The sequence below is a fragment of the Neorhizobium petrolearium genome (assembly GCF_017873175.1).
Taxonomy (GTDB): Bacteria; Pseudomonadota; Alphaproteobacteria; order Rhizobiales; family Rhizobiaceae; genus Neorhizobium; species Neorhizobium petrolearium.
This window is the reverse complement of sequence record NZ_JAGGJW010000002.1, coordinates 344196-401300: the sequence shown is the minus strand read 5'-3', so window position 1 is coordinate 401300 and position 57105 is coordinate 344196. Positions and strand designations below refer to the sequence as shown.

Annotated in this window: 56 protein-coding genes (2 of these 56 running past the window's edge); 48 read left to right on the top strand and 8 right to left on the bottom strand. The window is 59.2% G+C overall.

What is annotated here, in order from left to right; translation table 11 throughout:
* Positions 1-826, top strand: the 3' portion of a protein-coding gene (gene cbbX / locus J2046_RS05765; RefSeq protein ID WP_233469555.1) for a CbbX protein. 113 nt of this gene lie to the left of the window's left edge; the window shows 826 of its 939 coding nt (coding positions 114-939); the start codon falls outside the window, past its left edge; the stop codon is at positions 824-826.
* Positions 823-1512: a ribulose-phosphate 3-epimerase gene (gene rpe / locus J2046_RS05760; protein ID WP_210050189.1), complete on the top strand. Its 690-nt coding sequence runs from the start codon at positions 823-825 to the stop codon at positions 1510-1512. The genes cbbX and rpe overlap by 4 nt, the downstream gene beginning before the upstream one ends.
* 63 nt (positions 1513-1575) lie before the next feature.
* Here the strand turns inward: rpe and J2046_RS05755 are convergent, their stop codons facing one another.
* Positions 1576-1968, bottom strand: a complete 393-nt coding sequence (locus J2046_RS05755; protein WP_210050187.1) for a c-type cytochrome — start codon at positions 1966-1968, stop codon at positions 1576-1578.
* 599 nt (positions 1969-2567) lie between these two features.
* Here J2046_RS05755 and J2046_RS05750 point away from each other — a divergent pair.
* From J2046_RS05750 to J2046_RS05740, 3 genes are all read left to right on the top strand, one after another.
* Positions 2568-3554: an ABC transporter substrate-binding protein gene (locus J2046_RS05750; RefSeq protein ID WP_210050186.1), complete on the top strand. Its 987-nt coding sequence runs from the start codon at positions 2568-2570 to the stop codon at positions 3552-3554.
* A 78-nt stretch (positions 3555-3632) separates the two neighbouring features.
* Positions 3633-4370, top strand: a complete 738-nt coding sequence (locus J2046_RS05745) for an ABC transporter permease (RefSeq protein WP_210050317.1) — start codon at positions 3633-3635, stop codon at positions 4368-4370.
* Positions 4330-5085 (top strand): ABC transporter ATP-binding protein, encoded by a 756-nt coding sequence (locus J2046_RS05740; protein ID WP_210050185.1) that lies wholly within the window; start codon positions 4330-4332, stop codon positions 5083-5085. Before J2046_RS05745 ends, J2046_RS05740 begins: the two co-directional genes overlap by 41 nt.
* A 1-nt stretch (position 5086) precedes the next feature.
* On the opposite strand, the gene J2046_RS05735 is transcribed toward J2046_RS05740, so the two are convergent.
* Positions 5087-5437, bottom strand: coding sequence for a hypothetical protein (locus J2046_RS05735; RefSeq protein ID WP_210050184.1), 351 nt, complete (start codon positions 5435-5437; stop codon positions 5087-5089).
* A 422-nt stretch (positions 5438-5859) separates the two neighbouring features.
* Here J2046_RS05735 and J2046_RS05730 point away from each other — a divergent pair, with 422 nt between their 5' ends.
* From J2046_RS05730 to pqqE, 7 genes are all read left to right on the top strand, one after another.
* Positions 5860-7761, top strand: coding sequence for a methanol/ethanol family PQQ-dependent dehydrogenase (locus tag J2046_RS05730; protein ID WP_210050183.1), 1902 nt, complete (start codon positions 5860-5862; stop codon positions 7759-7761).
* A 215-nt stretch (positions 7762-7976) separates the two neighbouring features.
* On the top strand, positions 7977-8465 hold the full coding sequence (locus tag J2046_RS05725) for a c-type cytochrome, methanol metabolism-related (RefSeq protein ID WP_233469553.1): 489 nt from the start codon (positions 7977-7979) through the stop codon (positions 8463-8465).
* Positions 8466-8469: 4 nt separating this feature from the next.
* Positions 8470-9327, top strand: coding sequence for a substrate-binding domain-containing protein (locus J2046_RS05720; protein WP_210050181.1), 858 nt, complete (start codon positions 8470-8472; stop codon positions 9325-9327).
* A gap of 299 nt (positions 9328-9626) precedes the next feature.
* A complete protein-coding gene (gene pqqB, locus J2046_RS05715) occupies positions 9627-10565 on the top strand; it encodes a pyrroloquinoline quinone biosynthesis protein PqqB (RefSeq protein ID WP_210050179.1) in 939 nt (312 codons plus the stop codon).
* On the top strand, positions 10562-11317 hold the full coding sequence (pqqC, locus tag J2046_RS05710; protein ID WP_210050177.1) for a pyrroloquinoline-quinone synthase PqqC: 756 nt from the start codon (positions 10562-10564) through the stop codon (positions 11315-11317). Before pqqB ends, pqqC begins: the two co-directional genes overlap by 4 nt.
* On the top strand, positions 11317-11613 hold the full coding sequence (gene pqqD / locus J2046_RS05705; RefSeq protein WP_210050176.1) for a pyrroloquinoline quinone biosynthesis peptide chaperone PqqD: 297 nt from the start codon (positions 11317-11319) through the stop codon (positions 11611-11613). The genes pqqC and pqqD overlap by 1 nt, the downstream gene beginning before the upstream one ends.
* Complete coding sequence (pqqE, locus tag J2046_RS05700) at positions 11610-12713, top strand: pyrroloquinoline quinone biosynthesis protein PqqE (RefSeq protein ID WP_210050174.1); 1104 nt, start codon at positions 11610-11612, stop codon at positions 12711-12713. The genes pqqD and pqqE overlap by 4 nt, the downstream gene beginning before the upstream one ends.
* An 85-nt stretch (positions 12714-12798) precedes the next feature.
* Here the strand turns inward: pqqE and J2046_RS05695 are convergent, their stop codons facing one another.
* Positions 12799-14028, bottom strand: a complete 1230-nt coding sequence (locus J2046_RS05695) for a CaiB/BaiF CoA transferase family protein (protein ID WP_210050172.1) — start codon at positions 14026-14028, stop codon at positions 12799-12801.
* 677 nt (positions 14029-14705) lie between these two features.
* On the opposite strand from J2046_RS05695, the gene yghU reads away from it, so the two are divergent.
* The 3 genes from yghU to J2046_RS05680 all read left to right on the top strand — a co-directional run bounded on the left by yghU (position 14706) and on the right by J2046_RS05680 (position 16954).
* A complete protein-coding gene (gene yghU / locus J2046_RS05690; protein ID WP_210050171.1) occupies positions 14706-15599 on the top strand; it encodes a glutathione-dependent disulfide-bond oxidoreductase in 894 nt (297 codons plus the stop codon).
* Between the two features lie 172 nt (positions 15600-15771).
* Positions 15772-16425: a TetR/AcrR family transcriptional regulator gene (locus J2046_RS05685; RefSeq protein WP_210050169.1), complete on the top strand. Its 654-nt coding sequence runs from the start codon at positions 15772-15774 to the stop codon at positions 16423-16425.
* Complete coding sequence (locus J2046_RS05680) at positions 16406-16954, top strand: sigma-70 family RNA polymerase sigma factor (RefSeq protein WP_210050168.1); 549 nt, start codon at positions 16406-16408, stop codon at positions 16952-16954. Before J2046_RS05685 ends, J2046_RS05680 begins: the two co-directional genes overlap by 20 nt.
* A gap of 69 nt (positions 16955-17023) precedes the next feature.
* Here the strand turns inward: J2046_RS05680 and J2046_RS05675 are convergent, their stop codons facing one another.
* Both J2046_RS05675 and J2046_RS05670 read right to left on the bottom strand, forming a co-directional pair.
* Positions 17024-18097 (bottom strand): ornithine cyclodeaminase, encoded by a 1074-nt coding sequence (locus tag J2046_RS05675; protein ID WP_210050166.1) that lies wholly within the window; start codon positions 18095-18097, stop codon positions 17024-17026.
* A gap of 154 nt (positions 18098-18251) precedes the next feature.
* Positions 18252-18902 (bottom strand): glutathione S-transferase family protein, encoded by a 651-nt coding sequence (locus tag J2046_RS05670; protein WP_210050165.1) that lies wholly within the window; start codon positions 18900-18902, stop codon positions 18252-18254.
* Positions 18903-19198: 296 nt separating this feature from the next.
* Between J2046_RS05670 and J2046_RS05665 the strand changes: the two genes are divergently transcribed.
* From J2046_RS05665 to J2046_RS05635, 7 genes are read left to right on the top strand one after another with little or no spacing between them, the layout of a single operon-like run.
* Entirely contained in the window at positions 19199-20233 is a 1035-nt protein-coding gene (locus tag J2046_RS05665) for an ABC transporter substrate-binding protein (RefSeq protein ID WP_210050163.1), read from the top strand.
* Between the two features lie 5 nt (positions 20234-20238).
* Positions 20239-21054, top strand: coding sequence for an ABC transporter ATP-binding protein (locus J2046_RS05660; RefSeq protein WP_037153111.1), 816 nt, complete (start codon positions 20239-20241; stop codon positions 21052-21054).
* Positions 21051-21872, top strand: coding sequence for an ABC transporter permease (locus J2046_RS05655; protein WP_210050162.1), 822 nt, complete (start codon positions 21051-21053; stop codon positions 21870-21872). Before J2046_RS05660 ends, J2046_RS05655 begins: the two co-directional genes overlap by 4 nt.
* Before the next feature lie 42 nt (positions 21873-21914).
* Positions 21915-23273, top strand: coding sequence for an FAD-dependent oxidoreductase (locus tag J2046_RS05650; protein ID WP_210050161.1), 1359 nt, complete (start codon positions 21915-21917; stop codon positions 23271-23273).
* Complete coding sequence (locus tag J2046_RS05645; protein WP_210050160.1) at positions 23270-24427, top strand: CaiB/BaiF CoA transferase family protein; 1158 nt, start codon at positions 23270-23272, stop codon at positions 24425-24427. Before J2046_RS05650 ends, J2046_RS05645 begins: the two co-directional genes overlap by 4 nt.
* Positions 24424-25200, top strand: coding sequence for an enoyl-CoA hydratase-related protein (locus J2046_RS05640; protein WP_210050159.1), 777 nt, complete (start codon positions 24424-24426; stop codon positions 25198-25200). The genes J2046_RS05645 and J2046_RS05640 overlap by 4 nt, the downstream gene beginning before the upstream one ends.
* A gap of 35 nt (positions 25201-25235) precedes the next feature.
* Complete coding sequence (locus J2046_RS05635; protein ID WP_210050158.1) at positions 25236-26159, top strand: LysR family transcriptional regulator; 924 nt, start codon at positions 25236-25238, stop codon at positions 26157-26159.
* 167 nt (positions 26160-26326) lie between these two features.
* Here J2046_RS05635 and fdxA read toward each other — a convergent pair whose 3' ends face one another.
* A complete protein-coding gene (fdxA, locus tag J2046_RS05630; RefSeq protein WP_210050157.1) occupies positions 26327-26662 on the bottom strand; it encodes a ferredoxin in 336 nt (111 codons plus the stop codon).
* A gap of 280 nt (positions 26663-26942) precedes the next feature.
* Between fdxA and J2046_RS05625 the strand changes: the two genes are divergently transcribed.
* The 9 genes from J2046_RS05625 to J2046_RS05585 all read left to right on the top strand — a co-directional run bounded on the left by J2046_RS05625 (position 26943) and on the right by J2046_RS05585 (position 37954).
* Positions 26943-27731: a GntR family transcriptional regulator gene (locus tag J2046_RS05625; RefSeq protein WP_210050156.1), complete on the top strand. Its 789-nt coding sequence runs from the start codon at positions 26943-26945 to the stop codon at positions 27729-27731.
* 30 nt (positions 27732-27761) lie between these two features.
* A complete protein-coding gene (locus J2046_RS05620) occupies positions 27762-28865 on the top strand; it encodes an ABC transporter ATP-binding protein (RefSeq protein WP_210050155.1) in 1104 nt (367 codons plus the stop codon).
* A 9-nt stretch (positions 28866-28874) separates the two neighbouring features.
* Positions 28875-29804 (top strand): ABC transporter permease, encoded by a 930-nt coding sequence (locus tag J2046_RS05615; RefSeq protein WP_210050154.1) that lies wholly within the window; start codon positions 28875-28877, stop codon positions 29802-29804.
* Between the two features lie 9 nt (positions 29805-29813).
* Positions 29814-30695 carry a carbohydrate ABC transporter permease gene (locus tag J2046_RS05610; RefSeq protein ID WP_210050153.1) on the top strand — a complete coding sequence of 294 codons (882 nt, stop codon included), beginning with the start codon at positions 29814-29816 and terminating at the stop codon, positions 30693-30695.
* A 69-nt stretch (positions 30696-30764) separates the two neighbouring features.
* On the top strand, positions 30765-32285 hold the full coding sequence (locus tag J2046_RS05605) for an extracellular solute-binding protein (protein WP_411828474.1): 1521 nt from the start codon (positions 30765-30767) through the stop codon (positions 32283-32285).
* Positions 32286-32361: 76 nt separating this feature from the next.
* Positions 32362-34692, top strand: coding sequence for an alginate lyase (locus J2046_RS05600; RefSeq protein WP_210050151.1), 2331 nt, complete (start codon positions 32362-32364; stop codon positions 34690-34692).
* A 30-nt stretch (positions 34693-34722) separates the two neighbouring features.
* Complete coding sequence (locus J2046_RS05595; RefSeq protein ID WP_210050150.1) at positions 34723-35472, top strand: SDR family NAD(P)-dependent oxidoreductase; 750 nt, start codon at positions 34723-34725, stop codon at positions 35470-35472.
* An 8-nt stretch (positions 35473-35480) separates the two neighbouring features.
* Positions 35481-36650: an SGNH/GDSL hydrolase family protein gene (locus J2046_RS05590; protein ID WP_210050148.1), complete on the top strand. Its 1170-nt coding sequence runs from the start codon at positions 35481-35483 to the stop codon at positions 36648-36650.
* Positions 36651-36706: 56 nt separating this feature from the next.
* Entirely contained in the window at positions 36707-37954 is a 1248-nt protein-coding gene (locus J2046_RS05585) for a glucarate dehydratase family protein (protein WP_210050147.1), read from the top strand.
* Between the two features lie 18 nt (positions 37955-37972).
* Here the strand turns inward: J2046_RS05585 and J2046_RS05580 are convergent, their stop codons facing one another.
* Positions 37973-38989 (bottom strand): LacI family DNA-binding transcriptional regulator, encoded by a 1017-nt coding sequence (locus J2046_RS05580; RefSeq protein WP_210050145.1) that lies wholly within the window; start codon positions 38987-38989, stop codon positions 37973-37975.
* 130 nt (positions 38990-39119) lie between these two features.
* Here J2046_RS05580 and J2046_RS05575 point away from each other — a divergent pair, with 130 nt between their 5' ends.
* From J2046_RS05575 to J2046_RS33735, 7 genes are all read left to right on the top strand, one after another.
* Positions 39120-40154: a Gfo/Idh/MocA family protein gene (locus J2046_RS05575; protein ID WP_210050143.1), complete on the top strand. Its 1035-nt coding sequence runs from the start codon at positions 39120-39122 to the stop codon at positions 40152-40154.
* 12 nt (positions 40155-40166) lie between these two features.
* Positions 40167-41069: a sugar phosphate isomerase/epimerase family protein gene (locus tag J2046_RS05570; protein WP_210050142.1), complete on the top strand. Its 903-nt coding sequence runs from the start codon at positions 40167-40169 to the stop codon at positions 41067-41069.
* 66 nt (positions 41070-41135) lie between these two features.
* Complete coding sequence (locus tag J2046_RS05565) at positions 41136-42368, top strand: ABC transporter substrate-binding protein (protein ID WP_210050140.1); 1233 nt, start codon at positions 41136-41138, stop codon at positions 42366-42368.
* Between the two features lie 113 nt (positions 42369-42481).
* Positions 42482-43384, top strand: coding sequence for a carbohydrate ABC transporter permease (locus tag J2046_RS05560; RefSeq protein WP_210050138.1), 903 nt, complete (start codon positions 42482-42484; stop codon positions 43382-43384).
* Complete coding sequence (locus tag J2046_RS05555; RefSeq protein ID WP_210050137.1) at positions 43381-44208, top strand: carbohydrate ABC transporter permease; 828 nt, start codon at positions 43381-43383, stop codon at positions 44206-44208. The genes J2046_RS05560 and J2046_RS05555 overlap by 4 nt, the downstream gene beginning before the upstream one ends.
* A complete protein-coding gene (locus tag J2046_RS05550; protein WP_210050135.1) occupies positions 44205-45278 on the top strand; it encodes an ABC transporter ATP-binding protein in 1074 nt (357 codons plus the stop codon). Before J2046_RS05555 ends, J2046_RS05550 begins: the two co-directional genes overlap by 4 nt.
* An 89-nt stretch (positions 45279-45367) precedes the next feature.
* Complete coding sequence (locus J2046_RS33735) at positions 45368-45511, top strand: hypothetical protein (protein ID WP_233469552.1); 144 nt, start codon at positions 45368-45370, stop codon at positions 45509-45511.
* A gap of 43 nt (positions 45512-45554) precedes the next feature.
* Here the strand turns inward: J2046_RS33735 and J2046_RS05540 are convergent, their stop codons facing one another.
* Positions 45555-46313, bottom strand: a complete 759-nt coding sequence (locus J2046_RS05540; protein ID WP_210050134.1) for an IclR family transcriptional regulator — start codon at positions 46311-46313, stop codon at positions 45555-45557.
* A gap of 110 nt (positions 46314-46423) precedes the next feature.
* Between J2046_RS05540 and J2046_RS05535 the strand changes: the two genes are divergently transcribed.
* The 10 genes from J2046_RS05535 to J2046_RS05490 all read left to right on the top strand — a co-directional run.
* The gene (locus J2046_RS05535) at positions 46424-47359 is read left to right on the top strand and encodes a polysaccharide deacetylase family protein (protein WP_210050132.1); all 936 of its coding nucleotides are present in this window, start codon (positions 46424-46426) and stop codon (positions 47357-47359) included.
* 43 nt (positions 47360-47402) lie between these two features.
* Positions 47403-48896 (top strand): ABC transporter substrate-binding protein, encoded by a 1494-nt coding sequence (locus J2046_RS05530; RefSeq protein WP_210050131.1) that lies wholly within the window; start codon positions 47403-47405, stop codon positions 48894-48896.
* 18 nt (positions 48897-48914) lie between these two features.
* Complete coding sequence (locus tag J2046_RS05525; RefSeq protein ID WP_210050129.1) at positions 48915-49835, top strand: ABC transporter permease; 921 nt, start codon at positions 48915-48917, stop codon at positions 49833-49835.
* A gap of 10 nt (positions 49836-49845) precedes the next feature.
* Positions 49846-50709, top strand: coding sequence for an ABC transporter permease (locus tag J2046_RS05520; protein ID WP_210050128.1), 864 nt, complete (start codon positions 49846-49848; stop codon positions 50707-50709).
* Between the two features lie 10 nt (positions 50710-50719).
* Positions 50720-51502 (top strand): SDR family NAD(P)-dependent oxidoreductase, encoded by a 783-nt coding sequence (locus tag J2046_RS05515; protein ID WP_210050126.1) that lies wholly within the window; start codon positions 50720-50722, stop codon positions 51500-51502.
* A 5-nt stretch (positions 51503-51507) separates the two neighbouring features.
* Positions 51508-52503, top strand: a complete 996-nt coding sequence (locus J2046_RS05510) for an ABC transporter ATP-binding protein (protein WP_210050125.1) — start codon at positions 51508-51510, stop codon at positions 52501-52503.
* Positions 52500-53477 (top strand): ABC transporter ATP-binding protein, encoded by a 978-nt coding sequence (locus tag J2046_RS05505; RefSeq protein ID WP_210050124.1) that lies wholly within the window; start codon positions 52500-52502, stop codon positions 53475-53477. The genes J2046_RS05510 and J2046_RS05505 overlap by 4 nt, the downstream gene beginning before the upstream one ends.
* Positions 53478-53501: 24 nt before the next feature.
* Positions 53502-55856, top strand: coding sequence for a penicillin acylase family protein (locus J2046_RS05500; protein WP_210050123.1), 2355 nt, complete (start codon positions 53502-53504; stop codon positions 55854-55856).
* A 124-nt stretch (positions 55857-55980) separates the two neighbouring features.
* Entirely contained in the window at positions 55981-56409 is a 429-nt protein-coding gene (locus J2046_RS05495; protein WP_210050122.1) for an Rrf2 family transcriptional regulator, read from the top strand.
* A 203-nt stretch (positions 56410-56612) separates the two neighbouring features.
* Positions 56613-57105, top strand: partial view of a NosR/NirI family protein gene (locus J2046_RS05490; RefSeq protein WP_233469594.1) — the beginning only. 1712 nt of this gene lie beyond the right edge of the window; 493 of the gene's 2205 nt are visible here — the first part of the coding sequence; it begins with the start codon at positions 56613-56615; its stop codon lies beyond the right edge, outside the window.

Here is a 57105-nt window from a genome sequence, read left to right as displayed (position 1 = left end):
CAACTCGCTCATCGGCCTTGCGCCGGTCAAGCAGCGGATCAGGGAGACCGCGGCCTTGCTCCTAGTCGAGCGTGCGCGAAAGCGTCTCGGTCTCGCCCATGAGACGCCGACCCTGCACATGAGCTTCAGCGGCAATCCGGGAACCGGCAAGACCACGGTCGCGCTGCGCATGGCCGATCTGCTCCATCGCCTCGGCTATATCCGCAAGGGGCATCTGGTTTCGGTAACCCGCGACGACCTGGTGGGGCAATATATTGGCCACACCGCGCCGAAAACGAAGGAAATCCTGAAAAAGGCGATGGGTGGCGTCCTCTTCATCGACGAGGCCTATTATCTCTATCGGCAGGAAAACGAGCGTGACTATGGTCAGGAGGCGATCGAAATTCTCCTGCAGGTCATGGAGCATCAGCGCGAGGATTTCGTCGTCATACTGGCGGGCTATGCCGACCGGATGGATCGCTTCTTCGAAAGCAATCCTGGCTTTCGTTCGCGCATCGCCCATCATATCGACTTTCCCGATTATACGGATAGCGAGCTGCTACGGATCGCAGAGGTAATGCTCGCTAAGCAGAATTACAGTCTTGACGTCGCGGGGCGGGCCGCCATGGAGCAATATATCGCGCTGCGCCGTCGCCAGCCGCATTTCGCCAATGCCCGCTCCATCCGCAACGCGCTCGACAGGGCGCGCCTGCGCCAGGCAAACCGGCTGTTCGAAACGTCCAACGGCTCGATCGGTGCCGATGCGCTGTCGACGATCGTTGCCGCCGACATCAGGGCAAGCCGCATTTTCAACAGCGGGACGATGCAAGAGGAGGCCGCATCATGAGCAGGAAAACCATCATCGCACCTTCCATCCTGTCTGCGGATTTTTCCCGGCTGGGCGAGGAAGTGGAAGACGTCGTCAAGGCGGGCGCCGACTGGATTCATCTCGATGTCATGGATGGCCATTTCGTGCCCAACATCACGTTCGGGCCGCAGGTCATCCGATCCATCCGCAAGCGCACGAACGCCGTCTTCGACTGCCATTTGATGATTGCGCCGGCGGACCCCTATATCGCCGCCTTCGCGGATGCAGGCTGCGATGTCATCACGGTTCACGCCGAAGCCGGTCCGCATCTCGACCGGACGCTTCAGGCGATCCGTGGCCTGGGAAAGAAGGCTGGTGTGTCGCTCAATCCGTCGACGCCCGAAAGCACCATCGAATATGTGCTCGACCGGCTGGATCTTATCCTGCTGATGACGGTCAATCCAGGCTTCGGTGGGCAGGCCTTCATTCCGGCCGTTGTGGAGAAAGTACGCCGCGTCGCGGCAATGATCGGCGATCGTCCGATCCATATCGAGGTGGACGGGGGAGTTACCCCTGAAACCGCGCCGCTGGTCTCGGCTGCCGGCGCGAATGTCCTCGTGGCCGGCTCCGCCGTGTTCGCGGGTAACGATAGAACCGCCTATGCAGGCAATATCGAGGCGATCCGCCGGCAAGCGGATAGGTCACTGGCGCGTCAGGCTGCCTGAGTTCAACTGCGGGTGATGCGAAATGCATGATGGAGCTACCGGGAAGACCGGCAGCCCCTTGCTTCATTGCTTTTTCGAGAATTGTTCGAGATAGGCGAGCAGATTGCTGATCTCGCCTTCGTCCTTCAGGCCGGCAAAAGCCATCTTGGTACCTTTCACCTTCGCCTTGGGATTGTGAAGGTAGTCGCGCAACGATGCCTCGTCCCATTGGAGGCCGGCTTTGCCTGCTTCGACCATCGCCTTGGAATAGGCAAACCCGGCATGGGTGCCGGCAACCCTGCCGATCACACCATTCAAGGACGGGCCTACCTTATTCTTATCCGTCTCGGCGTCATGACAGGCCTTGCACTTGTTGAACACCGTTGCTCCTGCGTTGGCATCGCCCTCCTGGGCATTGACCCCGCAGGCAGAAAAGATCGCAACTGACACGCCGATCAGAAGGATTTGATATTTCATGGTATCTCCTCATTCGCCAAGGGTGCCCTTTGACGAAGGCAGTGCCGCTATTCCTCCTGTGGCACCTGCCATTCGGATCGCTGGACCTCTCGCGCAATGGCGACAGGGACTTTTGATCCATTCAAAAAAGTTACCTGCCAGCGAATGTAAGTCAACCCTTGATACGCCAATCGGGCCGGCCGTGGATGGCACTGATCGGAAGTTGTGATTGACGGGCCGACGTGATGCTCCTAACTTCCCCATTATCTCTTCCCGGCACCGGAGGAGGCTGTGATTGGCTGGTGGCGGCGCATGCAGCCGCCTGAGCAGAAGGAACGGCTGCGGCAAGCCCGTGGGTCGAAAGGTGCAATATGCCTTTTATGGAACTCATCTTGACAATTTGTCTTGCGGACAAGCCTTTGAGCTGTCGGGAGGAACATCTCCATTTCGAGGATAGGGGAAGCCTGACAACCTGTATGCTCCAGGCACCCCCGCAGATTGCGAAGTGGTCTACGGAACATCCGCGTCTGCGTGTTGTCAGATGGCGGTGCGAATACCCGACCCAGAGCCGGGACATCTAGAAACGGAACGTCGGATGCGGCGCATGGGAGGACGGACTTATGGGAGGCGGGATCGGTCGATTATTTCAGATCGCATTATTGTTGCTGGCGACATTCTCTACCCAGGCGATAGGGCAGGCCGCGGCCGCGGAGGTCGTTCGCGTCGGCGTTCTCAAATTCGGTACGGTGAGTTGGGAACTCGATACGATCAAACGGCATAAGCTCGACGAGAAACACGGGATCACCGTGGATGTGCAGGAATTTGCCGGTGAAGACGCCACGAACGTCGCGTTGATGGCCGGAGCGGTCGATGTGATCGTTTCGGACTGGTTGTGGGTTTCGCGGCAGCGCGCCACAGGCATCGACCTGACCTTTGTTCCCTATTCCACGGCGGTCGGCGCTGTTATGGTCCCGCCAGACTCTCCGATCAAAAACCTCGGCGATCTCACCGATAAAAAGATAGGCGTTGCGGGCGGTCCTTTGGACAAGAACTGGCTTCTGATCCAGGCGATGGCGAAAAAGGATTATTCCAGGGACTTGGCCAAGACGAACACGATCGTCTACGGTGCTCCCCCACTGCTGACGGAGAAAGTGCAGCAGCGGGAGCTCGATGCGGTCCTCAATTTCTGGAATTATTGCGCACGATTGGAGGCGAAGGGATTTCGCAGACTGACTGGAGGACAGGAGGCCGCCGCCGCGCTTGGCGCCTCCGGACCGATCGTTGCTCTGGGATATATCTTTCACGAAGCCTGGGGCAAGGCTCATCCATCCGCGATCGACGGCTTCGTAGCGGCAAGTGCCGATGCAAAGGCGCTGCTCGAAAGCTCCGATGACGAGTGGAAAATGCTTGCCCAGATGCTTCGGGGTGACGAAAGCGAACAGAAGGTCATGCGCGATCGCTATCGCGAAGGCATTCCCAAACGCCCGCCCGCAGAAGCGGAAAAGGACGCGGAAACGCTTTATTCCGTACTGGCCACGATCGGTGGCGAAGAGCTCGTCGGACCGTCGAAAGAACTGATGCCGGGCACCTTCTGGGGGGCGGATTAGGTGGGTTCGGCCTCTCTTGTCTCATCGTCGCAAGGGCAAACGGAGAAGACTGCACGAAGACGCAGTTTCGGGCCTTTCCTGACGGTCGTGGCATCGGTCGTCGTTCTGGCCATAGTGTGGCATCTGTCAGCGACCCTGTGGCCGAGTCGTGCCTTTCCGCCACCGCTGGACGTCCTGCGCGCCATGGCCCGCGAGACGGCGAGGGGTGAGATCCCCTATCATCTGGCGATCACTCTTGGTCGCGTAGCGGTCTCATTCCTGCTCGCCATGGTCATTGGTTCGGCGATCGGCATCTTTCTCGGAAGCCATCCGCGCGCCGACAGGTTTCTCGATCCCTGGGTCATCCTTTCCCTGAACATCCCGGCACTGGTGATCATCGTTCTTGCCTATATCTGGTTCGGGCTGAATGAGGTGGCTGCTATCGGCGCCGTGGCCTTCAACAAGATCCCGAATGTGATCGTCACCATGAGGGAAGGGGCTCGTGCGCTCGATCTGAATTACACGGACATGGCAAAGGTCTACAAGTTCGGGCCTCTCGCGCGATTGCGCCATGTCCTGCTGCCGCAGCTGCAGCCTTATCTAGCTGCGGCCTCACGTTCCGGCATTTCGCTGATCTGGAAGATCGTCCTCGTCGTAGAGCTTCTGGGTCGGTCGAATGGTGTCGGTTTCCAGATCAATCTCTATTTTCAGCTTTTCGACGTCGCTTCCATCTTGGCCTATACGCTGGCCTTCGTCTGCGTAATGCTAGTCATCGAATTTCTCCTGGTACAGCCCCTTGAACACGCTTCAACCCGTTGGCGCAGACGCGCAGCTTGAAATCGAAGTCAGGCACAAATCGTTCGAGGCGTCCAGAGGCGGCAGCATCGAAGTCCTGCGTGATCTGAACTTTGCGGTGGAGCGGAACGAATTCGTCTGCCTGGTCGGTCCTTCCGGCTGTGGCAAGACCACGACGCTGCGATTGCTCCTCGGCTTGGACCATTCCTTTGAGGGTCGCATAAAGCTGCCGGGAGAAAGGGAGCCGCGCATAGGCATGGTTTTTCAGGAGCCCATACTCCTGCCCTGGCGTACGGTCGAGGAAAATGTGCGTCTGGGATTACCGAGAAGCCTGTCTGGCAAAAACCTCGATCATTTGTTCGACGCGCTTGGTCTGTCAGGAATGCGCGCGTTTTATCCCGGAGAACTTTCGCTCGGGCTCGCACGCCGCGCTGCTCTTGCCCGGGCGCTCGCAATTGAGCCCGATCTCCTGGTTCTCGACGAACCCTTCGTCTCCCTTGATGAAGCGACCGCACAGCAGCTCCGTTGTCTGCTGCTCGAAATTTGGTCGGAGCGTCCGACGACGGTCTTGATGGTGACGCATAACCTGCTCGAGGCTATCATGCTGGCCGACCGGATCATTGTACTGTCGCCACGCCCATCCCATGTCGTGGGCTCGTTTCTGGTGCGCATTCCCCGGCAATCCAGAAATGCTCAAGTTTGCAGCGACATCCTGCGCTCGTTCCACGAGAAATTTCCGGCACGGGCCGCTATCTGACTTAGAAGCAGCGTATATCCGCTTCGGCCTGTGCCCTTTTCAGTTCCGCTATTGCAGCTTTGGCAGGGGCGCTTTCGCGAAACAATGCGCCGTTTTCCCCAGCGACCAACCCCATTTGCCTGAATGTAGCGGCTGTCTCGTAGCGGTCGTAGGGAATGATGGATTCGATGACATCGATCGAACAGGAGCAGCGATCGAGAGTGGCCCGGTTCTCACCATTGGCCTTCATGCAGGCATAGACATACTCAGCGATGACATTGGTCGGATAGGTGGTCGCCGCTACCACTGGGACTGCGAAACCTATTGCTGCAGATGCGAACACCGCGACGGGAAACTTCGCAAGCGTAACCATGGGATGTCCTTTCCGTATAGCGCAGTTGTCGCCTCTGACAAGAGGGGCAAATACTTTCCTAAGTATAATGCCAAAATCGCGTCAACATCCAGTAACATAGGATAATTTTCCGAATATAAATTGCTGCATCGCAGAATAATATGTTGCGTCGCAGCGAATATTGCTGAGAAACACGCTTGCGGAAAGTAATTCTATCTCTTATGGTTAGGTTGTTTCCGGCTTCAAGGACGTTGCCGTCAAGGGAGTGGTGACAGTCTTCGTAGGCCAAGCGGGTGGGCGGTAACGGTGCCCTCCGCGCGCCTGGCTTAGGTCGTGACACGCTGCCGGAAATACTTCCCACATGCTGAACCGGTGACGCGGGCTTCTGTTATGAAACAGGCGCCGCCGCAATAAGTCACCTGTGCGAACTTCGGGAGGACTAAATGCGTGTACGTGCAAACTTCATAAAATCGGGATTAGTGGCGACTGCGGTGTCTTTGTCGTTGGCTGGAGGAGTGTTTGCCAATGACGAAGTCCAGAAGTTGATCTCCGATTCCAAGAACTGGGCGATTCCGACGGGTGATTATGCCAACACCCGCTATTCAAAATTGAACCAGATCAACAAGGACAATGTGAAGAACCTTCAGGTCAAGTGGACGTTTTCGACAGGCGTGCTGCGCGGTCATGAAGGTGGACCTCTGGTGATCGGCGACGTCATGTACGTTCATGCGCCGTTCCCCAATACAGTCTATGCGCTCGACCTCAACAATGACGGCAAGATCCTTTGGAAATACGAGCCCAAGCAGGATCCGAACGTCATTCCGATCATGTGTTGCGATACGGTCAACCGAGGCGTTGCTTATGGCGACGGCAAGATCATCCTCAACCAAGCGGATACGACCGTCACCGCTCTCGACGCCAAGACGGGCAAAGTCGCATGGCAGGCGAAGAACGGCGAGGATACCGCTGGCGGCAAGGGGGAGAGTGGAACATCCGCACCGATGATCTTCAAGGACAAGGTTCTGGTCGGCATATCGGGCGGCGAGTTCGGTGTTCGCGGCCATGTGACCGCGTATAACCTGAAGGATGGCTCCGTTGCCTGGAAGGCCTATTCGACCGGGCCCGACTCGGAAACCCTGATGGATGGTGAAAAGACCACCCAGCTCGGCAAACCGGTTGGCAAGGACTCCGGCGTCAGCAGCTGGGAAGGCGAGCAATGGAAGCAGGGCGGTGGAACGACCTGGGGCTGGTACGCCTTCGATCCGAAGCTGAACCTGGTCTACTACGGAACCGGCAATCCCTCGACATGGAACCCGGTACAGCGGCCCGGCGACAACAAATGGTCGATGACCATCTTCGCCCGTGACGCCGATACCGGCATGGCGAAGTGGGTCTATCAGATGACCCCGCATGACGAATGGGACTACGATGGCGTCAACGAGATGATCCTCGTCGACGGGATGCAGATCAACGGCGCAGCCCGGGATGTACTGGTTCATTTCGATCGTAATGGCTTTGCCTATACGCTGGATCGCGGAAACGGCGAGTTGCTGGTTGCCAAGAAATACGATCCGGTGGTCAACTGGGCGACGGAAGTCGTGATGGACCCGAAGAGTGATCAGTATGGGCGTCCGCAGGTCGTGGCTCAGTATTCGACCCAGCAGAACGGCGAGGATACCAACACGACGGGCGTATGCCCGGCAGCGCTTGGTACCAAGGACCAGCAGCCGGCTACCTACTCACCGAAAACCGGATTGTTCTACGTGCCGACCAACCATGTCTGCATGGATTACGAGCCATACAGGGTAAGCTATACGGCAGGTCAGCCCTATGTGGGTGCGACAGTGTCGATGTACCCGGCTCCCAAGAGCCATGGCGGCATGGGCAACTTCATAGCCTGGGACGCTGCCAAGGGTGAGATCGTCTGGTCCAAGCCCGAGCAGTTCTCGGTGTGGTCAGGCGCGCTGTCGACCGAAGGCGATGTCATCTTCTACGGCACGCTGGAAGGCTACATCAAGGCTGTCGATAAGGACGGCAACGAACTCTACAAGTTCAAGACGCCGTCCGGGATCATCGGCAACATCAACACCTTCGAGCACAACGGCAAACAGTATATCGCCGTGCTTTCGGGTGTTGGCGGCTGGGCTGGTATCGGCCTTGCAGGTGGTCTGCTCCAGGCCGAAGGCGCGGCTGCCTGGCAAACGGCTGTCGCCGGCCAGAAAGCGCCCACCGATGAACAGCAGTCGATTTCAACAGCAGGTCTCGGCGCGGTCGGCGGGTATGCCGCTCTCGCCGACTATACGACGCTGGGCGGTCAGCTCACCGTCTTCGGCCTCCCGGATTGATAAACGGGAACCATAGGCACGCCGACCTCGCTTAAAGAGGCGGCAGGCAGAGAAACGAGGGCCCGGATCACCGGGAATTCCCTGGCGGGCTCTCGATTTCGCCACGCAACCCACAACCCACCTGTCAACGCCGCATTGCGACAGCCAAGCTGTGTTCGTGGCGAAATGAGAAAGAGGTAGGAATGTCTGTCTGCAAAACAGTCTCGGTTATCGCTATGGCTATTGTCATCAGCTCCAGCATCACCTTTGCCGCTGACGACAAACAAAAGGCCGCAGCTGTTACCGATGAAGACGGTAAGTATTTTGACGCCGATGGAAACCCGACGTTCAAGCTTCAGGATGATGGGACGGTGGACTGGTACACGTTCAGTGGATATCGCCGTTATCATTCGGACTGTCACACCTGTCATGGACCAGACGGAATGGGTTCCAGCTATGCTCCGGCGCTGGTCAATTCGTTGAAGACGATGGATTACGCGACGTTTCTTTCGATCGTCGCCGAGGGGCGTAAGAATGTCGGCGGCGGCAAGGAAAACGTCATGCCCGCTTTCGGCAACAACAAGAACGTCTATTGCTATATGGACGATATCTACATTTATCTGCGAGCGCGTGCCGTCGATGGGATCCCGCGCGGCAGACCTCCCAAGAAAGCTGACAAGCCGCAGGCCGCCAAAGATCAAGAAGCATCGTGCATGGGGAGCTGAACATATGCCTGCACGCAAATCCTGCGGTCTTTATATACTCTGCGTGATCTCGGCGATTGCCGCTGTCCCGACAGCGGCGTTCACGCAGACAGCCGGGCTCGGCGCCGCGGGCGAATTGGTGGATCCGGACGTGCTGCGTGTCTGCGCCGACCCTTCTAACATGCCGTTCACGGATGAAAGCGGAGAAGGTTTCGAAAACAAGCTGGCGGAGCTTGTTGCGGCGAAGACTGGCCGCAAGTCGGTCAGCTACACATGGTATCCGATGGCAACCGGCTTCGTCCGGAACACGCTGCGGGCCAACCGCTGCGATATCATCATGGGTTACGCCCAAGGTGACGAACTCGTGCAGAACACCAATGCCTACTACCGCTCGACCTACGTCATGGTTTTCAAGAAGGGTAGCGGCCTGGATGGTGCAGAAGCCATAGAGGATCCCAGACTGGCCGGCAAACGGCTCGGCATTGTCGCCGGAACGCCGCCGAGCGCCAGCATGGCAAAGGCCAACCTGATGCGGAATGCCAAGGCATATCCTCTGATGGTGGATACGCGCTCGATGCCGTCCATGGCCGAGGTGATGTTGAAGGATCTTCAGAACGACGTCATCGATGTCGCCGTTCTCTGGGGGCCGATGGCCGGCTACTATGTCAAGGAAATAAATCCGGATCTTGTCGTGGTGCCGCTTCTCAAGGAGAAGGTCAGCCATATGTCCTATCGTATCACCATGGGAGTCCGTCCCTCCGATCAGGAGTGGAAACGCGCCTTGAATTCCGTGATCAGGGAGAACCAGTCGGAGATAAATCGGATTCTCCTGCAGTATCAGGTGCCGCTGATCGATGAAGCCGGCAACGAGATCAAGGGATAGGGTGTCGTCGAACAATGTGAGGTGCGATTGCGTTCGGATGTAACGCCGCAAATTTCAGAGCTTGCGCCCGAGGGCGCACGATGCCGGGAGGAGATCAAATTGTTGATCTCAGGCAAAGAGCGAAGAGGAGAAAGCTTATGAAGAAAAGCTGGAAAAAGCCGACAATGTGCACGGTAGCTGTCGGAATGGAAATGTCACGCTATTATTCCGCCGACCTCAAGGCCAAGAAGTAAGAGCATTTACCGCTCCATGTGGCGTTCACGCATGGAGCGGCTGCCGTCGGAAGGAAGCATTGTCACATGCGGCTGAAGATTCTCGGCTCCGCGGCAGGAGGGGGATTTCCCCAGTGGAACTGCAACTACCGGCTGAGCCGTTCTGTCCGCAATGGCGAAGACGGTTTTCGACCTCGGACGCAATCGAGTCTGGGTGTCTCCGCTGATGACAAGGACTGGGTTCTCTTCAATGCATCTCCGGATATTCGCGAGCAAATTGCGGCAACTCCCGAGCTGCAGCCGAGGGAAGATGGCCCCCTTCGTGCTTCGCCTATCCAAGCCGTTATCCTGACGAATGCGGACGTCGATCACATTGCCGGACTCTTGAGCCTGCGCGAGCGGCATCGCTTCGTCATTTATGCAACCGCGCGGGTTCTACGCGTACTCGCGGAAAACAGCATTTTTAATGTTCTCGACAGTGAACTGGTCGAGCGCCGCGAGCTTCTGCTGAATATCCCGACGCCGATTGCCGATTGGCAGGGCAAGCCGACATCCATTGTGGTCGAGGCGTTTCCGGTTCTCGGTAAGGTGGCTCTGTTTTTGGAGGATGCCAGCAAGGCGGAAGATGGTTTCGGCACGCAGGAGGGCGACACGGTGGGAGTTCGCATTTGGCAGGAGGGTCGTGAGTCCTCGGCGTTATATGTCCCTGGCTGTGCAGCTATCGACGCCGATCTGAAAGAGAGAATTGCCGCTGCGACATGCCTGCTCTTCGACGGCACGGTCTACGCGGATGACGAGATGTTGAGGGCCGGCGTCGGTGCCAAAACCGGCCGGCGCATGGGACATCTGCACATCGGCGGCCCTGATGGGTCCATGGCTCTGCTTGCCGATGTCGCACTGGAGCGCCGCATCTATGTTCACATCAACAATACCAATCCGATCCTCGGCGAAAATTCACCCGAAACGGCAGCCGTGAGGGCAGAGGGCTGGGAGATCGGCTATGACGGGATGGAGATCAGCCTATGAGCGATTTTGCAGACGCGGCGCGCAATGGATTGACGCCGGGCGCGCTCGAAGAGGTACTTCGTCAGATCGGGGCTGAGCGATACCACAACAGGCATCCCTACCATCACAGGATGACGGCGGGCGCCTTGACCAAGGCCGAGCTTCAGGCATGGGCGCTCAACCGGTACTGCTATCAGGCGATGATCCCGCGCAAGGATGCGACGATCATCGCCCGGGCGGAAGACCCGGAATTTCGCGTCGAATGGCGCCGCAGGATCGAAGATCACGACGGAACGACTGGCTGGGATGGCGGCATCGCCCGTTGGGTCAAGCTGGCGACCGGGCTAGGGCTCGACGAGGAGACGGTGAAGAGCGAGCGATTTGCCCTGCCCGCCACTCGCTTCGCTGTTGGAGCGTATCTGTCTTTCTGTACCAATCGCAGCCTGCTGGAAGCCGTCGCGTCCTCGTTGACGGAGTTGTTTTCTCCGGTGATCATCGGCGAGCGCGTTCCGGCCATGCTGGCGAAATACAGCTACGTAACCGAAGATACGCTCGCCTATTTCATGCCGAGGCTGACGCAGGCACCGCGGGATTCCGATTTCGCGCTCGCCTATGTTCTGAAGCATGCGACCGATCCGGAAAAGCAGCAGGACGTCGTCAACGCCCTCATTTTCAAATGCGATATCTTGTGGGCGATGCTGGATGCCCTGGACTACGCCTATGGAGGCGGAGGCAGTATTCCGCCGGGCGCCTTTGTGCCGGAGGCGATCTGATGGAGGCCCGCCGTCAGCGTGTCATTCTGTCCGGAGAAGCGCGACCTCGCCTGAGGCACTACGTAAGGCTGCAGTATGATCCGGTTCGCGGTGCCTGGGCGCTGCTTTCGCCAGAAAGGGTTTTCTGGCCGGATGAGGTCAGCCTTGATATACTCAGGCTGTGCGACGGCCAGCGCACGGTTTCGCAAATCGTCGACGAGCTCGCCGGCCAGTATGATGGAGCTCGCGAAGATATCGCACCCGATGTCGAACAGTTCCTGCAGGAATGGTCAGACAGATTTCTGGTGACCCTATGAGTGATGCACCTCTGCCTCCGATCGGCATTCTGGCTGAGCTGACGCATCGCTGTCCGTTGCAATGCGTCTACTGTTCCAACCCGCTCGAACTGTTGAAGGCTGACAAGGAGCTTTCGACAGACGCATGGCTTGCTCTCTTTGAAGAGGCGGCCGATCTCGGGGTTCTGCAGATCCATTTGTCCGGGGGAGAGCCGACGCTCAGGCCGGATCTCGAGCAGTTTATAAGCTGTCTGGCGCGGCGCGGGGTCTACACCAATCTCATCACTGCCGGTGTCGGCATCGCCGAGGGTCGAATGGAGAGGCTATGTGACGCCGGTCTCGATCACGTGCAGTTGAGTATTCAGGGTGCCCGCGCGCCGACGACGGAGAAAATCGGCAACAACCGTGGCGCACAGGAGAAAAAGCTCGAGACTGCAAGGCGGGTCGTGGAACTCGGCCTGCCGCTCACGATCAACGCGCCCATCCATCGGCACAACATCGAGGAAGTACCGGCTTTCATCGATCTCGCGCTTTCCCTCCGCGCGCAGCGGTTGGAGATCGCCAACGTGCAATACGCAGGCTGGGCTCTTCTGAACCGCAATACCCTCATGCCCGACCGCGAGGCGGTGGAACGTCAGGTCGAGATCGTCGAGGAGGCTCAGTCGCGGTTGCAGGGAATTCTGGCCATTGATTTCGTCGCGCCCGATTATTTTGCAATCTATCCGAAACCCTGCATGGGCGGCTGGGCACGCGATGCATTCATGATTGCGCCGGATGGCATGGTCCTTCCATGTCACGCGGCCGCGACCATCCCGACCTTGCATTTCGAGCGGTTCGGAGAACGAAGCCTGACGGATATCTGGCTCAATTCTCCGGCTTTTAATGCTTTCCGCGGCGACGACTGGATGCTGGAACCCTGCAGAAGCTGCGACCGGCGAGAGATCGACTGGGGCGGCTGCCGATGTCAGGCCATGGCGATTGCGGGCGATGCTGCCGCGACTGATCCTGCCTGTGTCAAATCTCCCCTCCATAACCGCATGGCGATGCTGATCGGGGAGGCCAACTCACTCCCTTCCTCCAACGCAGACGACTTTCGGTACCGCCGCATCGGAAGGGCGTAATCGCCGAGCTGGACTTTTGTCTTGGTAGCAGAGGCGAGTGCTGTGGTATTGCCAACTCTTCTACCTCAAGGGACGGCGGAGTGGATCATCTGGCGCCATCACTTCTTTGGGCGTCCTCGATAGCTACGATCTCGCGAAGAACGTCCTCGCGATGCTGATCCAAATGAGGCGGTGCACGGTGGAACCTGACGGGCGTAGCGGACATCTTCAATGGGTTGCCTAGAAGCCTTAGCAACTGGCCATCATCTGTGGGCATGCGTATTACCATGTCGCGTGCGATCGTGTGCGGATCAGAAAGAACCTGACTGATCGTTGCGACACGTCCGGCGGGAATCCCCGCTGCTATGAGACGCCGCTCCCAATTTTCCGCCGTGTCATTGCGCAGCGCCTCGGTCACCAGCGCATCAAGGGCATCGATGTTCATCACTCGATCGCGATTGCGGTGGAAACGTTCATCTTGGGCAAGCGCCGGCGAGCCAATGACTGCGGCAAATCTGGCGAATTGCTGATCGTTGCCGACAGCAATAGCGATCTCGCCCTTTGCTGTCGCAAAGGTTTGGTAGGGTGCGATGTTCGGATGCCGGTTACCGATCCGGCTCGGCACCTTGTCTGAAGCCAGGTAATTCGTCGCAGCGTTGATGAGCCAGGCGACCTGTGTGTCGTAAAGCGCGAGATCGATGTATTGACCTTCCCCGGTGTGGTCACGATGGCGAAGTGCAGCGAGGATGCCGACTGTTGCGTACATGCCGCACATGACATCGGCGATACCGAGACCAACCTTGACCGGCCTTCCGCCAGCAGCATCACTTTCGCCGGTTATGCTCATGATGCCGCCCATTGCCTGGATCAGGAAATCGTAGCCGGTTCGATCGGAGTAGGGGCCGCTCTGCCCGAACCCGGAAATTGCGCACCAGACGATATCCGGCTTGAACTTGCGGACATCGTCGTAACCAACACCGCGTCGCGCCAGGTCGCCCGGCTTGTAATTTTCGATAACGACATCGGAAATTGCGGCTAGTCGCTTGACCAAAGCGACGCCATCGTCCGTCGCAAGGTCGATCGCTATCGATCTCTTGTTGCGGTTAGCCGAGAGGAAATAGGCGCTCAGATCACTTTCGCTCCCATCGGCGTTCGCCACAAAGGGCGGCCCCCAACTGCGCGTATCATCACCGAGGCCGGGGCGCTCCACTTTGATCACATCCGCACCGAGGTCGGCCAGGAGTTGCGTTGCCGTCGGCCCTGCAAGAATACGCGACATGTCCAGGATGCGCAGGCCTTGAAGGCAGGCCGGCTTCTGATCGTTCGATGTCGTCATTTACGATTTCCACTGCAAGTTGCTGAACCAACGGACAGGCAGCGGCGGTTAGTCCGGCAGCCCACTGTCGGGTAAGGTCCGACAAAGCCACTACGGTTGCATGATACGGTTCGTTACAGCAGCAGGCCTTCTTTTTGCTGAGACTGTCGATCGAATTGTATGTTGCCAACATTCAAACAGGGCTGCATTGTAGAACGATCGAGTTAAAATGCGACGCTCTTGCCGCCAAGCGATGGCAGTAAGGCGGGAGACGACAAAGTGAGGGAATGCTGTCATGCGGCTGGAGTGGCATTGCGCTATGGCTACACGGAGTTCTCGCGCGGTTTTCGTCAGTGGAGTGGCCCGTTTGTAAGACAAGAATCAAGAAACGATATGCCAGCTTCGCCGTGGAATGAAGCGATCGGCCCCGATGATCCAGCGCCAGATGCGTTCTCCTACCAGCACCCCAAATATATGAGCCATCCAGAACGGAGCTTCACGATGACCGCTTGCACGACAACCCCCATCTGAAACGACTGTTTGAGATCATCGACGCGCGATCAGCCGCGGCTTGCGCCCGCGAAGTCGGCAAGGATCGTCCGTTCAAACACCTCAGAGACGAGCAAACCAAGTGCGCTCTCTTCCCATCCACCATTTCCCGGCCGCACAAAGGTCGCGGAATAACTCAGGAGACAAAAATGGCAGATTCCCCCGAATACGTTCCCCCGAAAGTCTGGACCTGGAACAAGCCAAGCGGCGGCGCGTTCGCTAACATCAATCGGCCGACTGCCGGACCGACCCATGAAAAGGAATTGCCGGTAGGCCGGCATCCGCTGCAGCTTTATTCGCTTGGCACGCCGAACGGACAGAAGATAACGATCATGCTGGAAGAGCTGCTTGCGCTCGGCCACGCCGGCGCCGAATACGACGCCTGGCTGATCAAGATCGGCGAGGGCGACCAGTTCGGCAGCGGTTTCGTGAAGGTCAATCCGAACTCCAAGATTCCGGCATTGCTGGATCGGTCCGGGCCAAAGCCGGTGCGGGTGTTCGAGTCCGGTTCCATCCTCGTCTATCTTGCCGAGAAATTCGGGGCACTTCTTCCGATAGAGCAGCCGGCTCGCGCGGAGTGCTTGTCCTGGCTATTCTGGCAGATGGGGAGCGCACCATATCTCGGCGGCGGCTTTGGTCATTTCTATGCCTATGCGCCCATCAAGATCGAATATGCGATCGATCGCTTTGCCATGGAGGTCAAGCGTCAACTCGACGTCCTCGATCGCCGTCTGGCCGAAAGCGAATATCTGGGTGGCAGTGAATATACCATTGCCGATATCGCCGTGCTGCCCTGGTATGGCGGTCTGGTCAAGGGCTGGCAATACGGTGCGGCCGAATTCCTGTCGGTTCAAGACTATAAAAATGTGTTGCGCTGGGCCGATCTCCTCCTGAGCCGCCCGGCAGTCAAGCGTGGCCGTATGGTGAATCGCCTCTCCGGCGACCTCTCCGAGCAATTGCACGAGCGTCACGATGCCGAGGACTTCAATACCAAGACCCAGGATAAATTGTCAGCGGGAAGAACCGAGGAAAATAAGGGGTGAGCTTTCCTCGTTGATGAGGAGAGCTCAAATCTGTCATCGCTGACATTGTTGCGAAGGCGGGCAACGAAACCCGCCTTCCGCGCTCTGCAGAGTGAAGCGCTCCCCAGGACTGCTGCTTGCTGCCACCGCTGTCGTCAGCAAGGTAACGCGAGCAGCGGCATGAGAGATAAAGATGGCCAGACCGAGAGAATTCGATGATGAAAAGGTGCTTTTGCTGGCCGTCGAGCACTTCTGGGACCATGGATACGAGGCAACTTCGATCCGCGATCTGGCGCAAGTGATGGGATTGACCACGGCCAGCATCTACAACGCGTTCGGCGACAAGCGGACCCTTTATCGCAAGGCTCTGGAATTTTACGTGAAGCAGAGTTTTATCGCTCGGGTCGGGCGTTTCGAAAAGAAACAGCCACGTGAAGCTATTCATGCATTCTTTGTTGAAATTATCGACCGCTCACTGACCGACACGAGGCGGAAAGGATGCATGCTGGTCAATTCGGCTCTCGAGGTTGCGCCTCACGACGAAGAGTTCCAGCGCGTGGTCGCCGACGTGCTGCTGCAAGTGGAGGCTTTCTTCCAGCGCTGTCTCCAGGCAGGACAGGAAAATGGAACGATCAGCCGGTACCAGACTGCACCTGACATGGCCCGCACTCTTTTGTGCACCCTTCTTGGCATTCGGGTGCTCGCACGAACACGGCCAGAGAGGGACCTCATGGAAGGTCTGATCAAACCTATCTTCGCGTTGCTCGAACCCGACGTGAAAGACGACCGGACCAAGCCATATGCCGCGCCGAAGAAGGACATGTCGGATGAGAAACCAGGCGCGTGAAATGGAATGGGCCGCCTGGATGCGGTCGGCAATCGCGGGCGATAGCCGTGCTTATCAAAAACTGCTGACTGCCCTCACGCCACACCTGCGCATGATGGCGCGGAAGCGTTGTGAACAGTTTGGCGCACCGACAAGTGAGGCCGAGGACGTGGTTCAGGAAGTGCTACTGGCGATCCATCTGAAGCGAGGGACATGGGATCCATCCCGGCCGCTCGGGCCATGGATTTCCGCAATCGTGCACAACAAGCTTGTCGATAGCATGCGCCGGCGTGGAAGACAGGCCAGCGTCCCACTGGAAGATGTCATTGCAACGCTCGAGAGCGATGAGCGTGTTAACATCTCGGATCGCATCGACATAGAACGGGTGCTGGACCGGTTGAAGGACCCACAACGAACAATCGTGCAATCGATCTCGATTGAAGGATCGACCGTGCGCGAAACCGCTGACCGGCTGAAAATGACCGAGGTGGCGGTGCGAGTCTCCTTGCATAGAGCTTTGAAGGCTTTGGCCGCACTATACTCCGGCTGAGTAACGTCAAGACCGGCGATCTGATTGCGCTTCTTGCGCAGGATGCTCGCGGAGAAGAATTGCTTCAGTTCATGCGGGTTTCCGAGATGTGGCGGTTAGAGCTTTTCTGCGCAGGAGCATGCCAAAGAGGTCGCGCGGTTCGTCCGGATCGGCGAGCAGGTCGAGGTTTTCATAGAGATTGGTGCCGGAGAGCTTGTCGCGGACATAGCGCAGTGCCGAAAAGTCTTCGATCGCAAAGCCGACACTGTCAAAAAGCGTCACCTGCGCGCCGTTCTTCCGGCCGGGTGCAAGGCCGGCGATGACCTGCCAGAGTTCGGTGACCGGATGATCCGCCGGCATCTGCTGGATTTCCCCTTCGATGCGCGTTTGCGGCGGATACTCGACGAAGATATCCGAACGCAGGAGAATGTCCCGGTGGAGCTCGGTCTTGCCTGGGCAATCTCCGCCGACGGCATTGATGTGAACACCGGGTCCAACCATGTTGTCGGTCAGGATGGTGGCGTTCTGCTTGTCGGCTGTTGCCGTCGTGATGACATGGGCGCCTTCGACAGCCTCTTCAGACGATCGACAGGCGTGGATTTCGAATCCCAAGTTTCGCAGGTTTTTGGCGCAGCGTTTCGTGGCATTTGGGTCGATGTCATAGAGGCGCAACTTTCTGATACCGAGCAGCGCCTTGAAGGCGATCGCCTGGAATTCGCTCTGCGCGCCATTGCCGATAATCGCCATGCAGTCGGCGTTTTCCGGAGCAAGATATTTGGCGGCCATTGCCGAGGTCGCTGCCGTGCGCAGCGCTGTCAGGATGGTCATTTCCGAGATGAGGAGCGGATAGCCGCTATCGACATCGGAGAGAACACCGAATGCCGTCACGGTCTGTCGGCCGGTGCGCGTGTTCTTCGGATGGCCGTTGACATACTTGAACCCATAAAGCGTGCCGTCGCTGGTCGGCATCAGCTCGATTACGCCCTCGCGTGAATGGGAGGCAATGCGCGGCACCTTGTCGAAGACTTCCCAGCGGCGGAAGTCAGCTTCGATATAAGCCGCCAATTCATCGAGGAATGTCTCGATCCCGATATTCAGCACAAGGTCCATCATGTTCTCGACGCTGATGAACGGTACGATATTCAGGGTGGGTAGGGCTGGCATCGTCGGCTCCTTGGCAACTTTCCTTGGATGACAAGTTGCCACGAATGGCCTGACGTGCCAATCGCGTAGGCTACTCCGCGCAAGGCCATTTGCCAGGGAGCGGGCCTCCTAAACTGAGCGAAAGACCCGGCTTCGAGTCCGGAACGGATCTATATCAGCCGGTCGATGCGGCGGTGAAAGCCGCCAACTGAGCATCGAAAGCACGCTTGTAAGCGGGGCGCGTTTCGCCGCGGGCGACGTACGCCGCGAGGTTCGGATATTCCTCCAGCATGCCCGATCCCTGCAACCTGCGCAGCACCGTCACCATCAGCAGGTCACCGGCGCTGAATGCACCATCGAGCCAGTCGGCATCGCCAAGACGGCTTGAAAGGCCGCCCAGCCGTTTCCGGATACTGTCTTCGAGGAAACGCAGGCGCTGCTCGTACCAAGGCTCGTCACGTTCGAGGATCCTGGCGAGGGAGTGATCGAAGATCGGCGGCTCCACCGTGTCCAGCGCAGCAAACATCCATGTGATCGCACGCGCACGGGCATTCGCGTCGTCTGGCAGCAGGCCCGGATGGCGCTCCGCGATATGGAATACGATCGCCCCTGACTCGAACAGGGCAAGATCGCCTTCTTCATAGGTCGGAATCTGCCCGAAAGGATGAAGCGCGAGATGCGCGGGTTCCTTCATCGCTTTGAACGAAAGAAGGCGAACGTCGTAAGGCTGGCCAACTTCTTCGAGCGCCCAGCGAACGCGCATGTCACGCGCCAGACCCTTGCCGCGATCCGGCGACCGTTCAAAGGCGGTAATGGTAATAGTCATTGGTGTTCTCCGTAGCTTATCCGTCTTGAAGACGACTGGCTAAACGAGATTCCGACATTTCATGCTTGAGATAATCCTCGTGGGCCAAATGCAGCTCAAGGCACGCGTTCTGCAACTGTCGAGGGGCAGACTCCTCCGTACAACGGGTCTTGCGTTGCCTTTTCGGCAACGTGATATACGAAATATTGTTCTTTATTAGAACGCAGCATTGAGCCATCCTGCGTTCAATCCGGCGGTAGAGACCGGACGCAGCCAAGCCGGCACTTCCGGTGTCGGAGCCAAAACAGGGGAACACTATGTTCAATTTCATGCTGAATCGCCGGCGATTCATGTCTCAAACGGCCGCCATCGGCGGCCTTGCTGCAGCATCCAGCTTCATCGGTATAAAGGCAGGCCTTGCCAAGGATACGGCCAAAGTCAGGATGCAGCTCGGCTGGCTCGCCTCGAACGGCTTGCTGGGGGAGGTCGCTGCAATAAAGAAAGGTTTTTTCGAAGAGGAAGGTGTCGAGCTCGAAATCGTGCCTGGCGGGCCAAGCGTCGACGGCGTGGCCGGCGTCGCTTCCGGTCAGTCCGCGATCGGTCAGATTTCGTCGAGCCCTTCGGTCATGCTGGCGCGATCAGCGGGAATGCCCGTCAAGGCCTTCCTGTCCGGATACCAGAAGCATCCCTTCACTTATTTCTCGCTGAAGACCAAGCCGATCCGCGAACCGAAGGACATGATCGGCAAAACGATCGCCACTCAGCCGACGGCCTTTATCCTGCTGCGCGCCCTGCTTGCCAAGAATGGCATCGCCGAAGATCAGGTGAAGATGGTGAACATGGGCTCGGACATGAACCAGCTTCTCACCGGACAAGCCGATGCGGTCACCGGCTGGCTTACCAACGTCAACGCGCTCGACGTGCTTGGTGACAACCGCGTAGACATGATGCTTTGGGACAGCGGCCTGCAGCTTTATGCCAACGTCTACTACACGACCGACGATCAGATCGACAAACATTCCGACGTCCTGGAGCGCTTCACCCGCGCTGCGGCCAAGGGGTGGGGCTTTGTCCGCGAAAATCAGGAGGAAGCTGTGGAATATCTCTGTGAGGCCTATCCGATCCTCGACAAGCCGAGCGAGCTCCGGGCCGTCGGCCCCTGCGTCGACTTCTCCTTCGGAGACACGACCAAGGCCGCCGGCTGGGGCACGATGACGCGCGAGAACTGGGCCGCGCAGATCAAGGCCTATGCCGACCTCAAGCAGTTCAAGGGCACTGTGCCGGCGGTGGATGATGTCGTCAACTTCTCCATCCTCGAAGCAACCATCGACGCCCGCAAACAGGTGGGGTAATCGCAATGTTGGGAGCGGCGCAGTTGAAGCCGAACGTTCCACGCACCGAGCCGGCCGCCACGGCGGTTTCGATCCGGAACCTCTCCGTCCGGTTCGGCGACAGGAACAACGAATTCACCGCACTATCCGATGTTTCCGTGGAGATTCCGGAAGGTGCCTTCGTCACCATGCTCGGTCCTTCCGGCTGCGGGAAGTCGACGCTTCTGAGATGCGTGGCTGATCTCGTGCATATCAGCGACGGATCGATTTCCGTGTTCGGCCGCAGTCCGCAGGAAGCGCGTGAAGGTCGTGACTTCGCCTTCGTCTTCCAGGATGCGACCCTCTTGCCCTGGCGAACCGTGCTCGACAATGTGCGGCTGCCACTGGAAGTCGGCAAGCACGCCCAAACCGGCGACCATGCGGACCCGCATGAACTACTGGCCATGGTCGGTCTGAAGGGGCGCGAAAATGCGCTTCCTCACGAGCTTTCCGGCGGCATGCGGCAGCGCGTGGCGATCGCCCGTGCGCTCATCACCCGGCCGCGCATTCTCCTGATGGACGAACCGTTCGGTGCCCTCGACGAGATCACCCGCGACCGGTTGAACGAGGAATTGTTGCGCGTCTGGCAGGAGACGGGAACGACGATCCTGTTCGTCACCCATTCCATTCCGGAAGCCGCTTTCCTCGGCCAGAACGTCCTGATGCTTCAGGCGCATCCCGGTCGGGTCAAGGAGTTCATGAAGGTGGAACTGCCGTTCCCCCGTTCGCTCGCAGCGCGCGACACGGTGGAGTTCATCAAGGTCACCGCGCATCTGCGTGGCCTCCTGGAGGAATGCCTATGAGCCAGGTCGTCTCATCCCGGGTCGATACGGAGCGCAAGATCGCGCTTCTCGACGCCACGGCGGGCGTGTTCGCCAGGCACATGCCGGCGATTTCCGCTGCCATGGGCCTCATCGTTCTCTGGCAGTTGGTTGTCTGGGTCTTCAAGATCCCGACCTTCATGGCGCCGAGCCCGATCGATGTCGCCTATGCTTTCCAGCAGAATGCCGGAATTCTCTGGACGAACATGTTGCCGACATTGCTCGAGGCGGTGCTTGGCTTCTTCTTCGGCAATCTCGTCGCGATCCTGCTGGCGATCTGGTTCGTACACAGCTCGACGGCGGAAAAGGCCTTCTATCCGATCGCGGTCTTCATCAAGGCGATCCCGATCATCGCGCTGGCGCCCATCCTCGTGCTGATCTTCGGCAATGGACTTGCGCCGAAAATCATCATCGCCGGGCTGATCTGCTTCTTCCCGACGCTCGTCAACATGGTGCAGGGCCTGAAATCCGCAAGCCCGGCCATGCTCGACCTGATGCGAGTGCTTTCGGCCAGCAACAGCGAAATCCTCTGGAAAGTGCGACTGCCTAGTTCCATGCCGTTCCTGTTTGCGGCTCTGAAGATCGCCGCGACCAGCAGCGTCATGGGGGCGATCGTCGCCGAATGGATCGGCTCCAGCTTCGGGCTTGGGGCGGTCATCATCGAGGCAACCTATAATTTCCGTTCACCGCTGCTCTACGCGACCGTCGTGATCGCCGCGGCCCTTGCGGTCGTCCTCTTCTTCATCGTCTCGGTGATCGAGGCCCGGATGATCCGCTGGAAGCCGGCCGGCTCGCATTAAACCCGACCGTCCTCTGATCCGGTTCCCTGGGAGTTTGAACCAATGCAACAGACAATTCTTCAGGCGGCGCGCGACGTCGCAGTGGTCGACCGTTCCGATGTGGTGGTCGTCGGCGGGGGACCTGCGGGCATTTCCGCGGCGGTTTCCGCAGCCCGCAACGGTGCCAAGGTGACGCTGCTTGAACGCTACCCCTATGTCGGCGGACTTGCCGCCGGCGGCATGGTGCTGGTGCTTGACGATATGATCAACGGACTTGAGGTCACCGTGCAGGGCATCTGCATGGAGATGATCGAGCGGATGAAGAAATGGGACCTCTGCGTTACGCCGACCGGTCGCGATCGCGAACTCGACATCCGCGAGACACCGGAAGCCTGGCGACGCTGGGCGCGCTGGGGCCTCTTCGACTTCCACACCCAGTCCATGCCGCACCCGATCTGCTTTTCCGCCGCCTTTGACCCCGACGGCTTCAAGCGCGCTTCCTATGACGTGCTGACGGAAGCCGGCGTGAAGCTCAGAGCCCATAGCTGGTTCTCCTCCGCCATCATGGAAGGCAAGACCATCAAGGGCGTCATTTGCCAGACCAAGTCGGGCATGGAAGCGATCCTTGGCGATGTCGTCATCGACACGACGGGTGACCTTGATGTTGCCGCTTCTGCCGGCGCCTCGCATGTGGAATCAAACTTCATCCTGACGACCGTCTCCCGCTGGGGCGGCGTCGATACGGATGCGGCCGAGCGTTTTGAGTTCGAAGAACCCGAAGCCTTCAAGAAGATCGACCATGAGGCCAAGCGCCTGATCGGCGGTTGCTGGTCCTTCTGGTGGCTGAAGACCCCGCTGCCCGGCGTCGTCTGGCTGAACTGCCCCCATATGCCGAACCTCTCCGGTCTCAAGACCGAGGACCTCACCAAGGCCGAACTCGAAGGCCGTGCCCGCATCGGTCGGCTGCTCGATTTCGCCCGGGAAACGATGCCGGGATTCGAAAACGCCTATGTGGTGGATTTCGCGCCGCAGACGGGTGTGCGCCAGACGCGGCTGCTTGAGGGCGAATATGTCGTGACGAAGGACGACGTCATGAACCGCGTTCATTTTGCCGACACAGTCTGCCGTGGCCGCGACTATTATACGCCTTACCGGTCGATGCTGCCGCGTGAAGTCGATCAGCTCATCGTCGCCGGGCGTCACTATTCGGCAACGCCGCAGGCACAAAAATCGAGCCGCGAAATCCCGCCTTGCATGGCCATGGGCGAGGCCGCGGGCGTCGCCGCCACAGTGGCGCTCAATGCCGGAACCACCGTCAGGAAAGCCGATATTCGCGCGATCCGGAAACAGATGCGGGCGCAGGGTGCCGATCCCGGCGACATCCCGTCCGAAAATGCAACATTCCTGGAGGCTGCGGAATGAATCCTCTCCCACTCGACGGCGTCCGCGTGATCGATTTCACGCAGGTCATGCTCGGTCCCTGCTGCACGCAGACGCTGGCCGACTACGGCGCCGAGGTCATCAAGATCGAGAAAGCCAAGATCGGCGACCTGTCGCGCTGGTCGCTCGGTTCAGATCCGGATGGCCTCAACAATCCGGTCTTCTGCTCGCTAAACCGCAACAAGAAGAGCCTGGCTCTGGACCTTAAACTCAAGGAAGCGCGCGATGCCGTGCTTGCCTTGATCGCGGAGGCGGACGTTGTCGTCAACAACTTCCGTCCCGGCGTCATGGAACGGATGGGCTTCGGCTACGGTGATCTGAAGAAGATCAACAAGCGGTTGATCTATGCGGTCGGTACCGGCTTCGGACTAATCGGCCCCTACCAGCACAAGGGTGGACAGGATATCCTCGCCCAGGCGCTCTCGGGAGTGATGCGGCGCAAATCCGACAGCAGCCATCCGACCTCCATCTACGCGACGCCGCTTGCCGACTACTCCGCCGGCATGCATCTCGTCCAGGGCATCCTGCTTGCACTCCTGCACAGGGAAAAGACCGGCGAAGGGCAGCAGGTGGCCGTTAGCCTCTATAATTCCATGCTGGCGATGCAGATGCAGGAAGGTGCGGCGCACATGATGCGCAAAAAGGACCTCAACTGGGGCGCCTTTCCGTTAACCGGCGTGTTCGACACCACGGATGGCGCGATCGTCATGGTCGGCGCTTTCAAGCAGAATCCGCTTCAGGACATCTGCAACGCGCTCGATATCGAGGACCTGTCTCAGCAGCCGCGGTACAGGGATTTCGACGCTCAGATGGAGCATCGACCGGAACTGCAGGCGATCTTTCGCGAGAATTTCGCGAAGAACAGCAACGCCCATTGGCTGAAGCGGCTGGAGGAGGTGGATATTCTGTGCGCCCCCGTCCGCAACCTTGCCGAGGCATTGGAGGATGAACAGACGATCATCAACAAGATGATCCTGGAGGCAGGTGAAACGGCGGCCGGTCCCATCCGGCTGATCGGCTCGCCGATCGACATGTCGGCAGCACCGGTTTCGGTTCGCATCCCGCCGCCAGGTCTCGGCCAGCACAATGACGAGATTCTTGCATCGCTCGAAGCCGAGCGCGGAGATGCGGCATGACAGTCGGATTTTCCGTCGAGAACCGGGTGGCGCGCGTTACCCTTGATCGTCCGGATCGAATGAATGCCGTGGATGCGGCGACCGAGCAGGAGCTCGAAGCCATCTGGACCGAGATCGAAGCTCGCGATGACATCTCCTGCGTGGTACTGACCGGCAGTGGAAGCAAGGCCTTCTGTACTGGAGCCGACCTTAAAGGCAGTGGCACGAAGACCGGCCTCGAATACTGGGCAGAAAGCCGGGTGAACGGATTCGGCGGCCTCGCCTTCCGCAGGTCGCTCGACGTGCCGGTAATCGCCCGCGTCAATGGTTATGCGCTCGGCGGCGGCTTCGAGATGGTGCTCGGCTGTGACATCGTGATCGCGGCGGATACGGCGAAATTCGGTCTGCCGGAAGCCCGTGTCGGGCGCATGCCGCTCGACGGCGGGATGATTTTGCTGCAGCGGAAAATCGCCCATAACCAGGCTATGGCGGTGATGCTGACCGGTCGACAGTTCACCGCAGCAGAGATGCATGGCTTCGGCATCGTGAACGAGATCGTTCCCTACGAAGAGCTCGATGCAGCCGTGGACCGTTGGGTGAGCGAGATTATCGCCTGCGCTCCTCTTTCCCTGAAAGCGATCAAGCAGACGGTGAACCGCACCGGTCACCTTAGTCCTGCCGAAGCGCAGGGATTGCGTACCCCGGCACTCGTCCGCGCCCTCCAGAGCGAGGATGCCATGGAAGGTGTGGCGGCTTTCCGCGAAAAACGCGCTCCGGTTTGGCGAGGCCGATGAGCATGGTATGAATTTCGGGATATTGGGGGACATTCATGCACGCCAGCATCCTGAAGTATTTCATCGAAGTCGCGCGCTCCGGCTCCATCCGGAAGGCGTCCGAGGAGTTGCACGTGGCGACCTCGGCGGTGAGCCGGCAAATCCGTAAGCTTGAAGACGAACTCGGCACTCCATTGTTCGAGCGCTTTTCGGATGGTCTGCGCCTGACCGCCGCCGGTAAGGTGGTCCTGAAGCATGCCAAGGAAACAATGCAGCACTACGAGATCATGAAATCCGATCTCGGCGACCTGCAGGGGAAGCGCACGGGCCGGGTGCATATCGCCTGTCTCGATAGCCTCACGGTGCAGTTCCTGCCGGAATTCGTGGTGGGTTTCCATCAGAAGAACCCGGCCGTCGACTTCCGCATCCGGGCGGACAACTTCAACAACATCTTTCATTTCGTTGCCGATGGCGATTGCGATATCGGCGTTACCTTCGATCTGGCGCGACCGCACGATATCAAGCTCGTATACGGCGTACGCATGCCGCTGATGGCAATCGTTGCGCGTCACCATCCGCTCGCCCGGCAAAAAAGCGTGACATTGCAGGAATGTGCGCAATTCAAGCTGCTGCTGCAGCTCGATAACGAGGTGATGAGTTCCATGATTGCCGTGGAACTTGCCGCACTGGACCGCGTCGGGCGCACCTTCGTGGCGACGAACAACCAGATGATGCTGAAGCCGCTGATTCTTTCGGGAGAAGGGGTCGCCTTCTTCACGCCTCTTGGCCTGTTGAAGGAGCTGAATGCGGGTGAAGTGGTGGCACTCCCGATCGCCGGCTCCCGGCTGCAGAATATGGAGGTCGGGATAGTGGCACCTCGAGAGAGGCAGCTCACCCATGCCACGGAGGCGGTGATCGAGGCCATGAGCACCGATCTCGAAAAATTTGCGGAACAGATCGCGGAGGTTATCAGACGGTGACGGCGGAAGCGGACCTACCGCGTCATCGTCGAGAGAGACCGCTGCCGCAAGCTTGATGTGGTGACACGTGCCTATTGCTAAAGCTGCCGACACATTCGGCTCCAACCCGGGCCTGATGGTCTCGGGATCGCGAAGCGCTGCTCGTAGCAGCCTGATTGAAAATCGGCCTACCGGATTGCCGTCTTCGATGCACTCATAACCAGCGGGTGATCCTTGGCCGTCGTACGGCTCTTGTCCCAGCCACCGGGAGAGCCGAGTGCCGTGATCCCGGGGCCAAAGTAATCGCGATTGACCGGAATGAACCTCTTCTGCGCCTCTGTCGCTTCTTCGTCGTAAGCGATGGCATCCACCGGACAGATCGACAGACAGAGGCCGCAGTTGATGCATTCGTCGGGGTGGATGTAAAACATCCGCCCCCCCTCATAGATGCAGTCGACGGGACAGGCTGCGGTACAGGCGCCGTCCTTCACGTCGATGCAGGGTTCGGTAATGATGTAGGCCATCGCAGTCTCGATCCTGCCGGGAATTTTCCGAAATATCTCAAACGTTTGTGTTGCCGAAAAGTGCTATCTTTCGCTTGCTCTGTTCGAATTTTGGCAACAGGCGAAGCTGCGGACCGGCCCCGGCCGATCATCTCATCTCGTATGCGAAGCCGCGATGATGCGCATGCATTGGAAGGCGCCAGTCTTGTCCCAGGCAACTTCTCATCCATGGGAGTCTATTGACAGTCGAGAACCTCCAAGATATCAAGCCAGAAACTAATATCTCAGTTGTGGATTTGATATGTCGGATACGGTCGAATTCCCGTCGCTACCTCTCTCCGATCTCGTTACGCCCCTTGAGTTGCCGCCTGGCGGCAACATGACTAATCGCATTCATGCTCTGCTGCGCAAGCTTATCGTTGAGGTGAAGCTTCTGCCGGGGCGCGCGCTTTCTGAAAAGGAGGTCGCGACACTCCTGAATGTCAGCAAGACACCCGTGCGGGAAGCCATTATTCGGCTTGCGGAGGAGGGGTTCGTCATCGTCGTGCCGCAGGGAGGTACATACATCGCCCCGATCGACGTGCAGCGCTACATGGAGGCCTGCTTCATCCGCTTCAAGCTGGAGGAAGGCGCTGTCATCGAGGCAACCAAGCGGCATTCTTTTGAAGACATCGCGCGTTTGAAAACCTGCCTGGTTCAGCAGCGCGCTGCCGCAAAGGGCGAGCAGTTCACCGATTTCTTTTTGCTGGACGAGGAATTCCACCGAACGATCTTCGCAGCGGCCCGCCTTCCCGGCGCATGGAGCGTGGTCAATCAGGCCAAGGGCGAGATGGACCGGATGCGCCATCTCAAGCGCGTATTCGCGGTTCGCCGCACTGAAAAGGTGATCGAGGAGCACGAGAAGATTGTCGCTGGCATCGAGTCTGGCGACATCGAGCAGGCGCGGGAGGCTGTTGTCTGTCATCTCGGATCGCTCGAATCCAAGATCGCCGAACTGTCCAAGAACCCGAAGATCTGGGCTTACATCGAACAGGTCAACACGCGCGTCACCAAGAAGCGGGTCGCAAGAGGCTCCAATACGATCGCTTGACCATCCAAGGCTTTTGAGGAGGGGCCTTTTATGTCTGCAGTCCAGATCAGTGACGTCATCAAACGGTACGGCGCCTTCGAGGTCGTCCACGGTATCAACCTGGCGATCCAGCCTGAAGAGTTTGTCGTGCTCGTCGGGCCTTCCGGGTGCGGCAAGTCCACGACGCTGCGCATGGTGGCGGGATTGGAAGACATCTCCGAAGGCACGATCTCGATCGGTGGCCGGGAGGTCAACAAGATCGCGCCGAAGGATCGCGACGTTGCGATGGTGTTCCAGAACTATGCGCTTTACCCCCACCTCAGCGTTGCGGAGAACATTGCTTTCGGGCTGCGTGTGAGAGGAGAGCGCCGTGAGGTGATCAGCCAGGCGGTTTCGGAAGCGGCACAGATCCTGGGCCTGACCGACTACCTGTCTCGCAAACCCGCCGACTTGTCAGGAGGCCAGCGTCAGCGCGTCGCCATGGGGCGAGCGATTGTCCGCAAGCCGAAGGTCTTTCTGTTCGATGAGCCGCTTTCCAACCTCGATGCCAAGCTGCGCACCTACATGCGCGCCGAGATCAAGCAACTCCATCGGCGGATGAAGGCTACCAGCATCTACGTGACGCACGATCAGGTGGAAGCGATGACGCTCGCCGATCGCATCGTCATCATGAATTCCGGCAATATCGAGCAGGTCGGGTCGCCCATGGAGGTCTTTCTCGAGCCGGCGAACACCTTCGTCGCGGGCTTTATCGGATCTCCGCCGATGAACCTGCTCGATGCCTTTATCGCCAAGCGGGATGGCGCGGTGAAGGCCGTGCTTGCCGGCCAGTCCGGGCAAAGTCTTGCCGTTCCCGATGTCTTCGCGCGTGCCGCTACGGATGGACAGCCGATCAAGCTTGGGATCCGCCCCGAAATCATGTCGGTCAGAACAGACAACGCTCCCGATGTGCTCGAATGTGCGATCGAATTGGTCGAGCCGCTTGGGGCCGAAGCCCTCCTCCACGGAAAGGCAGGCGGCCAGTCGTTTATCGCAAAGGAGGAAACCCTTTATTCCAATCACCAACTGAATGCCGTTTCCCGGCTGGGTGTCGATAGTACCCGCATTCACATCTTCGACGCTGCGACCGGTCGCACGCTAAAAGCCGAAGCGTGAGGGCAGATCATGAAGCAGAAATTTCGTAACGCGCTACGCACCCACGCAGAGGACCTGCAGCGGGATTGGCAACTCTATCTGCTGCTGGCCCCGATGATCATCTGGTTTGCGCTGTTCCTCTACAAACCCATGTACGGTCTTCTGATCGCCTTCAAGGATTTTTCGATCTTCCGCGGCATCGAGCGTAGTCCCTGGGTCGGATTTGCCCATTTCGAGGCTCTGTTCCAGAACGACATGTTCATCAGGGCATTCTGGAATACAATCACCATCAGCGGGCTCGGGCTTATATTCGCCTTCCCTGTACCGATCATTCTCGCACTGATGTTCAATGAGGTGCAAAACGCCGTCGCCAGGCGCTGGGCGCAGACGATCGTCTATCTGCCGCACTTCATCTCGGTCGTGATCGTCGCCGGCATTGTCATCAATTTCCTGTCGCCGTCCACAGGGGTCGTCAATCTGCTTCTGACCCGCCTCGGTTTCGAACCCATCTACTTCCTGACGAAGCCTGAATGGTTCCGGCCCGTGTTCATCAGTTCATCCGTATGGAAGGAAGCAGGCTTTGAATCGATCGTTTATCTCGCCGCCATCGCCGGTGTCAGCCCGACCCTTTATGAATCAGCGCGCGTAGATGGCGCTTCGCGTTGGCAGATGATGTGGCGCATCACGCTGCCCTGCATTCTTCCGACGATCATCATCATGCTGATCATCCGCATCGGCAATCTGGTCGAGGTCGGCTTCGAATATATCATTCTGCTTTATCGGCCGCCGACCTATGAGACTTCCGACGTCGTCTCGACCTTTATTTACCGGACCGGTCTGCAGGGGACACAATACGATCTGGCGACAGCAGCCGGGCTGTTCAATGCAGTGATTGCCTTCGTCCTCGTCTATTCGGCAAACCGCATCAGCCGAAAAGTCTCGTCAACGTCGCTTTGGTGAGGGCCTGAGATGAGCAGTTTCAACCTCTATTCCCGCGGTGACAGGATATTCGGCTGGGCCAACGCCATTCTTCTCGGTCTGTTTGTCCTGTCGACGCTTTATCCTTTCATTTACATCCTCTCCGCTTCGCTTTCGTCCGGAGCAGCCGTCACCGCGGGCCGCGTTACGCTCTGGCCGGTGGACATGACACTGGCGGCATATGAGCGCGTCCTGTCCGACCGCATGTTCTGGATCGCCTACGGCAATACCTTCATCTACACCTTCGGCGGCACGCTGATGAGCTTGGCGATCATGATACCCGGCGCCTATGCGCTGTCACGCAAGCGCCTGCGCGGCCGTACCTTTTTCAATCTTGCGATCGCCTTTACGCTCTGGTTCAACGCCGGGATGATCCCGTTCTTCCTCAATATGCGGGATCTGGGTCTTCTCGACAGCCGGTTCGGCATCATCATCGGCTTTGCGGCCAATGCCTTCAACGTGATCCTGCTGCGCAACTTCTTCGAGGCCGTGCCGAAGTCGTTCGAGGAAGCGGCCAAGATGGACGGCGCCAGCGAATTTCAGTTGTTGTGGAAGGTCTTTATCCCGCTTTCCAAGCCGGCGATCGTAACCGTGGCGCTCTTTTGCATCGTCTCACGGTGGAACGGCTACTTCTGGGCCATGGTGCTTCTGCGCGGAGAGGAGAAGATTCCGCTGCAGGTTTATCTGAAGCGCGTGATCGTCGATCTCAACTCGAACGACGAGTTCGCCTCCAGCCTACTGACGGCACAGTATTCGTTCGAGACGGTGACCTCAGCCATCATGGTCGCCTCCATCATTCCCGTCCTCATCATCTATCCCTACGCGCAGAGGTATTTCACGAAGGGAATTTTGCTGGGCGGGGTCAAAGAGTAACGACAAAGGGAGGAACTATCGATGAGTGCATTTCATAAAGGAATATCTGTCCTGGCGCTGGCGGCGGCCATGATGACGGCATCGCCGGGCTGGTCTCAGGAGACAACCAAGATCACTGACGACCCGTTGGAGCTGACGATTCATTTCCATTTCCGTGACAAGTACGTCTATTCGGAAAAGTGGCCGGTCGAGCAGAAGGCGGCCGAACTTACCAACGTCCACGTCCGTAACGTTGCATCGCTGGCGACCACCAGCAGCCGCGACGCCTTCAACCTCCTCATCGCTTCCGGCAACCTTCCCGATATTGTTGGCGGAGATGCCAGCGGCGGTCTGAAGGAGGATTTTATCCGATACGGTCTGGAGGGCGCATTCATTCCGCTGGACGATCTGATCGAGGAGCATGCGCCCCACTTGAAAGCCTTCTTCGACGGCCACCCGGAAATCCGCCGTGCGATCTCCGGCCCAGACGGCAATCTCTATTTCATCCCTTATGTTCCGGACGGGAAATTCTCCAGAGGCTGGTTCATTCGCCAGGATTGGCTCGACAAGCTCGGACTGAAGCAACCCGAAACGCCGGAGGAAGTCCACGAGGTCCTGAAAGCCTTCAGGGACAAGGACCCGAACGGCAATGGCATCAAGGATGAGGTGCCGTATTTTGCCCGGGAAGAGGTGGATGCAATCCGCTTGATCAACCTGTGGGATGCGCGCGTGTCAGGATCGGAACGCTATGGCGATTTCGCGGTCTATGACGGTCAGCTCCGTCATCCGTGGGCCGAGGAAAACTACAAGACAGGTATCGCCCATGTCGCGCAGTGGTACAAGGAAGGCCTTATCGACAAGGAGATCTTCACGCGTGGTGCGCGCTCCAGAGAATATCTCCTTGGCAACAATCTGGGTGGCATGACGCATGACTGGTTCGCCAGTACATCGACCTACAATGATGCGTTGTCCGGCAAGATCGAGGGATTTGCGCTTCGGCCGATGCTCCCGCCAAAGACAGTGAGCGGCCAGAGGTTCGAAGATGCCCGTCGGTTGCAGGTGCAACCTGCCGGATGGGCCATTTCCGCGACCAATGAGCACCCCGTAGAAACCATCAAATATTTCGACTTCTGGTTCTCGGAGCAGGGCCGGATTCTTTCCAACTACGGTGTCGACGGCCTGACTTACGAAATGGTCGACGGAAAACCGCAATTCAAGAAGGAGATCCTGGGCAACAAGGATCCCGTCAACGCGCAGCTCTGGGCGGTGGGCGCCCAGATCCCGCGGGGGTACTGGCAGACCTACGACTACGAGCGGCAATGGACCAACAAGATCGCACTCCAAGGCATCGCCATGTATGAGGAGTGCAACTGCCTGAAACAGGAATTTCTCGGCGTCTCTCTGAATGCCGAAGAGAAGGCAGTCTATGACCGTTATTGGCCGAGCCTGCTCACCTACATGACCGAAATGCAGCAGACCTGGGTGCTTGGCGCTCAGGACATCAATGCCACCTGGGATGTCTACAAGAAGCGTCTTGCCGAGCTTGGCTACGACAAGGTCATAGCCATGATGCAATCGGCCTATGACCGTCAATATGGTGCCGCCCGCTAAAATCCTGCGTCCTTCTGGATGGCGGCGTGCGTCGTCGCCATCCACCACCAGATTTTTCCACAGGAGTTCGAGCCGAATGCGTCACTCTGCGCCGGCGATTGTCAAGCAAACCCATCTCGATGAACCTCGCCCGGGTTCTTTGACCATAGATTATGTGCCAAGCGAGCAAAGACCAGCGCGGGAGAACCCGCCGCGTTTTTCCTGGTTACCCGACATCGATGATGGCGCCCGATATGTGCTTCGGATTTCGACAGATCCTGTCTTTCCCGACAGCAAGACGCAGACTTACGAGGACCTGGCGTGGAATTTCTTCACGCCGAACGAGGTTCTTTCGACGGGCCATTATTACTGGTCCTATGCGCTTTGGGACCCGGTGTCCCGGGCATGCATTTCGAACTGGAGTGTTGTGCGCAGCTTCGAAATCAGCGACGCTTTGCCGCTAGCGCCGCTTCCCGATCGGAAGACCCGGCATGGCGCCGCCGGCACCGGTCATCCGCGGCTCTGGCTCAATCCAGACAAGCTCAAGTCCTTTGCGTCTGCGGTTGCCAATGATCCGAACCATTGCGGTTGGTCGGATTTCTTCTCCAAGTCGGTCGAACCGTGGATCGAGCGTCCCATCATCGCCGAACCTCAACCCTATCCCGACAATGTGCGCGTCGCCTCCCTTTGGCGGCAGATGTACATCGATTGCCAGGAGGTCATCTATGCCATCCGACATCTTGCGATAGCGGGGCGGGTTCTTGGAAGAAGCGACCTCCTCGACGCTTCACGTGCCTGGCTGCTTGCGGTTGTCGCCTGGGACCCGCAAGGCCCGACCTCGCGCGCCTACAATGATGAAGCCGCCTTCCGCATCGTGGTGGCTCTCGCCTGGGGTTATGATTGGCTTTACGACCACTTGAGCGAAGAGGAGCGCTCCACAGTCCGGGCGGTTCTCCTGCGTCGGACGCGGGAGGTTGCCGATCATGTCATCGCCCATGCACGCATCCATGTCTTTCCCTATGACAGCCACGCGGTGCGGTCACTGTCGGCGGTCCTCACGCCGGCCTGCATTGCGCTTCAGGGCGAGAGCGACGAGGCGACGGAGTGGCTGGATTACACCGTCGAGTTCCTGGCGACGCTCTATTCGCCGTGGGCAGGTACGGATGGCGGATGGGCGGAAGGCCCGCACTACTGGATGACGGGCATGGCCTACCTCATCGAGGCCGCCAATCTCATCCGATCCCATCTGGGGTTTGATCTCTATCAGCGTCCCTTCTTCCAGAACACCGGCAGCTTTCCGCTTTATACCAAAGCGCCCGGCACCCGACGCGCCGGTTTCGGGGATGATTCCACTCTCGGTGACCCGCCGGGATTGAAGGTCGGCTACAACGTCCGCCAATTCGCCGGAGTAACCGGTAATGGCCACTATCAATGGTATTTCGAGCGCATCAAGGCTGATGCGGCCGGCACCGAGATGGCCTTTTATAACTATGGGTGGTGGGACCTGAACTTCGACGATCTGGTCTACCGCCATGACTTTCCGGAGGTTCCGGCAACTTCGCCTAAAGACCTGCTGGCGGTCGCCTGCTTCAACGACATCGGATGGGTGGCGGTGCAGAAGCATATGGAAGATCCCGACCGGCACCTGCAGTTCGTCTTCAAGTCCAGCCCCTATGGATCGCTCAGCCACAGCCACGGTGATCAGAACGCATTTCTGCTCTACGCCTATGGCGAGGATCTTGCGATCCAGTCAGGGTACTATGTCGCGTTTGGCTCCAGCATGCATCGTGACTGGCGCCGGCAGACGCGGTCGAAGAATGCGGTACTGATCGGCGGCAAGGGCCAATATGCGGACAAGGACAAGGCGCTTGCCCGTCGGGCCGCAGGCCGGATCGTCGAGACTGAAGAAAAACCTGGATATCTTCGCATCCTCGGCGATGCGACGGCGGCTTATCAGCTCGTCAATCCACTGGTTCAGAAGGTTGAACGGGAAGTTCACTTCGTCAACGATTCCTATTTCGTCATTGTCGATCAGGTCGAATGCCTGGAGCCGCAGGAGCTTCAATGGCTGTGCCACATCATGGGCGCGCCGCAGGTGGGGCGTTCGAGTTTTCGGTATAAGGGCCAGAAGGCCGGTTTCTACGGCCAGTTCGTCTTTTCATCCGCCGGCGCGCCTCAGATCGTCGCAGTCGAGGGTTTCCCCGACATCGATCCCGCGGAACTGGAAGGACTGGAGCGGCATCATCATGTCCGCGCCACAGCCCCGGCATCGACGAGCCATAGCCTTGTGACGCTTTTGGTCCCCTACAGTTTGAAGGAACCGAAGCGGATCTTCAGCTTCATCGACGATCAAGGCTTCTCCACTGACATCTATTTCACCGACGTCGATGATCAGCGCTTCAAGCTGACCCTTCCCAAAAAATTCTAGTTCCAGGAATTCCAGCCAAAGAGGTTCATGATGAAACGTTTCGCCAACAAGACGGTCGTGGTTGCGGGCGCCGGGCGCGATATCGGCCGCGCCTGTGCTTTGCGGTTCGCGCAGGAAGGTGCGAATGTCGTGCTCACGTATAACGGTGCCGAGGAAGGTGCCAGAAGCGCCGTTTCCGAAATCGAGCAGCGCGGCCAAGCCGCGATCGCAGTCCACGCTGATCTGACGCGGAAAGAGGATGTCGAGAAAGCCATCACGACAACTGCGGACAGGTTTGGAGATATCCATGCGCTCGTGCATGTCGCGGGGGGCATGGTGGCGCGAAAAACCATGGCAGACATGGATGAGGCGTTTTGGGGTCAGGTCATGGATGTCAATCTGACTTCGCTTTTCCTGACCACCAAGGCTGTGCTTCCCAGGTTGGCAAAGGGCGGCGCGATCGTCACCTTCTCCTCGCAGGCGGGAAGAGATGGTGGTGGACCGGGCGCTATCGCCTACGCCACATCCAAGGGAGCCGTAATGACCTTCACCCGAGCGCTCGCCAAGGAGGTTGGACCGGTCGTTCGGGTCAATGCCGTCTGCCCCGGCATGATCGCCACCACCTTTCACGACACCTTTACAAAACCGGACGTGCGCGAGCGCGTCGCCGCTGCCGCCCTGATGAAACGGGAAGGGACCAGCGAGGATGTTGCCGCCCTTGTCGCCTTCCTTGCCTCGGACGATGCAGCGTACATTACCGGCGCCTGCTACGACATCAATGGTGGCGTGCTCTATTCCTGAGGCATAATATGTCCGTTTCTCTTCCGCGGGCAGGACGTATCGCCATTGTCGGTACGTCACTTGTGCAGCAGAACCACATCGGCGATCACTCCTTCATCGGCACGTCGGCACGCGGCTGGATGAGCTGGGCGGAGGTGCTGTCGCACGGCCGGCTGGCTTGCCCTGTCCATCACGATCCTGCAATCGTTCCGGGTTGGGAACCTTCCAATCGTGCTGGTGTCAGCCGGTTCTTTGCCGGCCTCAATTTCGGTGTTTCCGGACAGAAGGCGATCGAGATCGAGCGGCGCCTGCCACGGTTGCTGGCGTCCGATTTCGATCTCATCATCGTCGACGCGGGTACCAACGATATGATGGTGGAGACAAGGCAGACGATCGCCGACACCCGGGCCCGGATCGTCACGGCCTTGCTGGACGCAGGCAGGACGGTGATCCTGCTGCCGATCCTGGCGAGAGGCAGGCAGAAATGGCCGGCTGGCGGCCCGGAGCGTGCCAAGGCCCATTGGATCAATCAGCACAGCCGTGATTTTGCGGCCAGGCACACCAATTGTCATGTCTTCGATTGGAACGCCGCCTGGGTGGACCCGCAGAGCAGATTCGGCGAGCCGCGAGATGGTTACTCCAATGATGGAACGCATTTTTCCGTCCGTGGAGGTTTTGCGGTCGGAAGCCTTCTGGCCGGCTATCTCGATCATATCCTTCCCAATGCACCTGATCGTGTGTTGTCAAAGGACGATTGTTACGACGCGGCAGACAATCCGCTGGGTAATCTTGCTTCCGAACTCTCTGCCTCGACCTCGTCTGAGGCAGGAGAGACGAGGCATCGGTTGGGTGGTGAGCTGTCCCATCCCGGTGCGGGCGTTTGGATCGAGGCCATATGTGACGTGGAAGTACCCTCACACGAGGGCATCGCGGGTGTCTCCCTCAGGCTGCGCGACACTGCCGAGGAGGGACTTGAAAGCATTGCCCTTGCGCCCTTTCGAGCCGAAGACGGGTCGCCTTTTCCGTTCCCGTTGCAATCCTGGCGAGGGACGCTCAGGACGCCTCCATTGAAGTTGAAGCCGGGGAACAAGGTTCCCGAACTTCATCTCGACGTGATCTTGAACGCGCAAGCCGAACCGCTGCAGCTCGATGTGGCGAAAATCGAGGTTCGCCCCGTTCCCAGTCCGGTGCGGGCATGACGCCGATTCCTGCAAAGACCGAAGGTCTGGTCCTGATGGTGAGAAGGAGCTATTGAATGCGCATTGCCGAAATCCATCTCACGCCCGTGGCCATCCCTGACAAGCCGCTGCTGAACTGCAAGGGTGTTCACCAGCCCTATGCCATGCGGACAATCATCGAAGTAATCTGCGATGACGGCACGGTCGGCCTCGGCGAAAGTTACGGGAGCATCAAGGCGCTGGAAGGATTGCGCCGCGCCGCGCCCGCGTTGAGGGGACTTGATCCGTTTCATCTTTACGAGCTGAAATCCCGCGTGGCCGCTGCCCTGCCGGAGGGGGGCGGCATCAATGCCAGGACGGCGGTTGCCGACCATAAGTTGACGGATGTGGTGACATCGGCCTTTGAAGTTCCCTGCATGGACATACAGGGCAAGATGCTTGGCAGGTCCGTGGGCGACCTTCTCGGCGGTGCGGTGCGCGAGACCGTGTCCTTCAGCGCGTATCTGTTCTTCAAGTTCGGCGCTCATATCGGCCAGGAGAAGGACGAGTGGGGAGAGGTGCTAACACCCGATCAGATGGTCCGCGAAGCGAAGAAAATGGTCGCCGACCATGGCTTCAAGTCCCTTAAAGTCAAAGGCGGTGTTCTTCACCCGGATCTCGAAATCGAAACCATGTTCAAGCTGAGAGAGGCCTTTCCTCACCATCCGCTGAGGATCGACCCGAATGGTGGCTGGACCGTCGAGACCGCTATCTATGTCGCGCGCAAGCTGGAAGGCGTTCTGGAATATCTCGAAGACCCCGTTGTCGGCATGGATGCGATGGCACAGGTCGCCGCCGCGACGTCAATTCCGCTCGCCACCAACATGGTTGTGCTGGAATTCGATCAGATTGCCGAAGCCTTTACCAAGCGGGCGGTCAAGGTCATCCTTTCCGATCATCACTATTGGGGCGGGATGCGTGCATCCACCCATCTGGGCAAGACCTGCGAAGTCCTAGATATGGGCATCTCCATGCATTCCAACTCGCATCTTGGCATAACGTTGGCCGCTATGGTTCATGTCGCGTCGGCCACACCCAATCTCGGCTACGACTGCGATACGCATTATCCCTGGGTCGGCGCGGATATAGTTGAAGATGCGCCCTTCGTGTTTCGTGATGGTGCACTGGCTGTGCCTCGCGGGCCAGGGCTGGGCGTGACCCTGGATCGCACCCGGCTGGTGGAACTGGCTGCCCTTTACGAAGTGGCAGGCGTCAGGGAGCGTGATGATACGCTTTATATGAAGCAATTCGACCCCGGTTATGAGCGTCGTCTTCCGCGCTGGTAGAGAGCCGCCGCGCGCCCGTTAGCCGCTTTCGCCTTCGACCAGAGCCATTGGCCAGAGTTTTCTACGCATGGCCTGAGGATAAAGGTTCGCATAGGCGGGCATGGTCGACAGTAGGCTTTCGGCAAGCGCGATACCGAGGTCTCTCAAGGAGAGCTCGAAGCCCGTCAGGCGTGGTGAAAGGAATCGTGCCTGCGGGCTCTGCCTGCCGATGATGGCAATATCGCGCCCTGGCCTCAGGCCGACCTCCTCCAGGCCGCGATAGAGCCCCGCCACAAGGGTTTCGTTGACCAGGATGATAGCCGTGGGCGGGCGGCTGCTTGCCGTGATGTTGCGTGCGACCGCATAGCCACCGGCCTCGTTCGGATTGGTGCGGAAGATATGGTCCTCGGAAAGCGAAAGGCCGTGCCGCGCCAGGGCTTCCCGGCAGCGTTCCACGAATATGTATCCGAGGTTGAGATCACCATGCGGCCAGACGAAACCGATCTCGCGGTGGCCGGCCTTCACGAGACGCTCGACCGACATTTCTGCCATGCCTTCGAAATCGAGATCGATCCAGGGTTGCCCGACATCGGTAAGGCTGCGTCCAAGCGTGATGAAAGGAAGTTTCTGGCGAGCCAGAAACTCGAAACGAGCATCGTATCGCCGCGTCGCCGACAGGATGATGCCGTCCGCAAAACCACGCGCGACCATCCGCTTCAGATAATCGTCCGGATCCTCTTCGGATGAACACAGGAGAGCGACAAGATCGAGCTTGTGGCGGGCCAGCACCGTCTGGACGCCGTCGAAGACGCTCATGAAGAAGATATCGCCCTGGCCGGTGATTTCGGGACCGGTCTGCATCATGAAACCGATTACCCCGGTCGCGCCCTTGCGCAGTGCTCGTCCGGATTGATTGGCGACATAGCCGAGCCGCTCGGCCGCCTCCAATACGCGCCGGCGCGTTTCCTCATTCACGTCCGGCTTGCCGTTCAACGCGCGGGAGACCGTGCCGATCGAAATATCGAGATGTTCTGCCAGCCGCCGAATGCCCTTCATAAGCCCCGTCCTACCAGACCGTAATCGTTTTCGGAAATCCTATTGACAAAGACCGCGGCCTGTAAATAGGATCGTAAACGTTTACGGAAACCGATGAAGGAGCATCGGTACCGTCAGCGAGGAGGTTGTCGTGACATTGAAAGCAGTCCTATGCGGATGCGGAGCCATGGCTCATGGCTGGATGCGGGCGTTGAAAACGACGCCCGGCCTGGCAGACGCCATCACGATCGTCGGGCTGGTCGATCTTGACCGCTCGGTCGCTCGCTCGCTTGCGGAAGCTTTCGACCTGACGGATGCGGTTGTCGGGACCGATCTCGACCGGGTGCTGGAAGAGACTGGGGCCGATCTCCTGTTCGATGTGGTCGTGCCGGTTGCCCGCAAGGCGGTCGTTGCCACTGGGCTGAAACATGGTTGTCACGTCTTGAGCGAGAAGCCGATGGCGACTTCGCTTGAAGACGCGAGGGAACTGATTGCGCTGGCCGAGACAGCCGGTCGGATGCATGCGGTGGTGCAGAACCGCCGTTTCATATCCGGCATCCGCCGCATGCGCCGCTTCGTCGAGGGCGGTGCCATCGGCGAGTTGACCGGCGTTCATTGCGACTTCTTCATCGCCCCGCATTTCGGTGGGTTTCGAGAGCAGATGGATAACGTGCTGCTGCTCGATATGGCGATCCACACCTTTGACGCCGCCCGTTTCGTCAGCGGCAAACGGCCGCTCTCGGCGTACTGCCTTGAAACCAATCCGGCCGATTCCTGGTATGCCCACGGGGCTTCGGCGAATGCGATCTTCAAGTTTTCCGACGATGTCGCCTTTACCTATCGCGGCTCCTGGTGCGCCGAGGGCCGCCGTACGAGCTGGGAAAGCGCCTGGCGGCTGGTCGGTTCGAAAGGCATGCTGACCTGGGACGGCGAGGAGGCCTTCGAGGCGACGGTCGCCGGCACGGGAGAAGGGCTTCTGCGCGGCCACCGGCCGATCGACGTGCCGCCGGCGCCGCGGGAAGAGGAGACGCACGGCCATGCAAGCGTCATCGCCGACTTTCTGAACGCGACCCGATCCGGCCGGCCGCCGGAAACGGCGGGTTTCGACAATATCAAGAGCTTGGCCATGGTGTTCGGCGCCATCGAAAGCGCGCGAACCGGTCAGCCTGTCGCCATTCAAGTGTGAGGACCAGGAACAGTGAGCAATCCGGCCAAATCCATCCGTATCGGCACCATGATCCGCGGCACCCAGGGGCACGCCGCAGAGCGCATCGCCCAGATTGCCGATATGGGTTTCGAGAGCTTCCAGCCGTTCTTCTGGCAGACGACCAACGGTCAGGACCTTGCGGAACTTGGCAAGCGTTGCCGCGAGGCCATCGGCGATCACGACATCACCATCCAGGCGCTCGGCATGTTCGGCAATCCGCTGGAAGAGACAGACATCGACCTCCAGACGCTCCAGGGCTGGAAGGATTGCATCGACAATGCCCATCACTTCGGCGCGACCTGCGTTGCGGGCTTTACCGGAAGGCTGAGGGGACGACCGATCCCCGAGAGCCTGCCGCGCTATCGTCAGATCTGGAGCGAGCTTGCGAAGCGCGCTGCGGACAAAGGCGTCAGGATCGCCTTCGAGAACTGCGCCATGGACGGCAACTGGCAGACCGGCGACTGGAATATCGCTCACAATCCGGATGCCTGGGAACTGATTTTCAACGAGACGCCGGATGACAATATCGGTCTCGAATGGGAGCCGTGCCACCAGATGGTCTACCTGATCGACCCGTTGCCGCAGATCCGCAAATGGGCGCCGAAGATTTTTCACGTGCATGGCAAGGACGCGACGATCCGCCGGGACGTCATTCGCGAGCATGGGATTTTCGGCAAACATCCCTTCGTTTTCATGCGCACGCCCGGCTTCGGCGACACGAACTGGACGGATGTCATCTCGGAACTCAGGCTCGCGGGCTGGTCGGGTTCGATCGACATCGAGGGGTGGCATGACCCCGTCTATCGCGACGAGCTCGAAATGACCGGTCAGGTGCATGCACTGAATTATCTGAAGTCCTGCCGGGGCGGCGATTTCGTTACGGATCCGGTTTGATGCAACCGCTCGCCGCGTGCGGCCTGGAGGAGGTCGCATCGGGAGCACAACCTGAAGGAGGAGAGCATGGGTATTCGCAAATTGGCTTTGGCCGGCGCGCTCGCGGTCGCCAGTATGTCGGCATTCTATACCTCGGCCTGCGCCGAGGACGTGAAGATCACCGTCTGGTCGCTTGACCGCGACATTCAGCCGGCTCCGAACCTCATCAAGGATTTCAACAATCTGAAGACCGGCATCACTGTCGAATATCGCCAGATCCAGTTCGACGACGTGGTAAGCGAGGCAATGCGTGCCTATTCGACCGGGCAGGCGCCCGACATCATCGCCGTCGATAATCCGGAACATGCACTGTTTTCGTCACGCGGCGCGTTCCTCGACCTGACGGACATGATCGCGCAGTCGAGCGTCGTCAAACCGGCAAACTATTATCCCGGCCCTTTAAAATCGGTGATGTGGAAGGACCGCTATTTCGGCATCCCGAAGGCGACCAACACGATCGCGCTCTATTACAACAAGGACATGTTCAAGGCCAAAGGGCTCGATCCGGACAAGCCGCCGCAGACATGGGACGAACTGGTCGACACGGCCCGCAAGCTCACCGATCCGGCGAAGAATGTCTACGGCATCACCTTCTCCGCCAAGGCGAACGAGGAGGGGACTTTCCAGTTTCTGCCCTGGGCGCAGATGGGCGGCGGCGGTTATGACAAGATCAACGCGCCGGGCACGGTCAAAGCGCTGGAAATCTGGAAGACGATTATCGACGAAAAGCTTGCCTCGCGCGACACGCTCACCCGCAGCCAATGGGATTCCACCGGCACCTTCAATTCCGGCAATGCCGCCATGGCGATTTCCGGCCCATGGGAGCTCGACCGAATGGTGAAGGAAGCCAAGTTCGATTGGGGCGTGGCGCTGCTGCCATTGCCGGAGCCGGGCGCCAAACGTTCGTCGGCTATGGGCGACTTCAACTGGGCGATCTTCGCCAACACGAAGCATCCGAAAGAAGCCTTCAAGGTACTGGAATATTTCGTTTCCCAGGACAACCGGATGTTCAAGGATTTCGGCCAACTGCCGGCCCGCTCCGACCTTGCTATTCCGCCCACCGGGCAGCCGCTCAAGGACGCCGGATTGAAGGTCTTTCAGGAGCAGCTGAAATATGCCCAACCGCGTGGGCCGCATCCGGCCTGGCCGAAAATCTCGAAAGCGATCCAGGATGCCATCCAAGCGGCCTTGACCGGTCAGATGAGCGCTCAGGAGGCGCTCGATCAGGCGGACCAGAAGATCAAGGCTGTGCTTGGTTGAACCATTGGGGCCGGCCCCTGACAGACGGCTCCTAACCTTTCCTCCCGGCCGGGGTCGCGACGGTTTTGCCGCGCGGTTCCGGACCGGAAGGTGGATGCCTATCCGGAGGTGTCATGAGAAGATTCCTGCTTTCTATCAGCGACGGGCGCGGCTTCGACATCGGTCTCGTCTCCGTGCCGCTCGCCTTCCTGTTCGCGATGGCCGGTCTGCCGCTCATCTACAATATCGTGATGAGTTTTCAGGAAGTGGACATGTTCAGCCTCGGGACTTTCGCGCGGCCGTTCGTAGGATTCAAGAACTATGTCACGCTGTTCTCGCTGCCGGAAACCTGGCCGATCCTTGGGAATACGGCTGTTTTCGTGATCGCTTCGATTGCCGGGCAATTCACCATCGGTTTTGGATTGGCGCTTTTCTTCTGGACCGGCTTTCCCGGCTCTTCCTGGCTGCGCGGGTTGTTTCTTGTCTCCTGGATCATGCCGGGTCTGGTCGTCGGCGCCATCTGGAACTGGATTCTGTCGGGCGATTTCGGCGTGCTGAATTATATTCTCCGAGAGTCGGGGCTCATCTCAGACAATATCTTCTGGCGCTCCGATCCCGATTTCTCGCTCTGGGCCGTGGTCATCGCGAATATCTGGCTGGGCATCTCGTTCAATATGATCCTGCTCTCGGTTGGCCTTTCGGCCATTTCTCAGGACCTTTACGAGGCGGCCGAACTGGATGGCGCCAATGTGATCCAGCGGTTCTACACGATCACCCTGCCGATGATGCGTTCCACGATCGGGGCGATCATCTCGCTCGGACTGATCTTCACGCTGCAGCAGTTCGACCTGTTTGCGGCAATCACCGCCGGCGGGCCGAACAATTCCTCGAACGTGGCACAGTACTGGGCCTGGGATCTGTCTTTCCGCCAATACGATTTCGCGCAAGGGGCGACAGTCTCCGTCATCATGATCGTCTTCGTGATGATCGCCTCGGTCGTCTATGTCCGCTCGACACGGCATGAGGTGCGCGGATGAACCTTGCCCTTCGCGACAAGTTCATGCTGGCAGCCGCATTCCTGCTCGCGGCAATCTATCTTTTCCCGCTCTACTGGATGTATGTGACCGCGTTGAAGACGGGGTCGGCGATGTTCGCCTCGCCGCCATCACTCTGGCCGAGTGATCCCCAATGGGGCACTTACGGCTCCGTCTGGGAGAGCCGCAATGTCGGCCGCTATCTTTGGAACTCGCTCGTCATCGCTTCCGGCGCGGTCTCGCTGATCGTCATCCTTGGCACTGGCTGCGCCTATGTGCTGGCGCGCTACCGGAATGTCTGGGTGGATATCGGCCTGTTCCTCATCCTCATGCTTCAGGTGCTGCCGGCCTCGCTGATGATCACGCCGATCTTCGTCGGCTTCTCCCAACTCGGCTTGCTGGACTATCCGCGCACCGCCGTCATCCTGGCGATCGCGGCAAAAAGCATGCCCTTCTTCGTCGTACTGGTCAGGGCGACCTTCATGAGCGTGCCGATGGAACTGGAAGAGGCCGCACTGGTGGACGGCAATTCCCGCCTCGGGGCCTTTTTCAACATCGTGCTGCCGCTCGCCCGAAACGGCATTCTTGTCAGTGCCATTTTGATCTTCATGCAGGCGTTCGGCGAGTTCGTCTATTCGAAGTCGATGATCCAGGCGATCGAATACCAGCCGGCAAGCGTCGGGCTCAATTCCTTCATGGGACCGAACACCAACGAATGGAACAATATCATGGCCTATGCCGCGATGTATGTGACGCCCATCCTCGCCACCTTCGTTCTCTTGCAACGCCGGATCGTGTCCGGCCTGACCTCGGGAGCTCTCAAATGACCGCAAACCAGATCGAACTTTCGGGGGTGAACAAGTATTACGGCGCCTATCATGCGCTGAGGAACATCGACCTGAAGATCCGCAAGGGTTCTTTCGTGGCGCTCGTCGGTCCTTCCGGCTGCGGCAAGTCCACGCTGCTGCGTTCGCTCGCCGGGCTGGAATCGATTTCGGAGGGAGAACTGGTCATTGCGGGCGCCCGGATGAACGGCGTTCCGCCTCGCAAGCGAGACCTTGCCATGGTCTTCCAGTCCTACGCGCTCTACCCGCACATGACGGTCGAGGAGAACCTCACCTACAGCCTGCGAATGCGTGGTGTGGGCAAGGCCGAAGCCAGGCGCAAGGCAGAGGAAGTCGCGGCAACGACGGGCCTTTCGAACCTTCTCGGCCGCTATCCGCGCGAATTGTCTGGCGGTCAGCGCCAACGCGTGGCAATGAGCCGGGCGATCATCCGCAATCCCAAGGCCTTTCTGTTCGACGAGCCACTTTCCAACCTCGATGCGGCGCTCCGCGTCCATATGCGCAAGGAAATCCGGGCACTGCATGAGCGGCTGGGTGCCACGTCCGTTTACGTCACCCATGACCAGATCGAGGCGATGACCATGGCCGATCACGTGGTGGTCATGCGCCAGGGCGTCATCGAACAGCAGGGCGCGCCGCTCGAACTCTATGACCGGCCGGCAAACCAGTTCGTGGCGGGGTTTATCGGCTCGCCGGCCATGAATTTTGTGCCCTGCATAGCCGGAGCGGACGGACGATCGCTGGTGCTTGATCTGGGAACGCCTCAGACAGTGATCGCGCCCAAGGCCGTCGCGGCCGGTCGGGCGCTGACAATGGGGGTTCGCCCGGAGCATATTGAGCTCTCCAGCGAGGCCGACGCGACACTCCGGCTGCCGGTCGGGGCCGTCGAAAGCACCGGTGCTGCAACCTATGTCACGACCGCGACGCTGCCGGAACTGGTCATCGTGCTGAACAGTCGCATTCAGATACGTCCGGGGGAGATGATTCCCCTCCGTCTCGACCAATCCCGCCTGCACCTTTTCGACAAGGAGACGCAGGTGCGTCTGGCCTGAAACCTTCCAGCGCCGTCAGATGATCGTCAACACGTCCGGATGGGATACCCGATTGCAATGCCGGCAATCTCGGCTGCCTGCACGGCATCATGCTCGGCCTCGAAGGGCTGGGGGGCAGGTCTGGACTGGCGCTGGTCGGTGGCCGGTCGCCTCTATATCTCGACGGCGGACGGTGGTCGCTCCATCACGATCCAGCGGAAGTTGCGCTCTGGCTTGCCAATCTTCTGGAATAGAACGGACCGACGATGTCAGTGGGGTCATATCCTGTAGCGCGTATCAACGACGATATCCCAGCGCCCGGCTGATCTCGTCAGCAGCATTGCGCACCATCAGGAGGAAGGTCTCGCGCCGCTCGACGTAACGGATCGTCGGCATGCCAAGGTTGAGGGCAGCAACGACGGCACCATGGGTGTCGAAGACGGGGGCGGCAAGGCCGGTCGAGCCCGTGATGAACTCTTGGTCGTTCAGTGCGTAGCCATCGCGCCGTATCTTGACGAGCATCTCCCGGATACGGTCAACATCGGTTACCGTATATCGCGTGTAAGAGAGGAGCTGGACCCGGGCCAGGTAATGCTCCAGTGCCTCCTTCGGCGCATGGGCAAGAAGCATGCGGCCCGTCGCCGTGCAGTAAGCCGTGATTGCCGCATCCAGGTTCACATCGTAACGCACCCGGTGACGGCTTACGCATTTGGCGAGGCGGCGCATGTCGCAATGGGCGTTCATCGTTGCGAGCAATACCGTTTCTCCGGATTCATCACGCAGCCGTTCCATGAACGGCCGTGCGGTCACCACCAGCGGTTCTTCATGTCGGCGGAAGGGAAATCCATGCCGGCTCGCTTCGACCAGCATGTAACGCCCGGCGGCATCCTGGACCAAGTGCCCGCGGGCCGCCAGCGTCTGGACGAGGCCATGCGCGCTGCTTTTCGGAAATTCAAGATCGCGGACGATCTGCGCCAGCGGCACCGCTTCCCGCTGCGAGGCCATATATTCGAGCAGATCCAAAACCCGGCCGGCGCTTTTCACTTCGAAGTTCATGTATGTGAACAAAACCCCCGTTGATGGCTATTCGGTTGGCTCATAACAATTCTGCCCAGAAAGCGGCCACTCACATTTTTGCGTGCTGTGGCGAAAGGATGAACGATCTCATGAACGCGCCAAATAAGCAAAACGATGCCTCAGAACCATGGCTGTGGTCCGATACGGTCTGGCAGCAAAGGGTTCAGAAAGTGCGGGCTGGGCGTTCCCTGAGACCGGCGAAATGGAAGGATGGAGCGCGCATGGCGGTGGCGTTGTCCTTCGATTCCGATCACGAGACGATGGAATTGCGCAACGGGGGACTTTCCTTCGGCAAGATGAGCCAAGGCCAGTATGGCGCCCGTTGCGGCATGCCGCGCATTCTGCACCTGCTTGAGAAATACTCCATTCCGGCCTCCTTTTTCATGCCGGCCGTATCCGCGATGATCAACGCCGAGGAGGTGAGAACGGTGGTCTCTGCTGGACACGAACTCGGCATGCATAGCTGGATTCACGAATTCAATTCCCGCCTGGATGAGGCGACGGAACGGAATCTTGCACTGCGTGCCGCTGACGTGCTGGAGCGGCTCTCCGGCGCGCGTCCGGTCGGCATGCGCACCGCCTCCTGGGATTTCAGCCCCTACACGCTGAAGATCGCCCGCCAGATGGGGCTTCTCTATGATTCCTCCCTTATGGCGGACGACGAGCCTTATGAGCTTCTCGAGGACGGCGAGCCGACGGGCGTCGTCGAAATTCCCGTCGAGTGGATCCGGGACGATGCCCCTTATGTAGCGATGGACCGCATGACCGGCGCTCGGCCCTATGGCGGACCCTCAATGGTCTTCGACATCTTCAGCCGGGAACTGGAAGCCGCCTGGGATGAGGGAGGGTTGTTCCAGCTCACCATGCATCCGCACCATGTCGGCCACCGCTCGCGCATCTTCATTCTCGAAGAAATCATCCGACTTGCCAAATCGAAGGGCGATGTCTGGTTCTGCACCCATGCGGAACTGGCGCGCTACTGCGCCGACGAAGCCGGCCTCAAGACCGCCGAAAAAGCCGCGTGAGCAGATTTTAAATCAAGCAACAACATCAAAGAGGGTAAGGAACATGTCTGCCAGAATCGCATCCATAGCCGCAGTGCTCTTGGCGCTCACCGCCTCGACCACGCTTGCTCAAACCAAGGATACGCTGACCATCGATCTTCCCGGCGATGCCGCGACGCTTGATCCTCATCTGCAGTGGAATACGGACAGCTATACCATCTATCGCAACATCTTCGACAACCTCCTGACCCGCGATGCCTCAGGCGAGATCGTGCCGCAGATCGCGAAATCCTGGAAATATCTCGACGACAAGACGATCGAGTTTCAGATCCGCGAGGACGTCACCTTCCAGGACGGCAGCAAGTTGACCGCCGAGGATGTCGCCTTTTCGATCAACCGTATCATCGATCCGAAGCTGAAGAGCCCGCAGCTCTCGCAGTTCGACCAGATCGAAAAGGCGGAAGCTACAAGCCCGACGACCGTGAAAATGACGACCAAGTCGCCTTATCCGGCGCTGCTTGCCCAGCTCGTCAAGCTCTCGATCGTGCCGAAGGCCTATGTCGAGAAGGTCGGTGACCAGGAATTCAATCTGAAGCCGCTCGGCTCCGGCCCCTACAAGATGGTCAACTGGCAGAAGGGCATTCAGACCGAGTTGCAGGCCTATGACAATTACTGGCGCGCAAAGCCCCCGTTCGAGAACGTGGTCTTCCGCGCCGTTCCTGATGTCTCGACGCGCATCGCAGACCTGAAGACCGGCAAGGCGGATCTCATCCGCGACGTGCCTCCGGATCAGACGGCGAGTGTCGACGGAGATTCGAACTCTCAGGTCCTTTCGGTTCCCACCGAGCGTGTCGGCTATATGTTCATCAATGCCGAGGCCGGCCCCACGAAAGACGTTCGTGTCCGCCAGGCGATCGCCTATGCGATCGACCGCGATGCGCTGATACAGTCGCTGCTCGAAGGTTACGGTGCGCCGGTCAATATCGTCGGGGCCAAGCCGGTTTTCGGTTACACCGACAAGGTTCGGGGTTACCCTTACGATCCGGAAAAGGCGAAGGAACTGATCAAGGCTGCCGGCGCCGAAGGCGCCAAGGTCGAATTCCTGACGTCGCCGGCTTACAATCGCGCCATGGTCGAAGCGATCCAGCAGATGGTCAACGAAGTCGGCCTTAATGTCGAAATCTCGTCCAGCGACCAGGCGACCTTCCTCAAGCGTCGCCAGGGCGATCCGGCGAATGCGGGCGGTCTTGCGCTTGGGGCCTGGTCCTGCGCCTGCCAGGATGCAGACGGTATCATCTTCCCCCTCTTCCGAAGCGGCAGCATCTGGGCAAAGTACAAGAACGAGACGTATGATGCCCTGGTCGATAAAGCCCGTACGATCCTCGATGAGGACGAGCGGCTGAAACTCTACGAGCAGGCCTACGAGATCCTCCGTGAGGATGTTCCGGGCATGGGACTTTATCAGGCCTACGCGCTCTACGGCGCAAGCAAGAAGCTGAAATGGCAGCCGACGGCCAATGAGTCCATGTTTGTCATGGACATGGGCTGGCAGCAATAAAAAACGGATATCGGGATCATGTTGAGATACGCCGTCGAGCGTTTGGTACAGGCAATCATTGCGATCTTCGGCGTTCTCACCATCGTGTTTGTCATCATGCATCTTTCGGGCGATCCAACCCTGTTGCTCGTGCCGCAGGACGCATCGGCCGAAATGATCGCCGAACTGCGCCATCAGCTCGGTTTCGATCGGCCGATCTGGGTGCAGTATCTCGAATATCTTGGAGATCTCGTCCATCTCGATTTTGGCATTTCCGTCGTACAGCGCGTGCCGGCGATCGATATCGTCGCCTCGCGCATACCCTACACCGTGATGCTGGCGACCGGCGCTATGGTCGTGGCGATCGGCATCGGCATTCCGGCCGGCATTCTGATGGCAACGAAGCGCGGCGGCTGGCTCGAGCGCCTGCTGACCGCCATCGTCGTTACCGGCCAGAGCGTGCCGACCTTCCTTTCCGGCATCGTGCTGATCTTCGTTTTTGGCGTGACGCTCCGCTGGCTGCCGACCTCGGGCTCTGGCGACTTCGCATCGTTGATCATGCCGTCGCTGGCGCTCGGCGCAATCTCGATGTCGACCTTCGCCCGGATGACGCGTATTTCCATCATCGATGAGCTCGGCAAGGATTATGTGCGGGCGGGCCGGGCCCGCGGCCTTTCGCTTGGCTCGGTAGTGGTTCGCCATGTGTTGCGTAACGCATCGATACCGGTGATCACTATCGCCGCGCTGGAAATCGGCAATCTGCTCGCCGGCGCGGTCATCATCGAGACGGTCTTTGCCTGGCCAGGCATCGGTCAACTCGCGATCCAGTCCATCCAGGCGCGCGACTTCCTTGTCGTCCAGGTCATCGTGCTTCTGATTTCCTTTGTCTATGTGCTGACCAGCGTGCTTGCGGATTTCGTCTATGCGCTTGTCGATCCGCGCATCCGTCTGGTCCGGTGAGGGGGATTTCATGAGCACCGCCGTTCTGGTCCTTCGCCAGCGCCTTCGCCAGGTTCCCATCTCGGTCGTCATCGTCTCGATCATCTTCCTGGTGATCGTGCTGCTTGCAATTCTCGCACCTTGGGTTGCACCCACCGACCCCGCCAAGCAGAATCTGCTTGCCCGCCTGAAGCCGCCGGGTTTCGAACTGCGTGGCGTGACCTACTGGCTCGGCACCGACGATCTTGGCCGCGACCTGCTCTCGCGCACCATTTATGGTGGGGGCGTATCGCTCTCCGTCGCCGTGCTTTCCGTCGTCGTTTCCACGCTCGTCGGGGTGACGCTCGGCATGGTCGCCGGCTGGTTCCGTGGTAAGATCGAGATCGTCATCATGCGCCTGGTCGACATCATGATGTCGATCCCGGCCATACTGCTTGCGGTGCTGACCGTCGCGGTCCTCGGTCCCGGTTTCCTGAAGCTCGTCCTGGTGCTCGGGCTGACCCGCTGGCCGCGCTACACCCGCGTTGCCTATGCCCAGACACTGCAGATCGCCAACCTGCCGTTCATCAAGGCATCCGAACTCGCCGGCGCCGGTGCTGCTCGCATCCTCTTCCACCACATCCTGCCGAACATTGCCGGTCCGGTGCTGATCGTCGCGACCGCCGAATTCGGCCTGATGATCCTGATGGAAGCCGGCCTTTCTTTCCTCGGCCTCGGTATCCAGCCGCCGGCCTCGAGCTGGGGTTCGATCATGAGCGTCGGACGCCAGTATCTCGAAAGAGCCTGGTGGATCGTCGCCTTCCCGGGCGTATGTCTCTTCCTGCTTGTCTTTTCCGTCAATGTGCTGGGCGACTGGTTGCGTGACCAGATCGATCCGCGTTCCCGTTCGCGCTGAGGTTTCTCAAATGGAATTCGAAAACAAGACCATGGTCATCACCGGCGCCGCCGGCATTTTCGGCCGCTGGATTGCCGCCTATTTCGCAAGGGAAGGCGCGAAGCTCTGCCTCAGCGACATCCGCATGGACGCGCTGGAAAGGATGGTAGCGGAATTCGACCTTGACCGTTCGAAGGTGCTTCTGCATGCGACCGAACTGACCAGCGACGCATCCATGCTGGAATTGGTCGATCTCGTGCGACGTGAATGGCAAGCGCCGGACATTCTTGTCAACAACGCCGGTATCTATACCCGCTTCAGCCTGCTCGACATGGAATTCTCCGACTGGGATCGCGTTTTCGGCGTCAACCTGCGCGCGCCTTTCGTGCTGTCGCGCGAGATGGCCAAGCTTATGATTTCGGAAGGCAAAAAGGGCTCGATTATCAACATCTCGTCTGGCGCGGCGCGTAAGATGAACCAGAATTCCGTGCCTTATTGCACCTCCAAGACGGCGATCGAGCGGTTGTCGAAAGGTTTCGCCATGGAGCTCGCCGAATACGGTATCCGCGTCAACGTCGTCGAACCGGGCTTCGCGCCTGGCAGCGAAGTGAGCGAGCTTTCCGATGAATACGTCACAAACATGCTGAAGAACATCCCACTCGGTCGGTCCAGCGGGCCTGAAGATGCGCCGGGTGCGATCGCCTATCTCTGCTCTGACAAGGCCTCTTTCATTACCGGCGCCGTGCTCTCCGTCGACGGCGGCAATTCGATCGGCAATTACAAGCGCCCCGAGCGCTACAGCGCGAAGGCTTGAGTTTGATGAATGCCGCCGCGAACCCGCTGCTTGCCGTCGACCGGCTCACCATTGACATCGGTGGCGCCAAGGTCGTCGACGACGTGTCGTTCACCGTTGCTCCTGGCAAGGTCATGGCGCTGGTAGGCGAGTCGGGCTGCGGCAAGTCTTTGACTTCCTATGCCATGCTCGGCCTGCTGCCATCGGCGGCGCGGCGTACCGGTGGCCGGATCATGCTCGGAAATACCGATCTTGCCGCCTTGTCCGAACGGCAGTTCCGCAAGGCGCGCGGCAAGGATATCTCGATCATCTTCCAGGAGCCGAGTGCCTCGCTCGATCCGTTGACGACAGCGGGTGAGCAGATCGCCGGGGCTTATCGCGTCCATCACGATGTCTCGAAGACCGAGGCTTTCGAGAAGGCGCGGCAGATGCTGGTCGATGTTGGCATCCCCGATCCCGACCGGCGTCTGCATCAATATCCCTTCGAGCTTTCCGGTGGCATGTGCCAGCGCATCATGATCTCGATCGCACTGATCAACGGCCCGCGCCTGCTGGTTGCCGACGAGCCTACGACAGCGCTCGACGTGACGATCCAGGCGCAGATTCTCGATCTGATGAAGAAGCTGGTCGCCGAGCGCGGCACGGCAATTGTGCTGATCACCCACGACATGGGCGTGGTCGCCGACATCGCCGATGAAGTTGCGGTCATGTATGCCGGCCGCATCGCCGAGATTGCGCCGGTGCATGCCCTTTTTCGCGCGCCGAAGCATCCTTACACGGCGCTGCTTCTGGCCAGCGTACCGAAACTCGACGACGCGCCGAAGGCGGACCTTGCGACCATCGAGGGAATGGTGCCGAGCCCAAGCGAATTCGGCATTGGCTGTCGTTTTGCCGATCGCTGTCCGCTCGCTACCGACAAGTGTCGCTTCGAACAGCCATCGCTGATCGATTGCGGCGACGGGCACCGTTCCGCTTGCTGGCATATCGACCGAATGGCCGAAATCCGCGAGGTTGCGGCATGAGCGAGACAAAGAACGTTCTCGAAATCCGCGACGTCGCGGTGCATTTTGGCGGCCGCGGTGGGCTGCTCGGCCAGTCCGGGCCGGTAGTGAAGGCCGTCAATGGCGTGGATCTGGACATTCCTCGCGGCGCGACGGTGGCACTGGTTGGCGAATCCGGCTGCGGTAAATCCACGCTTTCCAACACGATCGTCGGTCTGCAGGCGCCGGCGTCCGGCAGTGTGAGGATCAGCGGCGAGGAAGTGGTCGGAGCTGACAAAAGAAAGCTCAACGACATTCGCCGCAAGGTGCAGATGATCTTCCAAGACCCGGCGTTGTCGCTCGATCCGCGTTCGACAGTGGGGGCGACGATCGCCGAACCCCTGATCGTGCGTGGTATCGCCAAGGGTAAGGAACTGAAAGCACGCGTCGCGACGCTTCTGCAGCAGGTGGGCCTCAGACCTGAACACGCGGACCGTTATCCGCACCAGTTCTCAGGCGGCCAGCGTCAGCGCGTCGTCATCGCCCGGGCGCTCGCACTCGAACCAGACCTCGTCATTTGCGACGAGCCCGTCTCTGCGCTCGACGTTTCGGTGCGTGCGCAGATCCTCAATCTGCTTGTAGCGTTGCAGAAGCGCACCGGTGTTTCCTACCTTTTCGTTTCACACGATCTCGGCGTGGTTCGCCACATCTGCGACCGCGTCGTGGTGATGTATCTCGGCCGCTTCGTGGAGATGGCGGACCGGGATACATTCTTTTCCAATCCAAAGCACCCTTACACGAAGGCGCTGATGTCGGCCGTGCCGGAAGCCGATCCCGTCGTCCAGCGGTCCAAGGAGCGGCTGATCCTCGGCGGCGAACTGCCAAGCCCCGCCAACATTCCCGCTGGCTGCGCCTTCCATACACGCTGCCCGCTGGCGACCGAAATCTGCTCGAAGGAGCGACCTGAGTTGACACCGCGCCCGGACGGTGCTCGCGTCGCCTGCCATCACGCCTAACCGCTACTGCCCATGGGAAATGCCATGACCGATGCCCCGACGAACGAAACCTTCCGGCTGGCCGGCCTCAGTGCCGAGGCGGAGATACGCATCGACCGCTGGGGCATTCCGCATCTCAAGGCGGCAAACGAGAACGACCTGTTCTTCGTGCAGGGTTTCAACGCTGCACGCGACCGGCTCTGGCAGCTCGATCTGTGGCGAAAGCGCGGGCTCGGGCTGCTTGCCGCAGATTTCGGCCCCGGTTACCTGGCGCAGGACCATGCGGCCCGGCACTTCCTCTATCGCGGCGACATGGCACCGGAATGGACCTCCTATGCGCCGGATACGGAGACGATCTGCAACGCGTTCGTGGCCGGTATCAATGCCTATACCGCGCTTTGTGAGGCCGAACCCGTCCGCCTGCCGCCGGAATTCGCTGTCTTCGGCACCAGGCCGGCCTACTGGCAACCCTCAGATGTCGTGCGCATCCGCAGCCACGCGCTGACCCGCAACGGCCTTTCGGAAATCCTGCGCGCCAACATCATGGCGCTTGCCGATGCCGAAACCGATCTTCTGCGCTACGAGATCGATCCACCGGTTGAGTTGAAGCCTGCCGGGGGCGTTGTGCTCTCCGACATTCCACTCGAAGCGACTCGCCTCTTCAAGCTCGCCACCGCGCCGGTAACTTTCGACAAGGTTCGGCTTGCCGCGACCCTCGACGACGTCTGGAAATGGACCGAGGTAACCGATCTCGGCGACGTCATCCAACGCGTCACGGAAGAAGGCTCCAACAACTGGGCCGTTCACGGTTCGCGCACGGACTCCGGCCGGCCGATCCTGGCGAGCGATCCACACCGAGCGCATGCTGTGCCGTCGCTGCGCTATCTGGTGCATCTCCAAGCGCCCGGCCTCAATGCCATCGGCACCGGCGAGCCGACCGCACCCGGCATTTCGCTTGGCCACAACGAGAAGGTCGCCTTCGGACTCACAATCTTCGGCGCTGACCAGGAAGACGTTTATGTCTACGAGACAGAGGACGGCGATCCGGATTCCTACCGTTATGGCAGCGGCTGGGAGAAGATCAACCGAATCGAGGAGCGCTTCGAGGTCAAAGGCTTCTCCGACCAAGCGTTGACATTGTCCTTCACCCGCCACGGACCGCTCCTGTACGAGAACCCGAAGAAGAAACTGGCGATCGCCATGCGTTCCGTGTGGCTGTCGCCGGGCTCGGCCGCCTATCTCGGCAGCCTAGCCTACATGCGCAGTACATCAGTGAAGGCGTTCTCCGAAGCGCTCGGCCATTGGGGTACGCCATCGGTCAACCATGTCAGCGCCGATGTGGACGGCAATATCGGATGGTTCACGGCCGGTTTCACACCGGTACGACATAACTGGCAAGGCCTGCTGCCGGTGCCGGGCCATGGATCCCATGAGTGGGACGGTTTCCTGCCGGCCGACCAGTTGCCACGGAGATATAATCCCGCCGAAGGCTTCGTCGCTTCCGCCAATGAAATGAACCTTCCCTCCGACCGCGACCCGAACGCTCCTTCGATCGGCCATGAATGGGCGGAGATCAGTCGCGCCCAGCGCATCAAGTCCGTGCTCACCGCCGATCTGAAACATACGTTGAAAGGCTCGATGGCGCTGCAGACGGATACTTATTCCCGTCCCGCCGCGACGATCTGCGGTCTGCTGGAAAAGGTTGCCGTCCGGCATCCACTTGATGGCACGCAGCGAACGGCGCTCGCTCTCGTCAAAGGCTGGGATCATCGGCTGGAAGCGACGAGCGCTCCGGCCGCACTTTTCGAAGTGTGGTGGATGAAACATCTCCGCCCAGCGCTGTTGACGAAATTCGCACCGAACCAGACCGTACGCCAACTGCTTTTGCCAGGCGATGTCGACCGCATGCTCTCTCTGCTGACCGAGCCCGGCAGGCATTGGGACGAAGCCGAACGCGACGCCATGCTGCTTTCGACACTCTCGGCGAGCTTTGATGATTGCGAGAAGCGGCTCGGTTCCAGCCCTGCCAACTGGCAATGGGGTGATCTGCACAAGGCGCTTTTCGAGCACGCCACTAGCCGCATCACGACTGGAGGCATGGCAAATTGGAACGTTGGCCCACTGCCGCTAGGTGGCAGCCGTTCGACACCCATGAATGCGGGTTACCGGATGAGCGATTTCGGCGTCAATGCGGGTGCTTCCGTGCGGCTCGTGATGGATGTCGGCGATTGGGACAACAGCGTGTGTATCAATGCGCCCGGCCAGTCCGGAGATCCTCGTTCATCGCATTATGGCGATCTCGCCGAAATCTGGTCAAAGGGTGGCTATGTGCCGCTGGTCTACAGTGAAGCTCGCATCGCTCGGGAGATTGTCCGGCGCATCACTCTTCTACCTGACTGAGTGCGAAGGAGCGTTCCTTAGGACTTATGTTGCGTTTCAAAGCCGTTGACAAAGCAAAGATTCAGGGCGGAAAATATTCTCCACTCTGCGCGATACGGCGTAGGGGAATGAAAGTCGCCTCAACATGCAGCTTACGGTTTTTTCCGACTACGGAATGCGGTTGATGATGATGGCCGCCGCTCATCAGGACCGGCTCATCACGATCGAGGAAGTCGCCAGAGTTTACGGCATCTCCCGCGCCCACATCATGAAAGTGGCCCAATTGTTAGTCAAGAAGGGATTTCTCAAGGCTGTACGCGGTCGAGCCGGCGGCCTCATGCTCGGGCAGCCGGCCGAAGCCATCCGCATTGGCGATATCGTACGGGCTACAGAACCGGATTTCGCGGTCGTTGAATGCTTTAAACCCGACAACAGGTGTCGAATTACCCACTCCTGCCGCCTACAGGGAATCCTGGGAGGCGCGGTTATGGCATTTCTCGATGTTCTGGATCGCCATACGTTGCAGGATCTTATGCTCAACCCAGAAGATTTCGGCACGCCGAACGCTGCCTGAACTGACAGGGAAGCCGGGAGCCAAAATTTCAATCGCAAAAAGATGCATCCTTTATAGTTGATTTAGCTCAAAGAGTATTTTCCCGAGTCCCCTAAAGCTCTGCTCGTAATTCACAGAAGACCGAGCAGATGCCACAGAGATCACGTTTTTCGCTGCGCCCTTCGATCCTGTTTGCCTGGTTTGCGGCCTTCTTCATTGCATTCATGATTGCACCGCAAGGCCATGCTGCCGGGCAGCTCTCTACTTTTCTCGATAAGGTCCAGCCGGGAGATCTTTTCCAAGGCGCAGATCGTTTCGGACCGATTGCCGGAGACCCGCCGATCGTTCCGGTTCTCCGTAGCGACGAACTGCTTGGCTACGCCTATCTCAATTCCGATTTCACCAGTTCTGTCGGTTATTCCGGCAAGCCCATCCGCATCGTCGTCGGCATCGATCCGAAGGGCGTCGTACGGGGCCTCAAGCTGGTCGATCACAAGGAACCCATCGTTCTTATCGGCATACCCGAGAAGAAAGTGGTCGCATCGCTGAATGCGATCATCGGAAAGGATATGGGACGCGTTGCCGCGGGAGCGGAACGGCCGCCGCAGGTCGATATCGTCAGCGGTGCGACTGTCACCGTCCTTGTCATGGGCGACAGCGTGGTGCGCTCCGCAGTCCAGCTCATCCGCAGCAATCGGCTGAATGCAGGTAGCGGCG

Coding starts and splice junctions, on each gene's coding strand:
- rpe (WP_210050189.1), top strand. CDS start 823: ATGAGCAGGAAAACCATCATCGCACCTTCCATCCTGTCTGCGGATTTT.
- J2046_RS05755 (WP_210050187.1), bottom strand. CDS start 1,968: ATGAAATATCAAATCCTTCTGATCGGCGTGTCAGTTGCGATCTTTTCT.
- J2046_RS05750 (WP_210050186.1), top strand. CDS start 2,568: ATGGGAGGCGGGATCGGTCGATTATTTCAGATCGCATTATTGTTGCTG.
- J2046_RS05735 (WP_210050184.1), bottom strand. CDS start 5,437: ATGGTTACGCTTGCGAAGTTTCCCGTCGCGGTGTTCGCATCTGCAGCA.
- J2046_RS05730 (WP_210050183.1), top strand. CDS start 5,860: ATGCGTGTACGTGCAAACTTCATAAAATCGGGATTAGTGGCGACTGCG.
- J2046_RS05725 (WP_233469553.1), top strand. CDS start 7,977: ATGGCTATTGTCATCAGCTCCAGCATCACCTTTGCCGCTGACGACAAA.
- J2046_RS05720 (WP_210050181.1), top strand. CDS start 8,470: ATGCCTGCACGCAAATCCTGCGGTCTTTATATACTCTGCGTGATCTCG.
- pqqB (WP_210050179.1), top strand. CDS start 9,627: ATGCGGCTGAAGATTCTCGGCTCCGCGGCAGGAGGGGGATTTCCCCAG.
- pqqC (WP_210050177.1), top strand. CDS start 10,562: ATGAGCGATTTTGCAGACGCGGCGCGCAATGGATTGACGCCGGGCGCG.
- pqqD (WP_210050176.1), top strand. CDS start 11,317: ATGGAGGCCCGCCGTCAGCGTGTCATTCTGTCCGGAGAAGCGCGACCT.
- pqqE (WP_210050174.1), top strand. CDS start 11,610: ATGAGTGATGCACCTCTGCCTCCGATCGGCATTCTGGCTGAGCTGACG.
- J2046_RS05695 (WP_210050172.1), bottom strand. CDS start 14,028: ATGACGACATCGAACGATCAGAAGCCGGCCTGCCTTCAAGGCCTGCGC.
- yghU (WP_210050171.1), top strand. CDS start 14,706: ATGGCAGATTCCCCCGAATACGTTCCCCCGAAAGTCTGGACCTGGAAC.
- J2046_RS05685 (WP_210050169.1), top strand. CDS start 15,772: ATGGCCAGACCGAGAGAATTCGATGATGAAAAGGTGCTTTTGCTGGCC.
- J2046_RS05680 (WP_210050168.1), top strand. CDS start 16,406: ATGAGAAACCAGGCGCGTGAAATGGAATGGGCCGCCTGGATGCGGTCG.
- J2046_RS05675 (WP_210050166.1), bottom strand. CDS start 18,097: ATGCCAGCCCTACCCACCCTGAATATCGTACCGTTCATCAGCGTCGAG.
- J2046_RS05670 (WP_210050165.1), bottom strand. CDS start 18,902: ATGACTATTACCATTACCGCCTTTGAACGGTCGCCGGATCGCGGCAAG.
- J2046_RS05665 (WP_210050163.1), top strand. CDS start 19,199: ATGTTCAATTTCATGCTGAATCGCCGGCGATTCATGTCTCAAACGGCC.
- J2046_RS05660 (WP_037153111.1), top strand. CDS start 20,239: ATGTTGGGAGCGGCGCAGTTGAAGCCGAACGTTCCACGCACCGAGCCG.
- J2046_RS05655 (WP_210050162.1), top strand. CDS start 21,051: ATGAGCCAGGTCGTCTCATCCCGGGTCGATACGGAGCGCAAGATCGCG.
- J2046_RS05650 (WP_210050161.1), top strand. CDS start 21,915: ATGCAACAGACAATTCTTCAGGCGGCGCGCGACGTCGCAGTGGTCGAC.
- J2046_RS05645 (WP_210050160.1), top strand. CDS start 23,270: ATGAATCCTCTCCCACTCGACGGCGTCCGCGTGATCGATTTCACGCAG.
- J2046_RS05640 (WP_210050159.1), top strand. CDS start 24,424: ATGACAGTCGGATTTTCCGTCGAGAACCGGGTGGCGCGCGTTACCCTT.
- J2046_RS05635 (WP_210050158.1), top strand. CDS start 25,236: ATGCACGCCAGCATCCTGAAGTATTTCATCGAAGTCGCGCGCTCCGGC.
- fdxA (WP_210050157.1), bottom strand. CDS start 26,662: ATGGCCTACATCATTACCGAACCCTGCATCGACGTGAAGGACGGCGCC.
- J2046_RS05625 (WP_210050156.1), top strand. CDS start 26,943: ATGTCGGATACGGTCGAATTCCCGTCGCTACCTCTCTCCGATCTCGTT.
- J2046_RS05620 (WP_210050155.1), top strand. CDS start 27,762: ATGTCTGCAGTCCAGATCAGTGACGTCATCAAACGGTACGGCGCCTTC.
- J2046_RS05615 (WP_210050154.1), top strand. CDS start 28,875: ATGAAGCAGAAATTTCGTAACGCGCTACGCACCCACGCAGAGGACCTG.
- J2046_RS05610 (WP_210050153.1), top strand. CDS start 29,814: ATGAGCAGTTTCAACCTCTATTCCCGCGGTGACAGGATATTCGGCTGG.
- J2046_RS05605 (WP_411828474.1), top strand. CDS start 30,765: ATGATGACGGCATCGCCGGGCTGGTCTCAGGAGACAACCAAGATCACT.
- J2046_RS05600 (WP_210050151.1), top strand. CDS start 32,362: ATGCGTCACTCTGCGCCGGCGATTGTCAAGCAAACCCATCTCGATGAA.
- J2046_RS05595 (WP_210050150.1), top strand. CDS start 34,723: ATGAAACGTTTCGCCAACAAGACGGTCGTGGTTGCGGGCGCCGGGCGC.
- J2046_RS05590 (WP_210050148.1), top strand. CDS start 35,481: ATGTCCGTTTCTCTTCCGCGGGCAGGACGTATCGCCATTGTCGGTACG.
- J2046_RS05585 (WP_210050147.1), top strand. CDS start 36,707: ATGCGCATTGCCGAAATCCATCTCACGCCCGTGGCCATCCCTGACAAG.
- J2046_RS05580 (WP_210050145.1), bottom strand. CDS start 38,989: ATGAAGGGCATTCGGCGGCTGGCAGAACATCTCGATATTTCGATCGGC.
- J2046_RS05565 (WP_210050140.1), top strand. CDS start 41,136: ATGGGTATTCGCAAATTGGCTTTGGCCGGCGCGCTCGCGGTCGCCAGT.
- J2046_RS05560 (WP_210050138.1), top strand. CDS start 42,482: ATGAGAAGATTCCTGCTTTCTATCAGCGACGGGCGCGGCTTCGACATC.
- J2046_RS05555 (WP_210050137.1), top strand. CDS start 43,381: ATGAACCTTGCCCTTCGCGACAAGTTCATGCTGGCAGCCGCATTCCTG.
- J2046_RS05550 (WP_210050135.1), top strand. CDS start 44,205: ATGACCGCAAACCAGATCGAACTTTCGGGGGTGAACAAGTATTACGGC.
- J2046_RS33735 (WP_233469552.1), top strand. CDS start 45,368: ATGCTCGGCCTCGAAGGGCTGGGGGGCAGGTCTGGACTGGCGCTGGTC.
- J2046_RS05540 (WP_210050134.1), bottom strand. CDS start 46,313: ATGAACTTCGAAGTGAAAAGCGCCGGCCGGGTTTTGGATCTGCTCGAA.
- J2046_RS05535 (WP_210050132.1), top strand. CDS start 46,424: ATGAACGCGCCAAATAAGCAAAACGATGCCTCAGAACCATGGCTGTGG.
- J2046_RS05530 (WP_210050131.1), top strand. CDS start 47,403: ATGTCTGCCAGAATCGCATCCATAGCCGCAGTGCTCTTGGCGCTCACC.
- J2046_RS05525 (WP_210050129.1), top strand. CDS start 48,915: ATGTTGAGATACGCCGTCGAGCGTTTGGTACAGGCAATCATTGCGATC.
- J2046_RS05520 (WP_210050128.1), top strand. CDS start 49,846: ATGAGCACCGCCGTTCTGGTCCTTCGCCAGCGCCTTCGCCAGGTTCCC.
- J2046_RS05515 (WP_210050126.1), top strand. CDS start 50,720: ATGGAATTCGAAAACAAGACCATGGTCATCACCGGCGCCGCCGGCATT.
- J2046_RS05510 (WP_210050125.1), top strand. CDS start 51,508: ATGAATGCCGCCGCGAACCCGCTGCTTGCCGTCGACCGGCTCACCATT.
- J2046_RS05505 (WP_210050124.1), top strand. CDS start 52,500: ATGAGCGAGACAAAGAACGTTCTCGAAATCCGCGACGTCGCGGTGCAT.
- J2046_RS05500 (WP_210050123.1), top strand. CDS start 53,502: ATGACCGATGCCCCGACGAACGAAACCTTCCGGCTGGCCGGCCTCAGT.
- J2046_RS05495 (WP_210050122.1), top strand. CDS start 55,981: ATGCAGCTTACGGTTTTTTCCGACTACGGAATGCGGTTGATGATGATG.